47 protein-coding genes and 1 pseudogene are annotated in these 48,431 nt (G+C 40.5%); 7 read left to right on the forward strand and 41 right to left on the reverse strand.

The annotated features are described in order from the left end of the window. A pseudogene (locus ACTQXY_RS08990) lies at positions 1–1,183 on the forward strand (IS1182 family transposase); the annotation flags it as partial. Positions 1,184–1,364: 181 nt separating this feature from the next. Here ACTQXY_RS08990 and ACTQXY_RS08995 read toward each other — a convergent pair. The 4 genes from ACTQXY_RS08995 to ACTQXY_RS09010 are packed head-to-tail and all read right to left on the reverse strand — an operon-like array spanning position 1,365 to position 5,266. Then, positions 1,365–1,895 carry a DUF5662 family protein gene (locus tag ACTQXY_RS08995; protein ID WP_004613928.1) on the reverse strand — a complete coding sequence of 177 codons (531 nt, stop codon included), beginning with the start codon at positions 1,893–1,895 and terminating at the stop codon, positions 1,365–1,367. Between the two features lie 16 nt (positions 1,896–1,911). Further along, positions 1,912–2,574, reverse strand: coding sequence for a TraX family protein (locus tag ACTQXY_RS09000; RefSeq protein ID WP_441659177.1), 663 nt, complete (start codon positions 2,572–2,574; stop codon positions 1,912–1,914). Positions 2,575–2,577: 3 nt separating this feature from the next. Beyond that, positions 2,578–4,245, reverse strand: coding sequence for an alpha-amylase family glycosyl hydrolase (locus ACTQXY_RS09005; protein ID WP_441659178.1), 1,668 nt, complete (start codon positions 4,243–4,245; stop codon positions 2,578–2,580). A 28-nt stretch (positions 4,246–4,273) separates the two neighbouring features. After that, the gene (locus ACTQXY_RS09010) at positions 4,274–5,266 is read right to left on the reverse strand and encodes a substrate-binding domain-containing protein (RefSeq protein ID WP_441659179.1); all 993 of its coding nucleotides are present in this window, start codon (positions 5,264–5,266) and stop codon (positions 4,274–4,276) included. 143 nt (positions 5,267–5,409) lie between these two features. On the opposite strand from ACTQXY_RS09010, the gene ACTQXY_RS09015 reads away from it, so the two are divergent. Continuing rightward, positions 5,410–5,745: a DUF1292 domain-containing protein gene (locus ACTQXY_RS09015; RefSeq protein WP_441659180.1), complete on the forward strand. Its 336-nt coding sequence runs from the start codon at positions 5,410–5,412 to the stop codon at positions 5,743–5,745. 72 nt (positions 5,746–5,817) lie between these two features. On the opposite strand, the gene ACTQXY_RS09020 is transcribed toward ACTQXY_RS09015, so the two are convergent. From ACTQXY_RS09020 to ACTQXY_RS09090, 15 genes are all read right to left on the reverse strand, one after another. After that, positions 5,818–7,650, reverse strand: coding sequence for a UvrD-helicase domain-containing protein (locus ACTQXY_RS09020; RefSeq protein WP_441659181.1), 1,833 nt, complete (start codon positions 7,648–7,650; stop codon positions 5,818–5,820). Between the two features lie 55 nt (positions 7,651–7,705). After that, positions 7,706–9,163, reverse strand: a complete 1,458-nt coding sequence (gene gltX, locus ACTQXY_RS09025) for a glutamate--tRNA ligase (protein ID WP_441659182.1) — start codon at positions 9,161–9,163, stop codon at positions 7,706–7,708. 72 nt (positions 9,164–9,235) lie between these two features. Beyond that, on the reverse strand, positions 9,236–9,676 hold the full coding sequence (locus ACTQXY_RS09030; protein ID WP_441659183.1) for a threonine/serine exporter family protein: 441 nt from the start codon (positions 9,674–9,676) through the stop codon (positions 9,236–9,238). Further along, positions 9,673–10,494 carry a threonine/serine exporter family protein gene (locus tag ACTQXY_RS09035; RefSeq protein ID WP_441659184.1) on the reverse strand — a complete coding sequence of 274 codons (822 nt, stop codon included), beginning with the start codon at positions 10,492–10,494 and terminating at the stop codon, positions 9,673–9,675. Before ACTQXY_RS09035 ends, ACTQXY_RS09030 begins: the two co-directional genes overlap by 4 nt. Before the next feature lie 66 nt (positions 10,495–10,560). Then, positions 10,561–11,253, reverse strand: a complete 693-nt coding sequence (locus ACTQXY_RS09040; RefSeq protein WP_441659185.1) for an LrgB family protein — start codon at positions 11,251–11,253, stop codon at positions 10,561–10,563. After that, positions 11,234–11,617, reverse strand: coding sequence for a CidA/LrgA family protein (locus tag ACTQXY_RS09045; protein WP_004613938.1), 384 nt, complete (start codon positions 11,615–11,617; stop codon positions 11,234–11,236). Before ACTQXY_RS09045 ends, ACTQXY_RS09040 begins: the two co-directional genes overlap by 20 nt. Before the next feature lie 65 nt (positions 11,618–11,682). Continuing rightward, a complete protein-coding gene (locus ACTQXY_RS09050; protein WP_441659186.1) occupies positions 11,683–12,975 on the reverse strand; it encodes an aspartate aminotransferase type Ic in 1,293 nt (430 codons plus the stop codon). A gap of 128 nt (positions 12,976–13,103) precedes the next feature. Beyond that, positions 13,104–13,574 (reverse strand): threonine/serine exporter family protein, encoded by a 471-nt coding sequence (locus tag ACTQXY_RS09055; RefSeq protein ID WP_004613940.1) that lies wholly within the window; start codon positions 13,572–13,574, stop codon positions 13,104–13,106. After that, entirely contained in the window at positions 13,571–14,347 is a 777-nt protein-coding gene (locus ACTQXY_RS09060) for a threonine/serine exporter family protein (RefSeq protein ID WP_441659187.1), read from the reverse strand. The genes ACTQXY_RS09055 and ACTQXY_RS09060 overlap by 4 nt, the downstream gene beginning before the upstream one ends. Then, positions 14,337–15,101 carry an ATP-binding cassette domain-containing protein gene (locus ACTQXY_RS09065; RefSeq protein WP_441659188.1) on the reverse strand — a complete coding sequence of 255 codons (765 nt, stop codon included), beginning with the start codon at positions 15,099–15,101 and terminating at the stop codon, positions 14,337–14,339. The genes ACTQXY_RS09060 and ACTQXY_RS09065 overlap by 11 nt, the downstream gene beginning before the upstream one ends. A gap of 12 nt (positions 15,102–15,113) precedes the next feature. Beyond that, positions 15,114–15,764 carry an amino acid ABC transporter permease gene (locus ACTQXY_RS09070; protein WP_441659189.1) on the reverse strand — a complete coding sequence of 217 codons (651 nt, stop codon included), beginning with the start codon at positions 15,762–15,764 and terminating at the stop codon, positions 15,114–15,116. Between the two features lie 79 nt (positions 15,765–15,843). Then, positions 15,844–16,653 carry a transporter substrate-binding domain-containing protein gene (locus tag ACTQXY_RS09075; protein WP_441659190.1) on the reverse strand — a complete coding sequence of 270 codons (810 nt, stop codon included), beginning with the start codon at positions 16,651–16,653 and terminating at the stop codon, positions 15,844–15,846. A 121-nt stretch (positions 16,654–16,774) separates the two neighbouring features. Next, entirely contained in the window at positions 16,775–17,551 is a 777-nt protein-coding gene (locus ACTQXY_RS09080; RefSeq protein WP_441659191.1) for a hypothetical protein, read from the reverse strand. Next, positions 17,526–18,821, reverse strand: a complete 1,296-nt coding sequence (locus ACTQXY_RS09085) for a DUF5716 family protein (RefSeq protein ID WP_441659192.1) — start codon at positions 18,819–18,821, stop codon at positions 17,526–17,528. The genes ACTQXY_RS09080 and ACTQXY_RS09085 overlap by 26 nt, the downstream gene beginning before the upstream one ends. Next, complete coding sequence (locus ACTQXY_RS09090) at positions 18,822–22,115, reverse strand: DUF5717 family protein (protein ID WP_441659193.1); 3,294 nt, start codon at positions 22,113–22,115, stop codon at positions 18,822–18,824. It lies immediately after the preceding gene. Between the two features lie 108 nt (positions 22,116–22,223). Between ACTQXY_RS09090 and ACTQXY_RS09095 the strand changes: the two genes are divergently transcribed. Then, a complete protein-coding gene (locus ACTQXY_RS09095) occupies positions 22,224–23,324 on the forward strand; it encodes an aminotransferase class I/II-fold pyridoxal phosphate-dependent enzyme (RefSeq protein WP_441659194.1) in 1,101 nt (366 codons plus the stop codon). 64 nt (positions 23,325–23,388) lie between these two features. Here the strand turns inward: ACTQXY_RS09095 and ACTQXY_RS09100 are convergent, their stop codons facing one another. The 7 genes from ACTQXY_RS09100 to ACTQXY_RS09130 all read right to left on the reverse strand — a co-directional run bounded on the left by ACTQXY_RS09100 (position 23,389) and on the right by ACTQXY_RS09130 (position 30,572). Next, on the reverse strand, positions 23,389–23,733 hold the full coding sequence (locus ACTQXY_RS09100; RefSeq protein ID WP_441659195.1) for a cupin domain-containing protein: 345 nt from the start codon (positions 23,731–23,733) through the stop codon (positions 23,389–23,391). A 124-nt stretch (positions 23,734–23,857) separates the two neighbouring features. After that, complete coding sequence (locus ACTQXY_RS09105; RefSeq protein ID WP_441659196.1) at positions 23,858–25,834, reverse strand: FtsX-like permease family protein; 1,977 nt, start codon at positions 25,832–25,834, stop codon at positions 23,858–23,860. Next, on the reverse strand, positions 25,818–26,585 hold the full coding sequence (locus tag ACTQXY_RS09110) for an ATP-binding cassette domain-containing protein (RefSeq protein ID WP_441659197.1): 768 nt from the start codon (positions 26,583–26,585) through the stop codon (positions 25,818–25,820). The genes ACTQXY_RS09105 and ACTQXY_RS09110 overlap by 17 nt, the downstream gene beginning before the upstream one ends. A gap of 149 nt (positions 26,586–26,734) precedes the next feature. Next, positions 26,735–27,640: a DNA/RNA non-specific endonuclease gene (locus ACTQXY_RS09115; RefSeq protein WP_441659198.1), complete on the reverse strand. Its 906-nt coding sequence runs from the start codon at positions 27,638–27,640 to the stop codon at positions 26,735–26,737. 14 nt (positions 27,641–27,654) lie between these two features. Next, positions 27,655–28,659, reverse strand: a complete 1,005-nt coding sequence (locus ACTQXY_RS09120; RefSeq protein WP_441659199.1) for an ATP-binding protein — start codon at positions 28,657–28,659, stop codon at positions 27,655–27,657. Beyond that, positions 28,656–29,330, reverse strand: a complete 675-nt coding sequence (locus ACTQXY_RS09125) for a winged helix-turn-helix domain-containing protein (protein ID WP_441659200.1) — start codon at positions 29,328–29,330, stop codon at positions 28,656–28,658. The genes ACTQXY_RS09120 and ACTQXY_RS09125 overlap by 4 nt, the downstream gene beginning before the upstream one ends. Positions 29,331–29,375: 45 nt before the next feature. Continuing rightward, positions 29,376–30,572 carry a transglutaminase domain-containing protein gene (locus tag ACTQXY_RS09130; RefSeq protein ID WP_441659201.1) on the reverse strand — a complete coding sequence of 399 codons (1,197 nt, stop codon included), beginning with the start codon at positions 30,570–30,572 and terminating at the stop codon, positions 29,376–29,378. A gap of 77 nt (positions 30,573–30,649) precedes the next feature. On the opposite strand from ACTQXY_RS09130, the gene ACTQXY_RS09135 reads away from it, so the two are divergent. Further along, a complete protein-coding gene (locus ACTQXY_RS09135) occupies positions 30,650–31,915 on the forward strand; it encodes a peptidoglycan-binding protein (protein WP_441659202.1) in 1,266 nt (421 codons plus the stop codon). A 78-nt stretch (positions 31,916–31,993) separates the two neighbouring features. Here the strand turns inward: ACTQXY_RS09135 and rseP are convergent, their stop codons facing one another. From rseP to pyrH, 6 genes are all read right to left on the reverse strand, one after another. Continuing rightward, complete coding sequence (gene rseP, locus ACTQXY_RS09140; protein WP_441659203.1) at positions 31,994–33,022, reverse strand: RIP metalloprotease RseP; 1,029 nt, start codon at positions 33,020–33,022, stop codon at positions 31,994–31,996. 1 nt (position 33,023) lies between these two features. Next, a complete protein-coding gene (dxr, locus tag ACTQXY_RS09145; RefSeq protein WP_441659204.1) occupies positions 33,024–34,166 on the reverse strand; it encodes a 1-deoxy-D-xylulose-5-phosphate reductoisomerase in 1,143 nt (380 codons plus the stop codon). Between the two features lie 15 nt (positions 34,167–34,181). Continuing rightward, positions 34,182–34,985: a phosphatidate cytidylyltransferase gene (locus ACTQXY_RS09150; protein ID WP_004613961.1), complete on the reverse strand. Its 804-nt coding sequence runs from the start codon at positions 34,983–34,985 to the stop codon at positions 34,182–34,184. Continuing rightward, positions 34,986–35,699: an undecaprenyl pyrophosphate synthase gene (locus ACTQXY_RS09155; RefSeq protein WP_441659205.1), complete on the reverse strand. Its 714-nt coding sequence runs from the start codon at positions 35,697–35,699 to the stop codon at positions 34,986–34,988. 97 nt (positions 35,700–35,796) lie between these two features. Continuing rightward, positions 35,797–36,348, reverse strand: a complete 552-nt coding sequence (gene frr / locus ACTQXY_RS09160) for a ribosome recycling factor (protein ID WP_441659206.1) — start codon at positions 36,346–36,348, stop codon at positions 35,797–35,799. 23 nt (positions 36,349–36,371) lie between these two features. Continuing rightward, a complete protein-coding gene (gene pyrH / locus ACTQXY_RS09165) occupies positions 36,372–37,067 on the reverse strand; it encodes a UMP kinase (protein WP_441659207.1) in 696 nt (231 codons plus the stop codon). A gap of 171 nt (positions 37,068–37,238) precedes the next feature. Between pyrH and ACTQXY_RS09170 the strand changes: the two genes are divergently transcribed. Further along, positions 37,239–37,634 carry a hypothetical protein gene (locus tag ACTQXY_RS09170; protein ID WP_441659208.1) on the forward strand — a complete coding sequence of 132 codons (396 nt, stop codon included), beginning with the start codon at positions 37,239–37,241 and terminating at the stop codon, positions 37,632–37,634. 45 nt (positions 37,635–37,679) lie between these two features. Here the strand turns inward: ACTQXY_RS09170 and ACTQXY_RS09175 are convergent, their stop codons facing one another. Next, positions 37,680–39,929, reverse strand: coding sequence for a DUF4125 family protein (locus ACTQXY_RS09175; RefSeq protein ID WP_441659209.1), 2,250 nt, complete (start codon positions 39,927–39,929; stop codon positions 37,680–37,682). A 199-nt stretch (positions 39,930–40,128) separates the two neighbouring features. Here ACTQXY_RS09175 and ACTQXY_RS09180 point away from each other — a divergent pair, with 199 nt between their 5' ends. Beyond that, the gene (locus tag ACTQXY_RS09180) at positions 40,129–41,094 is read left to right on the forward strand and encodes a C39 family peptidase (protein ID WP_441659210.1); all 966 of its coding nucleotides are present in this window, start codon (positions 40,129–40,131) and stop codon (positions 41,092–41,094) included. Between the two features lie 39 nt (positions 41,095–41,133). Here the strand turns inward: ACTQXY_RS09180 and ACTQXY_RS09185 are convergent, their stop codons facing one another. The 8 genes from ACTQXY_RS09185 to ACTQXY_RS09220 form a co-directional block, all read right to left on the reverse strand. After that, the gene (locus ACTQXY_RS09185; RefSeq protein ID WP_441659211.1) at positions 41,134–42,084 is read right to left on the reverse strand and encodes a tRNA-dihydrouridine synthase; all 951 of its coding nucleotides are present in this window, start codon (positions 42,082–42,084) and stop codon (positions 41,134–41,136) included. Between the two features lie 17 nt (positions 42,085–42,101). After that, complete coding sequence (locus ACTQXY_RS09190; RefSeq protein ID WP_441659212.1) at positions 42,102–43,727, reverse strand: hypothetical protein; 1,626 nt, start codon at positions 43,725–43,727, stop codon at positions 42,102–42,104. Then, entirely contained in the window at positions 43,720–44,421 is a 702-nt protein-coding gene (locus ACTQXY_RS09195; RefSeq protein WP_441659213.1) for an ATP-binding cassette domain-containing protein, read from the reverse strand. Before ACTQXY_RS09195 ends, ACTQXY_RS09190 begins: the two co-directional genes overlap by 8 nt. Before the next feature lie 103 nt (positions 44,422–44,524). After that, positions 44,525–45,928, reverse strand: a complete 1,404-nt coding sequence (locus ACTQXY_RS09200; protein ID WP_441659214.1) for a GH25 family lysozyme — start codon at positions 45,926–45,928, stop codon at positions 44,525–44,527. Between the two features lie 15 nt (positions 45,929–45,943). Then, positions 45,944–46,417: a pyridoxamine 5'-phosphate oxidase family protein gene (locus tag ACTQXY_RS09205; RefSeq protein ID WP_441659215.1), complete on the reverse strand. Its 474-nt coding sequence runs from the start codon at positions 46,415–46,417 to the stop codon at positions 45,944–45,946. Continuing rightward, on the reverse strand, positions 46,414–47,004 hold the full coding sequence (locus ACTQXY_RS09210; protein ID WP_441659216.1) for a GNAT family N-acetyltransferase: 591 nt from the start codon (positions 47,002–47,004) through the stop codon (positions 46,414–46,416). The genes ACTQXY_RS09205 and ACTQXY_RS09210 overlap by 4 nt, the downstream gene beginning before the upstream one ends. Before the next feature lies 1 nt (position 47,005). Continuing rightward, positions 47,006–47,395, reverse strand: coding sequence for a BlaI/MecI/CopY family transcriptional regulator (locus ACTQXY_RS09215; protein ID WP_004613977.1), 390 nt, complete (start codon positions 47,393–47,395; stop codon positions 47,006–47,008). Positions 47,396–47,411: 16 nt separating this feature from the next. Then, a complete protein-coding gene (locus ACTQXY_RS09220) occupies positions 47,412–47,672 on the reverse strand; it encodes a hypothetical protein (protein WP_441659217.1) in 261 nt (86 codons plus the stop codon). A 276-nt stretch (positions 47,673–47,948) separates the two neighbouring features. Here ACTQXY_RS09220 and ACTQXY_RS09225 point away from each other — a divergent pair, with 276 nt between their 5' ends. Continuing rightward, complete coding sequence (locus ACTQXY_RS09225) at positions 47,949–48,320, forward strand: GntR family transcriptional regulator (protein WP_004613979.1); 372 nt, start codon at positions 47,949–47,951, stop codon at positions 48,318–48,320. Positions 48,321–48,431: the final 111 nt, after the last annotated feature.

The following is a 48,431-nucleotide window of genomic DNA, read 5'->3' on the forward strand; positions in this document are numbered from 1 at the left end:
CCTTTATGGCATAAAAAGTATGCGGCAAACAATCAAAGAAATTGAAGTAAATGTTGCATATCGATGGTTTCTTGGATTGGATATGTTGGATCCCGTACCACATTTTTCTACGTTTGGAAAGAACTATACACGTCGTTTTAAAGATACAGATCTTTTTGAGCAGATTTTTTCAAAGATTTTAGAGGAATGCATGAAATTTAGGTTAGTGAATACAGAACAGATTTTTGTGGATTCTACGCATGTCAAAGCCTGTGCAAACAGTAAAAAGATGAGAAAACGTGTTGCACATGAGCAGGCTTTGTGGTACGAACAGGAATTAAAAGAAGAAATTCAGAAAGACCGGGTTGCACATGGGAAAAAGCCTTTAAAAGAGAAAGATAAAAATGATTCTCCACCACCAACAGCAGGAGGTGGAGGAAACCTTGCAAATGAATCAGTATCTCCAATTCCGGAAGGAGCAAAAACACAAAAATGCAGCACGAGTGATCCGGAAAGTGGTTGGTTTCGTAAAGGGGAACATAAACACGTTTTTGCATATGCCGTAGAAACAGCCTGTGATAAGCACGGTTGGATTTTAGGATATACCGTTCATCCTGGAAATGAACATGACAGTCGGACATTTCCGTTATTATATGAGAAAATAAAAAACTTCGATCCAGATATGGTCATAATGGATGCTGGTTATAAAACAGCTGCGATTGCACATCTATTATTAGAAGACGAAATCAAACCTCTTTTTCCTTACAAACGTCCTATGACAAAAGAAGGTTTTTTCAAGAAATATGAATATGTCTATGATGAGTATTATGACTGCTATATCTGTCCAGAGAATCAGGTTTTAAAATATAGCACAACAAACCGAGAAGGATATCGAGAATATAAGAGTTGTGGATTATTCTGCAGTACCTGTACACACTTGCATCAATGTACAGAAAGCAAAGATCATGTAAAACTGATTACCCGTCATGTATGGGAAGAGTATATGGAAAAAGCAGAAGATATTCGGCATACGATAGGAAATAAACAAATTTATCAACAACGAAAAGAAACGATTGAGCGGATTTTCGGAACAGCGAAAGAACAGCATGGTTTCCGTTACACTCAATATATGGGAAAAGCGCGGATGGAAATGAAAACCGGGCTTACATTTGCATGTATGAATCTGAAAAAACTGGCAAAGATTCTGGAAATCAGGGAATCCAAAATGAAAGAATCTTTGATTTTTTTAATGCATTTTGAAAGAATCTTTGATTTTTTTAATGCATTTATTAAAACAATGCCCATTTACAGAAAAGTGGTGCTGGGGATAACTCCCAGCACCAACTTTGTCTACAGTCTGAAAGAAGTTCCCACGGGAACTTCTTTTATCGTTTTAAAACTTCTTTTTTTATATATGAAAAGGTTGCATTCTCACCCTTTTCAGCCAACATATATAACAGGGTCTCCAACAGTGCCTTGGAATCTTTATGTAAAATCGTATATGGAAGCCCTCTCTGATAATACGCAAGTGGCTGACCGTCATCATACATCTCCTTCATATAGATCTTGGACGCCGCAATTCGATCAATAAACATCTCAACCACATACTTTTTGGGCATGCACATCCCAATCAGTCCTTTTTGTTCGCCCAGTCCATAGTCAATCCAATACTCATAGTGATGCTTATTGCGCCCCTTATGATGAAGCCATGCAGACGAATAGCCAAGCTTTTCACGCTCGGCGTTGTTCGGACTTCTCGTCCCTTGATAGTACTTTGCCCCCACACGAAATTCTGTCCATCCATATTTCGACAAATCATGCATCAATCCCTGTCTGTACAACCCTACTCGGAAGCATCCTTTCATAACAAGAATTTTATGATGTGTAATTGTACAAAAATGCTGCCACGCTTTCATTCGCTTCTCCTTTTACCTAACTCAAAATCATTTTTATTAAAAACAAGGCAAGCAGATGCACCGGATAAAATCCGTAAAAAAGCCACTTCATCTTCTTTCCCTGTGTGCCATTGTAAAGATAGATCGGAATCAATGCCAGTACCCCAAACACTTGAACTCCGCCCATCAAGGCAATATTAACAAATAAGATACTGATCGTTTTCCAAAGCATATCATCCCGAAACAGATAAAAACATAATATCATCAGAACTCCTATTCCACCATAATCTGTTCTCAGTAAATCTGCAATTAAAAACGATACCAATGATACGGTCACCATCTCAAATTTTCCTGATGATTTCATCAAAAAATACATCATTACAAGACCGATAAACAACGTAAAAAATATATTCTGGTGTCCGAATTCCAAAATCTTTCCACTGGCAGTAAGGTCGAATGGAATCTCTGATACTAATGCTAAAATACCAATCCGGCACATATATTTTTGGATATCATGTGTGTAGAAGAAACCTTCCACCAATGTATATGCAAAAATTGGAAACGCCAGTCGCCCAATCACACGAAATAAAATCTGCTCAGGAAACAAAACTGCTCCAATATGATCTGCCAGCATCGACAGCATCGCTATCATCTTTAATGTAAAAGAATCTATCTTTATCTTTTCTGCTATTCTTTCCATCTTCTACCTTCCTAAAAACATTATGATTGTTCTCTCATTGACAACAGTCTCTTTCTGATTTTCCACAAGCATTTCTTCTTTCAACTCTTCTTCCGTCGAAAAAACGCGATACCATCTCTTCCCTTTCGAAAGTGCAGGAAGTGCAAATTTATGCTCTGTCCAATGCATATTATATGCAATAAAGCAGTCACTTTCACTCTCGCCTTCCCCGTGATAATATACGCCAAGCTGTCTGCTCGCCACATTTTGCGGGATCTGCCATGCACTCTCTCCGTGATAGGAGACATCCGGTACCCCGCAGCTCATCTCATCTCTTCCAAGCAAAGGCTTTTCGGAGTGCAAAATAGGCAGACGCTTACGCAGCACGATCAGATTCCTCACATAATCAAATAATTCTTTTTCTTTTTCAAGCTGCTTCCAATTCAGCCATGCTGTCTCATTATCCTGACAATACACATTATTATTTCCTTTTTGAGAATTTGCGAACTCATCTCCTGCCAGCAGGCATGGTGTCCCCTGCGCCATCAGCAACAGAAAGAATGCGTTCCTCATCTGTTTCTTCCGAAGTTCCAAAACAGCTTTTCTGCGAGTCGCTCCTTCTGCACCACAGTTCCAGCTGTAATTGTAATCCGGACCGTCCTGATTATTTTCGCCGTTTGCCTCATTATGTTTTCCATCATATGACACGAGATCTGCCAGAGTGAATCCATTATGGCTCGTAATATAATTACAACTTCTTTGTTCCTTTGACTGCTGTTTCAGCCACCACATCACTCCTGGTACCATCCCTTCGTCTCCTTTCAGGAAACGTCTCATCGTAATCTGAAAATCTTCTTTGTTTTGTAAGATTTTTGTTCGCTTTAAAAGTGGATCTGCCAAAATTGCTTCCATTGGAGCAAGCACCGGATTTAAAATAAATCCGTCAATATGATATTCCAGCACATAATAGCGCAGGCACTCCTCCATCATCTGCGGCATAATGTGCTCCGAAAATGGAAGATTTAAAACCACTTCTATCCCCGCACGATGGCATGCCTTCACCATATCTTTAAGTTCTTTCCCCGTATTTTCTTGAGATGCATAAGTTCTTTTTGGAGCAAAGCAATAGGCATCTCCATATCCCCAGTAATTCGTATATTTTTTATTATCCAAAAAGTCATATACCGGCATACACTGAATCTGATTCACACCCAATTCTTTGAGGTACTGAATCTTTTCCATCACACCCGCAAATGTTCCTCTTTTTTTTACTTTCGAACTGCTGTGTTTTGTAAATCCTCGAACATGGAGACTGTAGGCAATCACCTCATGATAGGGAATCTCAAGCGGTGTATCTTCTTCCCAATCATATGCTTCCATGGAGATTCTGCCTCGTTCGCTGCCATCTTCCTGTAATACCAGTTCTTTCACATAAGGGTCTGTCACAATCTTACCTTCTATTTCATAGTTATACTCACAATTCTCAATCGTGCTTTTTTGTAATGCAAGAAATCGAATTTCTCCCACCGCGTCTTTCTCTAAAAACTCGATTCTTTGGCAAGGCAGCTTAGCCCCCTTCTCATATATCAACAAAAAACAGCGTTTTCCTTGCTCTACAGCTACAGAAAAATTCACATACCCATTATTTTCTGTCACTCCAAGCGGCAATGGATGCCCCTTTTTTTCTCTCATGCATTCAATCTCCTAATCTTCTCTTTTCCTACTGCCAGCCATCTACACCATACATCTCGAGATTATCTTTATTGATCAAAAATGTCTCTTCATATGTAATTCTTGCATATTTCTCTTTGTTCAGAACACTTAACGCCACTTTTGCAGACTCTTTTCCAATCTCAATCGGAGACTGTCCTCCGGTTGCCGCTATGAGAGAGTTCTCCTTTTCCAACTCTTTTTTAATCTCCGGCGAACCATCCACGCCATAGATATAGACGTTCTGCAATTGAGCCGCATTTGCTGCGACAAGTGCGCCAAGCGCTGTCGGATCGTTGCCGCACATAATTGCAGACACATCCGGATGCTCCTTCAAAAGTGTCTCAGCCGCACTCAGTGCCGTATTTAAATCTCCTTTTGTATCACTTCGTCCGACAACCTCAAATCCTTTATCCGCAATTGCCTCCTCAAATCCCGTAATGCGCTCATTGATAGAATTCATTGTTGGGCACTCCAATATCAATACTTTTCCGCCTTCCGGAAGTTTTTCAACAAGGTCTTTTCCACATAAATATCCTGCATTCTTATTATCAGATCCAATATATGCATCCACATAGTCAAATTCTTTTACCTGTGTATCCACATTGATAATCTTCACATCTGCCTCTTTCAATTCTTCCAGTGCAGGTGTGATTGTCTCCCAGTCAACCGGCGTCAGAAAAATTGCATCAATTCCCTGATCGATCATATCTTTAATCTGCTCAATCTGTACATCTGGATCCTGCTTTGGATCTTCTGTAATCAATGTATGTCCATCCTTTTCAAGCGCCTCACGAATTGACGACTCAAGCGTAATAAAATATGGATTCTCCATCGTAATCCCACTGAATCCAAATGTATATTTTTCCTGCTCTTCTTCGTCCACTTCCTCTTTCACCTGTGGATTATCTTCCGGTGTCCCTACATTTTTTTTACATGCCGATATGCCAAATACACAGACCAGCAGCAATGCCGTTAATGCTAATACTCTTCTTTTCTTCATCTGCTTCCTCCATAATCTGTTTTCTTATGAATTCCATTCCTTTATTTTAGCCCTTTTTCTAATAATGTCAATAGTTTTCCCTCTTGCAATTCTTGCCACAGTCTGATAGAGTTAGTATATCAATAAAAAAGGAGATAAAAACTATGAGTGAACATAATCATGATTGTGGCTGCGGACATGAAGACTGTAACTGCGGCGAAGAAAACCTTACTGTAACATTGACACTGGATAACGACGAAGTATTGGAATGTGCAGTTCTCACGATTTTCTCAGCTGGTGACAGACAGTATATCGCATTACTTCCATTAGAGGATGCAGAAGACACAGAGGAAGGTGACGTATTCATCTATCGTTTTGAAGAAGATGAAAACGGCGAACCAACTTTAGACAACATCGAAGATGACGATGAGTACGAGTTGGCTGCCGATGCTTTCGACGAATGGCTGGACGAACAAGACTTTGAAGAATTAGAAGACTAATCTAACAAACCTTAAACTGGCAGTGACGTAATGTTGCTGCCTGTTTTTTATTGCATAGGAAATTGAATGACCTTACCCTCTTGTCAACAGCTCCCCCACAAACCGTGACTGTGCCATCGACTTTCCATTACGTTCTTTTGTATAAGAGATAATCAATTTCTTTCGTGCTCTCGTCATAGCCACATAGAACATCCTGCGCTCTTCTTCCACTTCTTCTTTTGTCTCTGCCTTTTTATATGGGGTAATCGTCTCATTCGCTCCGATAATAAATACCAGATCAAACTCCAATCCTTTCGATCCATGCATTGTCATAAATGTGATTGCCTCCGGATCTGTCTCTTTTTGCTGCGACTGCCTCTTTAATTCCTCTGAATATTCTTCAATATGTGTAAACCACTCTTCAATCGTCCGAAACGCTTTCGCCCGTTCTTCAATCTCTCTCAGTACTTCTTTTAAATCTTCCATGTTGATTTTTCGAAATGCCGCATATTCTTTTAAAAATTCATCGTATCCGATATGTTTCCGAATATACTGGATTGCCCCGTACGGCGCCATATTTTTTAATATTCTAAAATCCACCTCAAGCTGATCGATCCGGTCGAGCATCCAATCTTTGTCACAATAGAATTTTCGCAAACTCTCAAATGAAATCGTGGTTCCTTCCACGCTGTCCCGCCCGATATAGCGGTTCGGACGATTCATAATCGCCAAAAATGATTTTCGTGAGCGGTCTCCTAACGCCATCTTCAAATACGCGATCAAATCCTGTGCAATAAAATGTTCATACAGATTCGGCATGCGTTCTTTCATCCGAAACGGCATGTTGTATTCCATAAATGTCTCCGCCAATGCACGTGCCTCCACATTTGTGCGGAACAACACCGCAATCTCTGAAGACGGGATACCTCTTTTTTTCGCCTCCTGAATCTGACTGACCACATACTTGCTTTCTTCAATCGGATGTCTGACCTCCTGAATGTGAACGGTCTCTCCCTGCTCGTTCGTTGTGATGATCTGCTTTGGATAACGGTTTACATTGTGCCGGATCACCCGTGCCGCCCCATTTACAATCGCTTTTGTAGAGCGATAATTCACATCCAGCAAAATCTCCTTTGTATCAGGGTAATCTTTCTTAAATCCAAGCATGATATCCGGTCTTGCGCCGCGGAATCGATAAATTGACTGATCATCATCTCCAACAATGAATAAGTTGTTTTCCGGCGCTGCCAGCATTCGAATCACATCATACTGTACCTGATTGATGTCTTGAAACTCATCAATTAAAATATATCGGAATTTTCTCTGCCACATGCTCAAAATATCCGGTCTCTTTTTGAACAATTCATAGACAAGCACAAGCATATCATCAAAATCGATTTTCTTTAACCGCTTCCGCTCTTTCTCATACTGCTCGAAAATTTCCCGAAAAACCTCTTCTGAACAATTCAAAGACTCATATTCCGCCAATGGAATCTGATTATTTTTGATATTTCCAATCTCCCCTGCAATCCCTTGCAAAAAATCTTTCTCATCATCAATATCAATCTCCATTCTGCCAATGACCTGTTTTAACAGCTGGTATTTTTGTTCCTCGGAAAGAATATTGGACGCATTCATCCTATATGCCCATTTTAAAATACCATAATAAATACCATGAAACGTTCCAAATGTGACAGGGCCTGCTTTCTGTCCGCACAAACGCACAAAACGCTCTTTCATCTCAACTGATGCCGCTTTTGTAAATGTAATCACAAGAATCTCTTCCGGACTCACGTGATGTTTTCCAATCAGATATTCAATTCGTTTCGTGATTGTGAGTGTTTTCCCAGAACCGGGACCTGCGAGAACCATACATGGACCATCCTTGTGGACGACTGCCTGAACTTGAGACGGATTCAAACTCATACGTTTTCTCCTTTCCAGATAAGTGAAGGACGGGCAGATTCCCGTCCCTCTCCCACTATTTACTTAACAATTCAATTCCCTTGCGAATACGTGCTAAAGACTCTTCTTTTCCCAGAATCTCCATAATCTCCGTTGCACCGCCAGGTGTATTCTGCTTTCCGGATACAGCTGTTCTCACCGGCCACATTGCGTAACCGTTCTTGCATCCTTTTTCTTCTACATAGCCTTTCAGCACAGCATACAGCGCATCATTGCTGTAATATTCCTGCGCCTCAAAAAGAGGAAGAATCTCTTTTAACACCTCAAGAGAAGTCTCCTCATTCGTCTTCATCTTCTTGTGTGTATACATTGCAGTATCATACTCTGGAAGTTCTTCAAAGAAATCAATATGTTCTTTGATGTCTGGGAAAATCTCGATTCTTGTCTTCACAAGCGCTGCAATTTTTTTCAGGTCATAATCCTTTGTGATCACTTCTTTGATGTATGGCTCTGCCAATTCATAGAATTTTTCAAAATCCATTGCTTTGAGATATTCGCCGTTCATCCATTTTAATTTTACTGTGTCAAACACTGCAGGCGACTTACTCATGTGATGATAATCAAATGCTTTCACCAATTCTTCCAAAGAGAAGATTTCTCTGTTATCTGTAGGACTCCATCCAAGTAATGCCACGTAATTCACAACTGCTTCTGTCAAAAATCCCTGTTCGATCAGATCCTCATAAGAAGAATGTCCGCATCGCTTGCTCAGTTTTTTGTGTGTCTCATCTGTGATCAGCGGACAGTGCACATAAGTCGGCACTTCCCAGCCGAACGCTTCATACAGACGATTGTACTTCGGCGCAGATGACAAATATTCATTACCGCGAACTACATGTGTGATTCCCTGTAAATGATCATCGATTACATTGGCAAAATTATAGGTCGGATATCCATCTGATTTGATCAAAATCATGTCATCCAACTCCGCATTCGGAACTGTGATATCTCCGTAAATCTCATCGTGGAATGTCGTTGTACCTTCTGTCGGCATATTAATACGAATAACATATGGCTTTCCTGCCGCTAAATTCGTCTCGATCTCTTCTTTGCTCAGATGCAGACAGTGCTTGTCATATACTACGATCTCGGCTCCGCCCTCTGTCACTTCAGTTTTCAAAGAGTCCAGTCTTTCTTTGTCGCAGAAACAGTAATAAGCATCTCCCTGCTCGATCAACTGTTTTGCATATTTCAGATACAATCCCATCTGTTGTCTCTCACTTTGCACATATGGACCGACTCCGCCGTCTTTGTCAGGACCTTCATCGTGAATCAATCCTGTCTTTTCCAAAGTGCGGTATATAATCTCAAGTGCACCCTCAACAAAACGTTCCTGATCTGTATCCTCGATACGAAGAAGAAAATCGCCGTCTTCATGTTTTGCGATCAAATATGCATATAACGCTGTACGCAGATTTCCGACGTGCATTCTTCCGGTTGGACTTGGTGCAAATCTTGTTCTTACTTTACTCATGTTCTAACACTCCTATTCTCTTTTGCTTTCGCTAAATTTTATTATATAACAAGTTGCAGTGTATTTACAACTCTATTTTCTCTTATTCTTCCAGTAACTTACTTGAAACCATTGTTTTGGAATTGACACCACAAATACAATTCCAAGCACGATGGCAAACGCCATCTTCAATGACTCGATTCCTTTCTGAGATGCAAGCCTCAGACTGTCTGTAACAAAATAATACGCTGTATAATAGACACCGGCTCCTGGTACAAGCGGGAATATCCCGGATACTAAGAATACCGTGATCGGACATTTCTTCCACACAGCAAAAATCCGCGACAACAGCACAACAACAATCGTGCCCGCAAAGCATGCCATCGGCGCAGACCCAAGCGGTGCAAGCGCACAGTAGCAAAGCCACCCAGCCATACCGGTCAATCCACAGCAAAAATAAAATCGCTTATGTACGTTGAACAGAATAGAAAATGCGACCGTTCCCCAAAACGAACACAATATATTTGCAATCATAATGCCATACCTCCTAAAATACTATTATAGGCGGACAACACTGTTCCTACACCGATTGCAATATATACGAACACAAGCAGCGCATCGATCATTCTGACCGTTCCGGAAATAAAATCACTGTTGGCAATATCTCTAATCGCATTGGTAAACGCAACTCCGGGTACTAAAGGCAGAATGGAACCAATGATCACCTTGTCAAGACTCACCGCAAAAGGGAAATTAATATTCGAGGCGATCAACGCCAGTATCGTAATGAATCCTCCACCCACGATATTAATGATAATCTTTGACATCGTGTGTTTCTGTGCAAAAATCACCAGGACATACAAAAGTGTCCCTATGACAAACGCAATTAAGCTCTCCCATATATTCGCTTTCAGCAGATAGCAAAAGGAACCACTGCCAAGCCCAGCCGCCAAAACGAGGTACAAACTTTTTTTAGGAGGGAGCTTCTCAATCTCTTCCAGACGCCGGAAAGCTTCATCAATCCCAACTCTTCCCGCTGAGATCTCTCTCGACAAGTCGTTGACTTCCGTGACAATCCCAAGGTGTATCCCTGCCATTGGCACATGCTTCACCTTAGCAAAGTTCTCTTTTCCTTTGCTGTATGCTGTCAGAAAAATTCCATTACTCAGCACAAAGGAATCCACTTCTTCCACACCAAATCTTTTGCAAATATGTTCTATTGTCTCTTCTACACGGAAAATCTCTGCTCCGTTTCTCAACAAAATACGACCTGCTTCTAACGCAAGTTCTAATACTCTGTGCATCTCAGGATATTCTTCCTGATCCACCTGTGTCACTTCCACTTCAGACATCTTCTCTGCCTCCCCTTTGTATCGTAATGCTATGATACTATTCCCTTTGTCCACTTGTCAATCATACTACATAAAATTTGCAAATACCGATGCGCCGACCACCGTGATCAGCCCCGCAACTGCGATAGAAAGACTGCTCATCGCTCCTTGTACTTCACCAAGCTCCAAAGCTTTTGTCGTTCCTATCGCATGTGCTGACGTACCAAGCGCCAAACCTACTGCGACAGGCTCCTGTATCCGAAACATTTTGCAAATCTGCTCTCCTATTACATTTCCAAGTACTCCGGTCACGATGATCACTGCTACGGTAATGGTTGTAAACCCTCCGAGTTCTTCCGAAACCCCAATTCCGATTGCTGTTGTGATTGATTTTGGGAGTAATGTAACATATTCCTTATGGCTGAGTCCAAACAGATATGCCATTCCAAATACACTTCCAAGACTTGAGAACACTCCTGCTACAATTCCTAATACCACTGCTGTCAGATTTTTTTTCAACAACTCAATCTGCTGATAGAGTGGAATTGCAAGACAGACCGTTGCAGGTGTCAACAGATAACTCAAATACTTTGCTGTCTCATCATATACTTCATAATCTATTCCAAACACCTGTAATACAATAATGACAAAAATAATAGCAAGTAAAAGTGGATTTAAAAATCCCCACTTAAATTTTCTTTTTAAAAACAATCCAATTCCATACCCTATAATGCTGACTGTCACGCCAAAATAAAGTGAATTATTTAATAACTCTTTCATCTTTCATTTCTCCTGTCTTTTGTTTTCGTCGAATCAATGTCTGTGTCACCTTTCCGGTACACACCATCACAATCACTGTCGACAGGCAGGTGATCACGACAACCGGAATCAAAATCTCTTTCAGATCCCCCCAAACAACAATCAAACCAACCGCCGCCGGAATAAACATTGGCGGCATAATATCAATCAAAAAATCAGCGGCAATTTTCACCTGACTTAGTTTCACAACTTTTGTTCCAAGACAAATAAGCATCACTATAAGTCCATAGATACTTGCGGGAATAGGCAGTGGGAGCAGAGCATACAATAGTTCCCCCACAAAAGTAACCGCTAAAATCACGCCAAACTGATACAACAATTTCATTTTTCTTTTCCTCCCGTTTTACGGCATAGAAAAGCGTGACCCAAAATCCGGTCACGCTTGTGTTACTATGCTGATTTCTCTTCTAATAATTTATCAATACTTACTAATTTTACACTGAGTACAAAAATATCTGCTGCAACTGCAAGTTCTTCCGGTGTCGGATACGATGGTGCAATACGGATGTTGCTGTCTTTTGGGTCTTTTCCATATGGGAATGTTGCCCCCGCTCCGGTCATTACAAGGCCTGCCTCTTTCGCTTTCGCCACGATTGCTTTCGCGCAGCCCTCCATCGCATCAAACGAGATGAAATAGCCACCTCTTGGGCGAATCCAGCTTCCGATTTCCAAACCACCCAATTCTTTTTCTAACACATTCAAAACTGTCTCAAATTTTGGTCTTAAAATATCTGCATGCTTCTTCATATGCTGAACCATTCCATGAATATCTTTATAGTAGCGAGCATGACGAAGCTGATTCAGTTTATCGTGTCCGATTGTCTGTATCTGCATCTGTTCTCTAATCGCAACCAGATTCTCTGTGGATGCCGCAATAGCTGCAACTCCGGAACCCGGAAAACTTACTTTTGAAGTAGAACAGAATTTGTATACCATATCCGGATTTCCTTCCTTTTTACACTCCATGAAAATCTCCACCAAAGAATCTTGTTTATCTTCATATAAATGGTGGATTCCATAAGCATTATCCCAATAAATACGGAAGTCTTCGGCAGCTGGCTTTAATCTTGCAAATCTTCTCACCGTTTCGTCAGAGTATGTAATCCCCTGCGGGTTGGAATATTTCGGTACACACCAGATTCCCTTCACTGCCGGATCTGTGTTTACCAGCTGTTCTACCATATCCATATCCGGTCCGTCATCGTGCATTGGGATATTGACCATCTCAATTCCGAAATGTTCTGTGATCGCAAAATGCCTGTCATATCCCGGTACCGGACATAAAAATTTTACCTTGTCAAGTTTGCACCAAGGAGTGCTGCCCATAACGCCATGTGTCATAGAACGTGCCACAGTATCGTACATAATATTCAGACTTGAATTACCAAAAATAACAATATTGTCAATCGGTACTTCCATCATATCTGCAAGAAGCTGTTTTGCTTCACGGATTCCATCAAGCACACCATAGTTTCTGCAATCCACACCTTCTTCGCATTTCAAATCAGAATCGCTTCTCAAAACATCCATCATACCCATCGCTAAATCAAGCTGCGCTGCGGATGGTTTCCCTCTGGACATATCTAATTTCAGTCCTTTTGATTTCACATCCTCAAAACGTGTCTCCAATTCATTTTTCATTTCTAATAATTCATCTCTACTTAAGTCTTTGTACGCCGTCATCTGCAAAACCTCCTGTTATTTTCATACTATCTGCTATTCTATACGATTTTTGATTTTTCTTCAATGCTTTCTTGCATTTTTTTGTGTTTTTCCTATTTTTTAGTAATTTTTAATTGTATTTATGAATTTCACTTTTTCTTTTCATTCATTTTTATACTATATTTCAAAGAATTTTGTTTCCATCCTTTCTGAAAAAGTCGAAATAACGTGTCCATAATAAAGATTGCAATGGCAATCACTCCTGCAAGTTCCAGCGTATTCGTCAGATAATAGCTGGACATTGCACGATCTCCCTGAATAATATAATATACAATCCGATACATGCCTGCTCCCGGCACCGTCGGAAGAATACCTGCAATCAAAAACACCGTAACCGGTGCTTTAAAAATTCTTGCAAAGGTGTGGGAAATTAAGGTAATCGTCATCGCCGATATAAAGGTCGCAAGAACTGTATCCGCTCCCGCATGTTCGCTCAAAAGATACGCCAGCCAGCCAACTGCACCTACGATTCCCGCACAGCCAAGATATTTTTTTGGTGTCTCCTGCAGAACTGCAAACGTAAAAATTGCAATAAACGCCCCTAATACTCGTACAATCATAAGAAACTCCTTCCCGCAACTGCTCCAAATAACGCCATACCGATTCCCACTCCAAGGGCTATCGATGCCGCTTTTAAAAATGCCTCCAAAACACGTGCCCCTCCTGAAAGATAATCCCCCTGCAAGGTATCACGGATCGCATTCGTAATCGCCACCCCCGGAACAAGCGGCATAATTGCACTGATGATTACAGTATCCATGTTGATCTCTTTCATTCCATATGTTTTCATTGCAATTGCAAGTATCGCAATTCCCATCGAAGACAAAATATCGATGATAATCACATTCATCTTCACTTTCTCTCCAAGCGTGATGATCGCAGCCAAAAGAACACCCACCACAGCAGTCGCCGCGACATCCAGAAAACTTCCCCCAAACATCATTGCAAATCCTGCTGCGACTCCTACCAGTGCGGCATTGCAAAGTGTCCGATTATACTGCATCCCGCCTATCTTTCTCAGAGCCTGGTAGGTCTCCTCCAATGTAAGTTCCCCGCCGCAATATCTTCGTGAGATATCATTGACCTGAATGACATGATTCAGATTAGTCGTTCTGTTATTGACCGCCTTTATAACTGTCATCGGCTGTTCCATATCCGGACTGTTAATCGTTGCCATGATTCCTGTCATCAGTGCCAATGCCTCAATCGACTCCGCCTTTGAGGTCTTCAAAATATGATACATCGTATCTTCCACCCGATAAGTCTCCGCACCGCTGCACAGCATAATCTCTCCCGCCAGTACAGCCGTATCCAATAGTAATTTATGATTCATTTGATAACTTTCCTAAAAATTCCTTCATCCTCGTATTTTGCGAGCCAAACACCTCATCTGGTGTCCCTTGCTCCACAATATATCCATTATCCATAAAAATGATCTTGTCTGCAACATTTTTTGCAAAATTCATCTCATGAGTTACAATTACCATTGTCATATGTTCTGCCGCAAGGTTGCGAATAACCTTTAAAATCTCTCCTGTCAGCTCCGGATCAAGCGCAGAAGTCGGTTCATCGAAAAACAGAATCTTTGGATTCATCGCCAACGCTCTCGCAATGGATACTCTCTGCTGCTGCCCACCGGATAACTGATATGGATAAGCGTCTCCTCGCCCTTCTAATCCCATTTTTGCAAGCAACTCATTTGCCTTGGCAAACACTTCTTCCTTTTTTCTTTTCTGTACCTTAATCGGTGCATCTGTAATATTTTTCATCACCGAATAGTGCGGGAACAGATTAAAGTTTTGAAACACCAGCCCAAAATAACTTTTGATTTTTTTCAGCTGATCGGCTTTTGCATAGACTGATTTTCCATCATTTCCTATAGAAACTGCTTTTTCTCCCATATAACTCATCTCACCACAGTCCATCGTCTCAAGCATTGTCGCACACCGGAGAAGCGTGGATTTTCCCGAGCCGGAAGGTCCTATGATTGCGACGACTTCTCCTTTTTTTACTGTCAAAGAGATATCTTTTAACACTTCCAAATCTCCAAAGCTTTTTCTGATATGATTCATCTCCAATAAATTCATCTGTTCTTCCCCCTAACGATAATAGTCCATCTTCTTTTCAATGCGCTCCATCACAAATGCCACGATAAAGTTAAACACATAGTAAAATACTGCCGCTATAATCAGCGGGGACACACTTGCCTGAGACGCCGAGATTGCCTTTGCCACCGTGAACATCTCCTGCACACTCAATACATAAGCAATGGATGTATCTTTCACTAACGTGATCACCTCATTCGTAATCGATGGCAAAATCCGTTTCATCACCTGTGGAAAAATAATTTTCACAAATGTCTGTACTTTTGTATATCCAAGAATCTCAGCCGCTTCATACTGTCCAATCGGCATAGATTCAATTCCGCCACGATAAATTTCCGCAAAATAAGCGGCATAATTTAACACAAATCCAAGGATTACTGCAGTGTTCATCCACTCCGGTGTCATCTGCATCTTCAGTACGTAATATCTTCCAAAATAAATAAACATCAGTTGTAAGATCAACGGTGTCCCTCTCATGATTGATATGTACACTTTCACAATCGTGCGAATCACCACGTTTTTTGACATTCGTCCGAAAGACACAATAATTCCAAGTGGCAGAGAAAGAATCAGTGTGAATGCAAATATCCAAAACGACTTTATCATCCCCTGTGCCATCATGCTGAGCATCATCCCTATACTCATAATCTAAAACCTCTCTTTTCTCGTATTCTATCTGCGAAAGAAGAGGACCATCACGTTTGACAGCCCTCTATCTTTTTTATCATTTTCCGATTGTTGTGATATCTTCCTGAAACCATTTTTCGGAAATTTTCTTCATTGTACCATCTTCTGCCATCTCTTCTAATGTCTTTTGTACTTTGTCTCGCAGTTCATCATTGCCCTTCAAAAATCCCACCGCATATTCCTCTGATGCCAATGCATCGTCCAAAAGTACAAAGTCTGCTTTTCTCTGTTCAATCTGATATCTTGCGACGACAACATCCATCGCAATCGCATCGACTGCCCCTGATTCCAGATCCATAAAAGCAGTGTTATAGTCTGAGACAATCTTCAATTCCTTAAAACTCTTCTGAAGCTTTTCCTGTTTTTCCAGTGCTTTTTGAGCTGAAGAATCTGTCTGTACATCGACAACCTTCCCCGCAAGATCCGCCTGTGTTTTGATTCCGGAATCGTTCCTTACAACAAATACCTGCTCATTATTGAGATACGGCTCACTCCATGTATACTTATCTTCACGTCCGGTCATTGTAAATCCATTCCAAATACAGTCAATTCCTCCTGAACTCAATTCCATATCTTTTGCATCCCAGGAAATCGGCTTCGGAACAAATTTCATATCAAGTCTGTCTGCAACTTCCTTTGCCAAGTCCAAATCGAATCCGGTATATTCTCCGTCATCTCCAACGAATCCCATCGGCGGGAAATCCTGATCAAACCCAACCGTAAATGTCTTCTGCGTCTTATCGCTCCCACCGTCACTTTGCTTCTGATCGTCCTTTGCTCCACATCCTGCAAATACTGTTGTCACAGAAAACACAAGAGCCATCATCAGTGCTATTTTCTTTTTCATATTTATATCCTCCCATCCACTTTATCATATTATTACTCTACCACACTAAATCACTTTGTAATGATAGCACAGAAAGTAATACGTGTCAACGAGAAAATCTTGCACACAAAAAAGACGGAAGCTAAATCTCTCCCGTCCCAAGTCTTCTATATTGCTCCTTCCACTCCGACAATGTTTCCTCGTTTAATGTCGGTCTGGAATGTTTTTTTAATTCTTCTATCTCGTTACTTAATTCTTCATTTACCTGATGATAGACTTCATTATTTTCAAGAAGTTTTGCATAACTTTCGCTGTTCATAAATTTTTTACAACAATAGAGATACGCCTTGCGCATCGACTCCTCTTCACAAATCTGAAATGCGGCTTCATACATCTTAGCCGCCTCCTCATATAGAAACATTCTTCCATACGCTGCTCCAAGACATCCATACACTTTCCCATAAAATTTTCCATCCACGCTGTCATCATGGACGCCATGAACAATAGACTGATATATCAAAATAGCTGGTTTCACTGCGCCGCTTTCCAAGAGGTTATCTGCCTTATATTTCTTTCGTTCAATCTCCTTTTGATTTTTCAGCCGCTCTAATACATTTTGAATCTGACGCAGTTCTGCTGTTGTATAAATAGAGGCATAGGCAAGAATTGTCACAACAAACTTTTCCATAGCTCCATGCTGTTTTAAAGATTGTCTTAAATTTTGAGAAAGCTCCGTCAACGCCAATTCTTCTTCCAACCAATCGCAAAGCTGTTCATTCATAATTGTATAATCAATGAGATACAAATTATTACACAAATAATAACACAATTCTTCAATCGTATAAATTTTCCGATGTATCCTTGTAATCTCATATGGTTGTTTCGCTTTCTTTTTATAACAAAGAATTAAACTGCCCATCATTTCCTCCTAAATGTATCTCTTTTTCTTCGTAGAAATCAGTTGCCGGAAAAAATTCCCCAAACCCAATATCTTTAAAGCTAATTTTACATGTCTTTTCATCCAAAAATAGTGTTTTTACCTGAAGCCTCAATGCATAATCCTTTCTCTTCGGAAGTTCTTCCATAGAAACTGTCTCAACACGCATTTCATTTCCAGTAAGTGACTCAATATGTATCTCAATATCTTCTACCTCTTCCAGAAGCACTTCAAACTGCATATCCGATTCATACCATCTCGTTCCCCACGGAACAACTGGATACCATTCATCTTGCCCATTGATACGCATCTTCAGGCAGATCTGTTCTGTCATCTTCGTATCGTCCAAATAAATCGGTCCCTCTTTGTAGTCCAGACTTCTTCTGTAAGCGGTATAACATGCTCCCTTGCTATAAAGATTGTTTCCTAAAAATGCTCTTCTTCCATTACACAACACTTTCAATGAAAGCGGATACCAATTGTTCTCAAATCCCTCTCCAGTCAAAAATACCGAAGATACAAGTTTTTTATCAAACACACTCTGTACAAACTGTTTGAATCGATTATCGGCAGCCTTTGCCCGATCCACATTCAGAACCGGATAGACCGCTGCCAGTTCCTTCATCTGTGCACTCGCCACTTGGTCCACTGTCACAAATGTATCGGCACCCTTCCCGATGCCCGTTCGGAGCTTGCGAAGCATATACGCTCTCACTTCGTACCGATCACAGTGAAATAAGGCAGCCTCATAATGCCATAGTTCTTTTGGTTGATAAAGCATGTAATTACAAAAGCTCTCCTTATAATCCTGCACATAAATATTACTTTTGGCTACTCCAATACGCTGTCCGATTCCTTTTAAAATCTTCCCGATGTCCACACTCATACGAGGAACCGTAAACACAAGTTGTTGGATCTGTTCAAATTTTTCCAAAGACAACTCTATAAATTTCGCCAAAAGCCAAACTGCCTCATATGTTTCCTCCCCAAGTGAAACTTTTTCTCTTAAAAGTGATTTCACAAACAAATTTGACACCGTATATCCTTCTCTCGACACTCCAAGACGCTTTGCATCGTTGCCAAAAGACCATACATCCCCTTTTCGCCCAAGAACTAGCGGAATCTGATAGTTATCTGCCACAATTTCCATTGTCTGCGGCTCTTGCTGCTCTTCGCTGTAAAAACTGATCTGGCAATTTTTTTCGTTTAAATCGTACCCTAAAATATTTCCTGTCACGCTGTCATCCCCCATTTAATATGTCTGAAATATCTGTTCAGCAATTTCTTCTTCCTGCTGATATGATTCCATCGCTGTTTTCTTTTCCTCATCACTCAAATCAATCATAGAATTTAATTGTCCAAACTTTCCAGCCAAACAAACATCTCTTTCCAGCCTCACATTCATTTTTTCACTTGCAATCTTCCTGTCTTTTCGCGTCTCTTTGAAATAATATTTCAATATCTCATCCTTATATAAAATAAATTCTTTTGCAAAGACAGTACCATACATTGGAAGGAGTGATTCACTCTGATAATCTAGTTTTTCCATCTCTCCCCGATTGATCTGATATACAATTTTTACTTTGCTGTCCAATGTCGCATGATATTCCACAATGACTTTATCATACAATTGTACTTCCCGTAGCCAGTTTTCCGGATAAGACAAATAAGATGAAAATACTAGTCTCTTTTCACACATCTCTCTCAAAAATCCCCGAAGCATCTCTTCATATTCCATGTGTTCAGTCGTTCTATCTGCATAATATTTTAATATTGCCACTTTACAAATATCAGCAATATATTCTTTTTCTTCATATTCTTTTACAATAATCGTAAATATACTTTCACTTACTTTCCGGTCAAGCACCACAAATTCTTTTGATACATAGGCAAGATATGCCTGCTTCAAACGAAAATATGGATTGCCCTCATAATAGTAATCTTCAAAAATTGCCTCTTCTGAAAACAATGTCTCTGAAAACAACATCTGAGAAATAATGCGTTCTGAAAGTGCATGTGTCTCCACATCGTACTCCTTTGCACGCTTCCAAAGCAATTTCATATCACGTGTTGCTCCACAATAAAAGGTTGCAAGATAGGTCAAAAGTGCTTTGTCATAATATCCTCTCTTCATGACTTCAAACGACAGATATAGTAGAAAGTCATCTTCTGACGATCCCTCTTCCCGAATCTTCTTTGTGCACATCAAAAATACTTCCCGCTCATCAAACGCCTGAAGTCCATATGTCTTTAAATTCTCAAAAGTAACCGGTATTACCTTCTTCGCCATCTCCTGCTCTGCTCGGTCTGTCATCCGTTTCTTGCACATCTCCAAAAAACGCACCTCATAAAGCATGCGCTTTGCATCATATGGAATCGACTCGGTGTAATGCATTCCGTTCTTCGCTTCCCACACAATTCTTGCATTCTCATCATAAAGATAGATCTTCGCTCCTTTTTTGGAATACGCAACTCTTTGTCTAATAGTACCATCTTTTTCAATAACAATCACATACTTTACACCAGATTTTTTTGCTCTCACCCAATATGCATGGCAGATATCATACAGTGCATCCAAACGCTCCGGATTCATCTTTTCTTCCACTAGAAAACGGTTGTAAATAATCCTCAACTCTTCGCTGATCTGTCTCTTTAAAAGCTGATTCCACGCAAACACTTCCATCTCTTCCTGATAATACTGGTATATCTCACTTTCTTCATCTTCATATGTTAAAATATTGGCATACAAAATCGACGCTCTTTGATCGTCCAAATGATTTCCATGCATAAAATACAAATATACAATGCGCGGCAATGCTCTCCGCAGTCTTCTTCCGTCGATCGACATCATGTAATACTCATAAAGCTGTGCAATTTTAAGTTCCTGCTTCACCGCCTTTTCGTACCATTTAAAACAGGATGCCCCGGTCTTATTCCCCTTGATCAATTGCACACAAATCGCATTCAATACCTTTTGTTCTGCATAAATCTTATAGAGTCTCTCCAAAATATAATGCAAACGTTTGTCATATTCTTTTTGATGGCTAATCAATTCTGCAGCATATTCTGCAAGTTCCCGCGTGATCAGTTTGTATTTAACGGCAAAATTCAACACCTGTATCTCAAAGTCACCGAGCTTTCGAAGAAGAATCACCTGATTCTTTAGACAGAGATATGCTTCCGCATAAAATAAAATGTGATTTGTTCCATTATAAAACTGTCTCTCAAGTATCCTGAACCTCTCACTGTCACTTTTATATTTGGGATCCAGATTCACTAACATACATAGAAGCTGCCAGGAATATGGATATTTGATATAGAGACGATTCAATTCCTCCAACACTCTGTTCGTATGATTTGTATCCTCTCTAAGCAACGCTGTCAAAAATAAATAGTAAGCACTGATCTCTGGTTTTTTCCCAATTGCAAACCGATTGTAATTAAAATTCTCTAAAATCCATCGCGCTTCTTCCTTTTTACCGCCATACAGATAAATGTGAGCCTGCATCAGCAGATAATATTCATTCTCTTGTTCTATATCTCGAAGCTGCTTTGCTTTCTCAATCTCTTTTTCCATCCACTCATCTCGCGAAAGTTTTCCTGAAATACATGACAAATACTCTTTCAGTCCCTGTGCTTCCAACAATTCTTTCTCTCTTCCCGCATGATTATGTGAAACATGCTGGCATACTAAAACATCCACATGCAAAACTTCATATGGTGTCTCTATAAAAATACGTCCATAATTCTTCCCTGCATGTAGTTTTTTCTCTTTTATACTGTATTCAAGCCGATAACTGTCCCCCACAAAATCATCCGTTGTGATCTCCTCATCGCGAATCTGAATAAATGCCCCATCTGCCCAAATCCGGATTGGGACAAATCCCCACGTATTTTTGGTAATCTCGATCCAATCCTTTGTCTCCTCTAAAACATCTTGCAATTGGCGTTCTTCATCGGAAAGTGTAAGAAATATCTTCTCTTTCTGCTTGATTCCGACAAGAAATTCTTCTAAAGCCTCCTCGTCGAGCGCCCATTTGCGCATATTGTCATAAAGATTCTTGACTCTCAATTCTTCATATTTTAATACATCATAAAATTGTCTCGTACGAAACAATCTTCTTGCTTCAGAAAAATCTTTCATTGCCAGCCGTTTAAAATCTTCCACATTCTGTATCTTTCCATAGGAAGTCATAATGAATGGTTTCTCAATCATTGCTGTAAACGTAAGCTCATATTCCCCACCACTGCACATCACAGTAAACTTCCCACGCTCCATCTGACCCGGCTTTAATCCTGCAGCATCATATGTAAAATTAATCTTCACTGGATTCCCTTCAAATCCCTGCTCACTGCATTGAATCCGAAAAGAAGACGAATAGACAATCCCTCTGATATCTCCATCTTTTTGATTCTGTATGATAAAACTTCCGCTGTAAACTTCTCCTTCTCCAATCATCATTTGAATATGTGTCTCCGGAAATACAACCTCCGGACGCTCTATCTGAAAATCTCCTTTTGAGAATTTCTTTATCTTATTTTTCATCTAGTCACCTGCTTTATGTTTCTTTCATTGCATTTTCTCCAAATATCATTATAATAAATTATAGCATCATTCTACTGTTTCTGGCAAGAGAATATAAAGGAGGGTTTTATGCAGAAACATCTACAATTTCACGGAAGTGATTTAGAAAAAATCGAAAAAATTTATAATATACCTAAAGAAGAGATTGTTTGTTTTGCTAGCAACGTCAATCCACTTGGGCTATCCGAGCAGGTGAAAAATCAACTTATCAGACATCTTGACATCATTACGACATATCCCGATCGAAATTACTCTTCTCTTCGCCGGGTGATCGGAAAATACAGTGATATCGATCCAGATTACATTGTTGTCGGAAATGGCTCCACCGAGTTGATTTCTCTTTTGATTCAACACCGCGCACCTAAAAGTGCACTTCTACTCGGTCCTACCTATTCAGAATACGAGCGGGAACTCTCCCTTTGCGGCGGCAAGCTTTCCTATTATGCTCTCTCCGCTGCAAAGGGTTTTCAATTGGATGTATCGGATTTTTGTCGAACTCTCGACGATACCATTGATCTGCTGATTATATGCAACCCCAACAATCCTACTTCTTCTGCAATCTCTGTGTCGGATTTGAAAGCCATCGTTCAGACCTGTCAGAAGTTAGATATCTTTGTGATGATCGATGAAACTTATATCGAATTTGTCTCCTTGATTCCAGCGTTCAGTGCCGTCTGCCTTGTCCCTGACTATGATAATCTGATGGTATTAAGAGGTGTCTCCAAGTTCTTTGCTGCACCAGGCTTAAGACTTGGATATGGCATGACAAGCAATGTTCATTTTCGGAATATTTTGAAAGAGCATCAGAATCCCTGGTCGTTAAACAGCGTCGGAGCATTCGCTGGGGAATTGTTCTTACAAGACACTGACTATATCCAAAAGACAAGACAATTGATTGAAACAGAACGGACAAGAATATATGAAACCTTGCAGACGATACCAGAACTCAAAGCATTCAAACCTTCGGCAAATTTTGTTCTGGTGCAGATTTTAAAGGAAGGCTTAACTTCATTTGATGTGTTCGACAATCTGATCCGTCAAAAATTAATGATTCGAGATTGTTCTTCTTTTGAACAGTTAGATGGCGAATTTATCCGCTTCTGCATCATGAGTCCTGAAGAGAATACACGACTGCTATATGCACTCAAGACATTTTTTTCGGAAAACTAAGTAATACAAAATGACCGGATATTCACATCTCATTACAAAATGGTTGAATATCCGATCTTTTCTCCTATTTTTTTAAGATCAGTGCAACAAACACCAAATCTCTTTCCCCTGTATTTTTCAATCCATGTCCATCACCATCTTTACAGAAAAACACATCTCCTTCTTTCGCCGGAATCTCTTCTCCATTGTCTACATACACCCCGTTTCCAGAAAGGATATAATATGTCTCAGTCTCTCCATGATGCTCATGATATCCAAGTACCGCTCCTGGTTCCAGCGTCACCTCTCCGAACAATCCACAGTGCTCTCCCATCTGTTCCCTGTCAATGAGAACTTCTTTTCTGAGAATACCTTTTCCACCGCTTGCACCTTCAATTCGTTCTACAATTCTTTCCTCTTTTGTCGTCATAAGTGTTCCCTCCATTTTATTTCACTACTTGCTATCATAGCACCCTCCCGCCAATTTGACAATGTCTTTCCGCAGAGAAGACGCAGCAAAATCTCTTTCATTTCACTGCGTCTTTTCACAATATTTATTTTACAATCCGGTAATATTCTTTTGCGGTAATCGCAAATACAATCGCATAAAATACTGCAAACACAATCACTGTAATAATCGTGGATGTCATAAACAATGACACATTTGTCAAATTCATCAGTGAAAGAAGTTTTGTGATTACTTTAAACGCCACCGCTATATGCACAACCGCAACTACAAGCGGAAGGAAGAATACGATCATCACCTGACTTCGGATCGACTGTTTTACCTCACGTCTGCTCATACCAACTTTCTGCATGATCGCAAATCGTTCTTTATCGTCATATCCTTCTGAAATCTGTTTGTAGTAGATAATCAGTACCATCGCCATCAGGAACAGTGCTCCTAAAAAGATGCCAAGGAATAAGAAAGATCCATAAAATGAATACATCATGTCGCGCTCTAATTCCCTGCATTCTACCGGGGATAATGCATCGATTTTTCCCAATGAATTACGAATCTCTTCCAATGCCGGAAGCTGGTCTTTCACACTCTCACGAAAATCAATATTTCGATAATAACGATTTCCCATATTGTCTGCGTAAGTTTCTGAGAGATGATCAATTATCGACTGGTTTGGTACTATCAAATAATAGATATCAATCATCATATACGTTTCTTTATCCACCTTCATATCTTTCAGGTTTTTTCTGACTTGATATGTGGTTCCATCTATCTCGATCTCGGACGGTTTGCTCTTACTTTTCGTTGAGTATAAAAGCACTTCATTTTCAGATAGCTCAACATTTTTGTGTTCCAGTTTATTATAAGTATCCTGAGTCATCAAATACAGGCTTCCATAAGACCCTTCTTTGATAGAGGTCATATCATCTTTAGACAAAATAAACTTATTTTGTACTCGGTTGACCGCAAATGGTGTCGCCTCATACTGCTCATCATTCTGATAAGTAAGCCCGTATTTTTCTACTATATCTGTGATGGTCTGATCAATGGATGCTTTTTCTTCCTCCGACAAATCCGTTCCGGAAATTGTCACATCATGCGGAAATCTTGTCTTTAATATATCCTCCATCCCAACATACAATGCCACTGTTGTGGAGACCATAACAAGCACCATCGTACTCAAAATACAAATGTTGGCAAGTCCGACCGCATTTTGTTTCATACGATATAACATTCCTGAGACAGATGTAAAATGTTTCGTATTGTAGTAAAATTTTTTATTTTTCTTTAACAGTTTCAACAAAGCAATACTTCCTGCTGTAAAAAGTGCGTATGTCCCGATGATAACAAGTATCACGGCGATAAAAAACAGACCCATTGCTGTAAGCGGTGATTCCGTTGTCTGTGCGATATAATATCCGCCTCCCAGTGCAGCCACGCCGATAATAGTCATAATGATTTTTGTTTTTGGCTCTTTCTCTCCCTGTTTTCCACCATGGAGCAATTCAATCGGATTGGCAAGTTTGATCTGGATCAAGTTAAAGAGCAGATTTGCCGCAAAGATCCCACTAAACAAAAACAATGTCCCGCTAATTGCTCTTATTTCTATTGAAAACTTCAGTGCTACGTCAAAATGTAACATTTTGAGCAAAAACAAAAAAATCAGTTTGTTTAGGAGAATCCCTCCGCCAAGTCCAAGAATCAGACTGATTGCAACCACAATCAGTGTCTCACATATAAGCATTTTGGCGATGTGGCTCTTTCCAAGACCCAACACATTGTAAAGTCCGATTTCTTTTTTTCGCTGTTTCATCAAAAAACTATTCGTGTAAAACAGAAAGATCACTGCAAAAATTCCAACTACACCTGTTCCATATGAAAGAATGATCATTAAGCTGTCTGACCCCGGCATCTGCCGGATTCCTTCATTATATACAAGAGAATGCATAATATAGAACATTGCGATCGTGACCACACAGGTAAATATATACGGCACATAACTTTTCCGGTTTTTCTTTAAATTTGTGACTGCCAGTTTTCCATAAATTGAACTACTCAATGCCGTCACCCCCTGTTGTCAACACCGTCAACGTATCAGAAATTTTCTGATAAAGTTCTTCATTGGAAAGGTTTCCGCGATATAACTGATGGAACACTTCTCCATCTTTGATAAATAAGATTCTGTTTGCCGTGCTTGCCGCTTTTACACTATGTGTAACCATCAAGATCGTCTGCCCATCTGTATTGATTGTGTTAAACAATCTCAAAAGTTCTTCCGATGCCTTCGAATCTAAAGCTCCTGTCGGCTCATCTGCCAAAATCAACTGTGGTTTTGTGATCAATGCTCTTGCAACTGCTGCCCTCTGCTTCTGTCCCCCGGACACCTCATATGGATATTTGTTCAACAAATGTGTGATGCCAAGCTGCTCTGCAATCGGGCGAAGTCTGCTTTCCATCTCCGGATATTTTTTCCCTGCCAATACAAGCGGAAGGAAAATATTGTCTCTCAAAGAAAACGTATCCAACAAATTAAAATCCTGAAATACAAAGCCCAAATTCTGTCTTCTGAATGCAACCATCTCACGTTCTTTGATCGTAGTTAAGTCCCTTCCTTTTAAGAGAACCTTTCCTCCTGTCGGTTTATCCAACGCAGCCAGAATGTTCAAAAGAGTTGTTTTCCCAGAACCGGATTCTCCCATGATTGCCACGTACTCTCTCGGCTCCACCGAAAAATTCACATCCGAGAGCGCCTGCACCTGGTTTCCTCCAAAACGGGTCGTATATATTTTTTTTACATTTTTTACTTCTAATAATGCCATATCATTTCCACCTTTCTACTTTGTCTCTTTCTTGAATGCTCCTTTATTGTATAAGAAAAGATTTTTCCCTGCCATAATTTCAGGTGACAATTTTGCAATCCAATCTTACACTTTTGTAAGGTTCAAAATGACTGGTTTTATTTGTTTTTTTATGGCTTACATCTGCCACATGGTTCATATCCCTTTTGAATCAATTCTTCTCTGGTTCCCTCATAGGTCTCTTTATTTTTTTCCTTCATATCTTTGACGCTTGAACAGGTTGGTTTGTGGAACTTCTTATTGTTCGTGTTCAAAACGTAACTCTCTATCTGATTATCTGAAGCCTGATTTGTTTGTTCTGTATCTGTTTCATGGCTGTCTCCGGTTGCATAATCAATCTCAATCCCAGGCTGTACATTGTACACATACACATGAAAGGAAAGTCCTTCTCCTTCATCTTCCACAGACTCTGCCTCCATCTCCACGCCGGATGCAACAAGATTATCCCCCTCATAAATCGGTGTTACACGGTAACGGACATGATGTTCTGTCTCTTTTATATAATCTGCCACCATGTTTTCAAATGGAAGCATTCCATCCACATTCATATATCTTGTCCCTGTAATGAGATTCTTTTCATTGGCATTTTCCGCAGTGAGCTGATAGCCGATCAAATGACACCGATTATACAAATACTTTCCATCTACATTATCATACTTGACCGTATGCCATCCGGATGGTTTGATCTGCCCGATTTTTCCTCTTTCCTCATTTGGCATCAACTCTTTTCCAATCATCGCTTCCGCCACGCCACATCTGCCTTTTGCATCCAGTTCACTGTAAGACTCAAACACATCTTCAGCAAGTTCTGCCTCCGTAAAATCCGGTTTGTTATCATGAATCGTGACATAGGGTTGTCCCGCATATTCCGGTACTGACTCAACCTCAATATGCTTTGTCACTTCAATCTGCTGACCATCGTTTTGTGCGGTTTTATTCAAGTTCTCGCAGCTTGTCACAGAAAACAGCAGTAATACTGCCAGACAAGCCGCTATTTTTTTTCTTATGTTACTCATCTTGCTTCTCCCTTTTACTCTAATCGAAAATCATCACGGTTCAAATTCAAAAAGATTTTTGTTCCTTTTGACACTTCCGATGATATATAAATTCTATGATTTAATTTATCGACGATGCTTTTGCAAAGATATAAGCCGATTCCCGTCGATTTCTTATCTGTTCTCCCGTTATACCCGGTAAATCCTTTTTCAAACACACGCGGAAGATCTTCCTGCCAAATACCAATTCCAGTATCTTCTATCACCAGTACATTCTCTTTCTTTGGTTCTAAATAAATAGAAATCGTTCCTTCATTCGTGTACTTCAGTGCGTTGGATAAAATCTGTTCGACAACAAGGCCAAGCCACTTTTCATCTGTCAGTATCTTATTCTCAATCGGCTCATATTTCAGTTTTATTTTCTTGAGAATAAATAACTTAGAGTATTTTTTTACTGCAGGTTTGATAATCTCATCCATCGAGTACCACTGCAGCTTTAAGTCTGATGCCATATTCCCCAAACGGATATAAGACAGTGCCATCTCCACATACTGTTCAATTTTAAATAGCTCCATCTCAAGCTCAGTGCGTTTTTCAAATGAAATCTCCTCAGCAGCCTGAAGTAAAATCCGCATTGCGGCAATCGGTGTTTTGATCTGATGCACCCAAAGACTGTAGTAATCAAGCATTTCTTTTCTAGCGATATTGTTATCAGACTCTATTTTCGCTTTCCCCTCGAACAGTGTATTCACCATCTCCTGATAATACCTCTCCACCAGATCCTCAGGTTCTCCATCCTCCGGGACACAGATATTGATATTGAGATACTGTTCCTCCATCCGCTTACATTTTCCATAATATTTCACAAAATCAACAGCAAGAAGAATCACCTCCACACTAAAACAAAGTGCAAATGCATACCACACGGTGTCTGCCGGTATATCATACAACATTAAAATGACTGTAAAAATCACAGCGAAACTAAAGCTAATTCCTATCCATCTTTTATTTTTCTTCCAGTATGATCTGAATTCTTTCATATCTCTATAATATATCCAATCCCTTTCTTTGTCTTTATAAACTCTACAGCAGCAAGCTCAGCAAGTTTCCTCCTAAGCCTTGTGACATTGACTGTCAGTGTATTGTCATCCACAAAAGCATCGCTCTCCCAAAGTGCCGTCATCAACTCTTCTCTTGTCACAATTTTTCCTGCATGCTCCATCAAAACCTGCAAAATCTTAAATTCATTTTTAGTCAATTCCGCCTTTTTTTCTTTATAGCTTACAATCCCATCATTCAGATTCAGCAACAGTCCCTGATGCTCTAAAACATTTAAATTCCCCTGAAATGAGTAGGCTCTTCGCAGCATTGCCTGCACTTTGGCTGTCACAACATTCAGGTCGAATGGTTTTTCAATAAAATCATCGCCGCCCATATTCATCGCCATCACAATATTCATATTATCGGATGCCGACGACAAAAATACAATCGGTGTCTTTGCTATTTTCCGTATCTCCGTACACCAGTGAAACCCATTAAACAGCGGCAATATAATATCCATCAGCACCAGCTGCGGCTCAAACTCCAAAAAATCATTCATCACATTTTTAAAATCTTTGACATAGCGCACTTCATAGTCCCATTTTTCCAAATGACTGCTCAGTGTCTTCGCAATCATCATATCATCTTCTACAATCAATATCTTATACATGGTACTCCTCCTTCTTCGCTCTCTATTGTAACACATAAAAGTGGATTATTCATAGCTCCAGAAAATGCTGATTTTATGCAATATTTCTTCGTCTTTATAGGAGTATTCCACACGGGACAACTGATATAATTTTCCCAGATGCTCCGCAGCCTCTTTCACCAGCTTTTCCAAAATCAGTCCTTTTGCCTCTGTATATACCGATTCATTTGCAAATTTAAAAACAATCTGACTCTGCTTATTCTGAATGCTCTCTTTCATCTTTGCAAGGATGATATCTTTTTCATATGTCTCATAATACATCCCATTCATCACATAATAATTCGCATCTTTAGCCGTGCATTTTGGAAGTGTAATCACACCGTCGGGCGTATGTGTCTGAAACAATTCCTCCCCCGAGATACAGAGGTAATCATAAACAATATTTGTGTCCACTTCCTCTAAATACACCGGGTCTCCCCATGTCGTATCCACGTAGTAATAGTCTCCTCCACAAGAAACCAAATTCCACGCATGCGGCACCTCTTCACTTGATTCAGGACGCTTTGCTGTCCCTGTCACATAAGTGCAAAATACATTCAACCGCTCCAATAAATACTGTGTCGTTCTCGCATAGCCTGCGCATACAGATTCCCCGTTAACCAATACACTGTAAATATTCTGATTGTCTGAGGCTCCTTCCCAGTAATTCGTATGATTGATCACATATTCATATACATATTGAATTTTTTCATACTCTGCCCCATCCTTCGGCGCTCCATCAAGCATTTCCTGCGTTCTTGCATCAATCTCTTTTTGTTTTTGCTCCCGCTCTTCTTGTCCATACTGATATTCAGGACTTAGAACAGAATAGCTTTCTGTTCCTTTTTGGTAAATCGTTGTCTTTCCTCTTCCGTCACACCAGAAAATCTCCGGATAATCATTGAGCACAAATTGAAACAACTGATTGTTCTTTTTTGCCTCTGCACTGTGTAGATAAATTTCCCCGTTTCCATCCAACACCCCTTGCAAAATTTCCTGATACACCACTTTGTCTTCTTCAGACAACGATTCATAATAATATTTTTGTGCCGGATTCTTCTCTTTCAAATCAACCTTTTGATACGGAATTTCATTTCGCTTTTCATAGCTGCTTTTCCATTTTAATCCATATGTTCCAACCAGCCCCAGAACAATAACGGCAACTGCACTCATTCCAATACCCAAAATCATTCCGAGACAACCTCTCTTCTTTTTTCTCGCCATGTTTCTCTCCTCTTTTATTCACAATCCCTTTTTTTCAGAATATCATAACAGTAATAGATTTCCTATGAGGTATTTTTATGAATCGTATCACTACCGCACAGATTGACAACGCTGATAAAGGAAAACTGCAGATCAATGTCACCTCTGACATGACTTCTTATCCAATCTCAGAAGCCAAAATATCCATTACTTATACCGGCGTTCCCGAATCTCCGATCGAAGAATTGACAACCGATTCCTCAGGACAGACCGAAGTGTTGGAATTAGATACACCACCACTTGAATACAGCCTAAATCCAACTATCGAATACCAGCCATATTCCGAATACACTCTGAACGTGTCTGCTCCTGGCTTCGAACCACTAAGCATCGCCGGAGCAGAGATCCTTCCGGATGTCACCGCCATTCAGAATATTACTATGCACCCGATGACCGATCCAGAACCTCCGGAAGATGTATTTGTCATTCCCGCTCACACGTTATATGGAGAATATCCACCTAAAATTCCAGAAGATGAAATCAAGCCTCTGCAGGAAACCGGCGAAATTGTACTAAGCCGGGTTGTCGTACCGGAATACATTGTCGTGCACGACGGCTCTCCACGAGACAGCACTGCCAAAAACTACTATGTCAAATATAAAGATTATATCAAAAATGTGGCATCCAGCGAAATTTATGCCACATGGCCACAGGATACTATCCGTGCAAATGTGCTCGCGATTATGTCATTTACACTAAACCGCGTCTATACCGAATGGTACAGAAACCAGGGATACGACTTTACAATCACTTCCTCAACTGCCTTCGACCACAAATGGATTCCAGAACGGAACGTCTTTGATACAATCTCAGAAATCGTAGATGAGCAGTTTGCAAGCTATCTGTCCCGTCCAAATGTCAGGCAGCCAATTTTGACTCAATACTGTGACGGCAGGCGTGTCCAATGTCCAAACTGGATGACACAGTGGGGTTCCAAGGCACTCGGCGACCAAGGATACTCACCGATTGAAATTCTGCGCTACTATTACGGTGACAATATGTACATTAATACTGCTCAGGAAATTTCGGGCGTTCCTTCCTCGTGGCCTGGCTATACTCTTTCCAATGGTTCTTCCGGGGACAAAGTTCGTCAGATGCAGGAACAACTCAATGTGATTGCCGATGCCTATCCTGCAATTCCAAAAGTTACTGTGGACGGTATCTATGGTCCTGCGACCGCTGCCTCTGTGCGAAAATTCCAATCCGTCTTTGGACTCCCTGAAACGGGAACAGTCGATTATCGCACATGGTATAAAATCTCCGAAATTTACGTAGGAGTCTCCAGAATTGCTGAGCTCGTGTAAGGCAACACCTTCAATTAGGGACAGGGGTATGTTCAATTGGGGACGTAGTAAAATTGAATTTTACTACGTCCCCAATTGTTAAAATAATCTCTTTATATCGTTAAACATCACGAATATCATCAGCGCAAACAACAGCATCAATCCCGCGAAATGCACCATACCTTCTTTATCCGGCGGCACTCGTTTGCCTCGTATCGCCTCAATAAACAAAAACACAAGTCTTCCGCCATCCAATGCCGGAAATGGTATCAGATTCATCACACCAAGGTTGGCTGATAATAAGATTGCAATATTCATCAACTCTATAATCACAACCGATAATCCATATGATTTACTCTGCTCATACGTATTTCCGACCATGTCAACGATACCAACGGGTCCGGATAGCTGATCAACTCCCACCTGCCCGGTGACAAGCATCTTCAAGCTTTCTAAAGTAGTACAGATCCAGAATTTCACCTCATAAGCTCCATACTGCAACGCCGTGAACAGATTCGCCTCTTCGTTCTTGCCAGGAGGTATCAACCCTAGTTTGTATGCTCCGTTTTCGTCTTTCTGAGGCGTGATTGTCACCTCATGTTTTTCCCCATCGCGCTCATATGTGAGGTCTACCGTTTCCCCCGGATGGAATACATTAAAGTAAAGCACCTCACGCCAAACATTAATTTTCTTTCCATTCATCTTAAGAATCTGGTCTCCAGCCTGCATTCCTTCTGCCTCCGCAGAATATCCTGGTGTCACACCGGAAATCACCGGTTTATCATAGCCAACCCACGCAACCAGTATTACCGCAAAAATAAATGCCAATATAAAATTAAAAATCGGTCCGGCCGCAATAACAGAAATTCTTGCCCAGACAGGCTTTGTGTTAAAACTTCCCTCGGACATATCCTCCACATCATCTTCTCCCATCATACAGGAGCCTCCGATTGGAAGCAGTTTGATCGAATACCTTGTATCTCCGGCTACTTTACTGAACAATCGGGGACCCATTCCGATAGAAAACTCCTCCACATGGATCCCATTCTTTTTCGCCAGCAAAAAATGCCCTAGTTCATGGATTGTCACAATCAGTCCGAACACCAATATTGCAAGTATAATTCCCATTTTACCACCTGCTTTCTATCTGTTCATATACTTCTTGTTCCGTCTGTAAAATCTCATCTACCGATGGATCTGCTATCGTTTTGTGCGCCTGCATACAGTGCTCGATAATCTCTGGTATCTCCAGATACTTAATCTTTCGATCCAAAAACTTACTAACTGCAAGTTCATTCGCCCCATTGAATACCGTCGGAAGTGATCCTCCCTCTTTTCCCGCTTCAAATGCAAGACGAAGTCCATAGAACGTCTCCATATCCGGTTTTTCAAATGTCAGCTTTGACAATTCTGCAAAATCCAATCTGTCTCCCGGCAGAAATCTTCTCTCCGGATAATATAATGCATACTGTATCGGCAGTTTCATATCCGGTGTTCCAAGCTGCGCTATGATCGCGCCGTCCACATATTCCACCATCGAATGAATGATACTCTGCGGATGCACAACGACCTCAATCTGATCAAGTGACACATCAAAAAGCCATTTTGCTTCAATGACTTCCAGACCTTTATTAACCAATGTAGAGGAATCGATTGTAATCTTTCTTCCCATTTCCCAATTTGGGTGTTTCAGTGCATCTTCCACCTGAATATTGAGAAGTTCTTCTCTTGTCTTTTGGCGGAAAGGTCCGCCCGAGGCCGTCAGTAGAATCTTATGAAGCGCTTTCTCCTGTCCCCCCTGAAGAGACTGAAAAATGGCGCTGTGTTCACTGTCCACTGGAAGAATTGCCACCTGATATTCTTTTGCAAGCGGCATAATGATATGTCCCGCTGTCACCAGTGTCTCTTTATTCGCAAGTGCAATGTCTTTTCCTGCCTTGATTGCCTCAATTGTTGGACGAATCCCAATCATTCCAACAATCGCAGTCACAAGGATCTCACTTTCTTCCATAACAGACAGTTCAATGAGTCCCTCCATGCCTGACACAATTTTGATATCCAGATCCTTCACATTCTCACGCAGCTCTTTTGCGCGCTCCTCGGTCCATACTGCCGCCATCTTCGGATGAAATTCCCGAATCTGTCTCTCCAAAAGTTTGATGTTATTCCCTGCTGCAAGTCCAAGTACCTCTATATCCTTATTTTCTCGGACAACTTCTAACGTCTGTGTTCCTATGGATCCTGTAGATCCCAGTATTGCTATTTTCTTCATGAAACATCCTTTCTTTTATCGCATCAATGCGACCGCCATATAATAAATAATCGGTGCTGTAAAGATCACACTGTCAAATCGGTCTAAAATTCCACCGTGTCCAGGAATCAGTTTTCCGTAATCTTTAATATCATGGTTACGCTTGATAGCAGATGCAGCCAAATCTCCCACCTGGGAAATCATTCCGCCAACACCGCAAATAACCGCATATTCTAACGCATTTGCATCCGCTCCTGATGCAAACTGATTGATTGCAAGTGCATAAATTACTCCCAAAAGTGCTGCCCCGAGAATTCCCCCGATACCGCCCTCAATAGACTTTTTCGGGCTGAGCTTCGGCGCCATCTTATGCTTTCCAATCAGCATTCCGACACAGTAAGCACAAGTGTCACATCCCCATGAACAAAGGATAATGAGCCACACTAAATATGCCCCCTGCGTAAGCTCTCGCGTCTGGTAAACATAAGATAACATCACTGCCACATAAAACAGTCCGAAAAACGTAATCATAATCTGTTCCGATCGATACTTCGGATATGAAAATACATACACCGCCATAATGGCAACTAAAAATGCAATCGTAAGTAATGTCACCATATCAGCTCTTCCCATACGGATCATCCCATAATAGACGATACACGCCGCATAGCCTACCACACCAAGTAATGTGTTGTGCACTTTCAGCACTTTATATAATTCACTCATTCCAATCAGACTGATCAGCAGCACTGTTGCGAACAGGATATCACCTCCACTGATGATTGTCACCAATGCGATTAGGACAAGCAAAATTCCACTTAGTAATCTTGTCTTAAACATCTATTCTTCTCCTTCCTTCACGCCCCCAAAACGTCTGTCTCTACTATTATAATGCTCAATGGCTTTTTTCAATTCCTCTTTCGTAAAATCCGGCCACAATACATCTGTAAAATAAAATTCACTGTACGCAAGCTGCCATAACAAATAGTTCGATAACCGCTGTTCCCCACTTGTGCGGATCAGAAGATCTGGATCCGGAATACCATGTGTATCCAAATACTGTTCAAATACTGTTTCGCTGATTTCGTCTGCATGCAAACGTCCTTCCTTACAGTCTGTACACATCTTTTTCATCGCACGGATCATCTCATCACGGCTTCCGTAATTTAATGCAATTTGAAAATTCAATCCATCATTATTCTTTGACGCTTCCTCAAGCTCATCGATTCTTTTTCGAATATCATCATCCAGAGCGGTCTTGTCGCCAATCACCCGCACTTTCATACGGTTTTTCTCTGCCGTTTTCAGGCAGGTTTTCATATAATTTCTGAGAAGTTTCATCAATGCATCCACTTCACTTTTCGGTCTGCTCCAGTTCTCCGTCGAAAACGCATAGACTGTCAGATATTTGATTCCCATCTTATATGCCTCTTCACAGATGCGCTCCACATTCTTGCTTCCCTGTGCATGCCCATAGTTTCTTGGCATCCCTTTTTTCTTTGCCCAACGACCATTTCCATCTAAAATAATCGCCACGTGCTGTGGTACGTTCATACAACGCCCTCCTTTTCTTTTGGTGCATACTGTCAAAGAAGATAAGCAAAGTCTGCATCCTAGCATTCCTCACTTATCTTCTCGCTCCTCTTATCTCTTAAACAGTAAGAACTTCTTTTGATTTTGCTTCTACTGATTTATCTACTTCTTTGATGTATTTATCTGTTAATTTTTGTAATTCTTCTTCTAATCCTTTGATCTCGTCTTCAGAAACATCGCTTCCTTTTAACTTCTTAAATGCGTCATTTCCATCACGACGGATATTTCTGACTGCAACTTTTGCTGCCTCACCTTTTTTCTTCACATCTTTTACAAGTTCTTTTCTTCGTTCTTCTGTCAGTTCCGGGAACACAAGACGAATCACTGTACCGTCATTTGTCGGATTGATTCCGATATCTGATGTCAGGATTGCCTTTTCAATCTCTTTTACCATACTCTTTTCCCATGGCTGAATCTGAATCATACGAGCCTCTGGGACAGAGATATTTGCCACCTGCTGAATTGGTGTTGCTGAACCGTAATAATCTACTGTCAGTTTATCCAAAATGTGTGGGTTAGCGCGCCCTGCACGGATTGTTGCAAGCTCTGCATCCAGACTGTGTAATGTTTTCTGCATCTTTGTATCATATATCTGTAATTTTTCGTTCATAATCATATCCTCCAAATTCTCTCTTATACTGTCACTTTTGTTCCTGTGAATGTACCTTTCATTGTCTCAACAATACTGTTTTCTTCATTCAATCCGAAGACTAACATCGGCATCTTATTCTCCATACATAAAATAGACGCCGCAAGATCTACAGCCGCAAGACGTTTGTCGATCGTCTCCTGAATTGTAATCTCATCGTATTTTTTCGCATCCGGGTTCAACTTCGGATCGCTGTCGTAAATACCGTCAATTGCCTTTGCAAGCAGCATTGCATCTGCCTCAATCTCAATCGCACGAAGAACTGCTCCTGTATCTGTTGAAAAATATGGGTGTCCTGTTCCTCCTGCAAAGAAAATAACCTTTCCACTGTTTAACGCCTCAACTGCTGCGTCTTTTGAAAACAGACTTGTAAATGCGCCGCATGTAAACGGTGTGAAAATCTCTGTCTTCATTCCAACATGTCTGAAAATATCAGATACGTAAATACAGTTCATAACCGTTGCAAGCATTCCAATCTGGTCTGCCTTTGTGCGGTCGATCGTCTCACTTGTTCTTCCTCTCCAGAAGTTCCCGCCGCCTGTCACAATTGCGACCTGAATCCCATCGTCTACCAACTGCTTTACCTGATTGGCAACCCCAATACAAGTTGCCTCATCAAAACCAGTCTTTTTATCTCCTGCTAAAGCTTCCCCGCTCAGCTTTAATAACACTCTTTTCATATGTCTGCTCCTTATTCTATTTTTTCCTCTTGTGTTTCATTATTATATCATAAAGCTTTCTTCGTGCACAGTCTATTTTGCTATCCTTTTAGAAAATTTTAACTTTTATTTATATTTAAACCATATTTTTTCCCATCCAAACATGCTATGATACTTTCAGAGGTGAACAATATGAAGGAAAAATTACAACATTTTATGATGGGACGCTATGGCATCGATTCATTTTCCAAATTTTTGCTTGGAGTGACTGTTTTCTTCTGTGTCATAGATTTATTTTTTCATAGCGTCGTTTTGAATTCCTGGACACTGCTTTTACTCATTTATACCTATTATCGTGTGTTCTCAAAGAACCATAACAAACGATATCAGGAAAATATGAGATTCTTACAGATAAAGAATAAGCTTTTAGCAAGATTCCAGCGTGAAAAATCACACATGCAGCAGCGGAAAACACATCATATTTATACTTGTCCGACATGTAAACAAAAGATCCGCATTCCAAAAGGAAAAGGACGTATCTGCATTACCTGTCCAAAATGTAAGACAGAATTCACACGGACAAGTTAAAAAACAGCATCGGTTACACAGCTTTGTGAACCGGTGCTATTTTTGTCATTTCTGAGATTGTTCTGCATCTTCCAGCGTCTTATATCCATAAAATGTCGTTGTATAGCGCATGATTTCTTCTGTCATATTTTTTTGTTCCTGTACAAACGCCACAATACGTCTTCCATAGAGCACCAATGTCTGCATAGAATATGTCTTAAGTTCTCCCCGCAGATAAGTCTCAAAAGAAATATCATACAGTGTATCTTCCGATGTGTGGATGATTCTTGCCTGTTCGGACAGGTGCGGATATTTTTCGGCAAACTCCTCTCGCCATCCAACCTGAATCGCCACAATCTGCTCAATCATAGCCTGTTTTTCTTCTGAAATCTTTGGAAGTCCCGTGGCAATCGCTTCGTATTCTTTGGGAGCTGTAGACTCCATCATATAAGCATACTTTTCCATCACCAGATTTCTTCCCTGCGCTTTTCCCTCTTGAAGATCCTGCCAGTAACTCTCCAAAAGAGGCAGATCCCATGTCAAAAACTGGCTTTTGCGCATCACATCAAACGTCTCAAAATCATCCTGACACGCAGCACGCCCGCCTGTATTTCTCACATTTTGAAACATCTCCCACTCCATTTCTACAATTTGTTCTATTATCGGATTCATCTCTTCTTTCGCCTCCAAAATTCTTTCCACATGCAATTCCAAAAACGTCTCCTCCCCATATGTCAGGTTTTGTCGTTTCAGTTCTTCTAACAGCCTTGCACAAATTTCTTCCACCACGCTCTCCCGTTCTCCTTCTGAAGAAAGTACCTGTTCAAACAGCGGTTTCAATTCACTTAAGCATTCTAAATTTTCAAGACCTCTCCACGCCCATTTATAATACGGCATATACCTTCGATTCAAAAGATATGCTGTCCGCATTCCTTCCCGCACAAATTCGTCTAGCGCAAGATTTGCTGCTACAATATCATTTCGTTTTTTACATCTTCCATAGTTATACTGCCCGGCTTGTGCTGTCAGCGCAACGGCATTTGCAAGTCTTCGTTTCCAGACAGCAAATGGCATTCCATTTTGCAGTTGTTCCCGAATTGCCGAAAATTCTCCCAATGGGTCATCAAACACCTCCCCATTCACTGCCATGGCAAGTTTTTCGTCTTCCATCTCACTCCATGCACCGTTTCCGGTAAACTCTTCATAAAATTCAGGAATACTTAGCACTCCCACACGTCCGCCTCCTCGCTTTGAAGTATTCCGTGCCGGATAACCCATAAAAGCCTTCGGGAGCGCCTCATATGCTTCCTGCATCTTTTGACCTACTTTTTCATAGTCTTCCTCCGTAAGCCAAAGACAGAATCCCGGTCCAAAATCATGGTCCTTTGACCACATGTCGTCAAACCCGAGACACTCTGAGCCATGCCCGACAAGACCTGCTGCCACACGATCTGCATATTCCGGAAATTGCTCTTTTAGCATCGCTTTCCCGTAAGTCTCATAGTAGCATTTTGACAATTCGAGACCTGAAATCTCTTTTTTCAGTCTTCGTATGTTCTCATAAGTTTCTTTCGCCTCTTTTTTCAGATACTCTGCCTCTTTTGCAAATCCAGCTTCTGAAAGCACAATCGCGCAGTTCTCACAAGTCATTGCATAAGACTCATTCTTCCCAAAATGCACCAAAATCTCCCCCAATGCTTCTGTATAAGCCGAAATTGCTTTTTCCATTTCTCCCTGCTCATAGTGCCCCTGTGCAAGAAGTGCCAACGCACCGCAATAGTGAGCATCTTTTTCTTCACATTCCTCGAATCGTTCAATCGCTCTCTGCACATATTCAACCCCTTGTGCAAATTCTTTCTTTTCATAGCAGACTGACGCCAGATTTGCATAGGTTGTCGCCTCTTCCACTTTATGATCCGGAAGGTTTCTAACAATTGCAAGCGCCTGCAAAAGACAACGCTCTGCCGTCCCATAGTCTTCTTTTTGCTGAAATGCCATACTCATATTATTATAAAGTCCCGCCAAACGCTCATCTTGAATTCCAAGATTTTTTAAAATCTGTTCCGCTGCTCGGTACATCGCAATCGCCTTTTCGCACATACCTGCAGCCCGATATGCGGTCGCCGCATTCAAAAGTGTCGTCCCATGCGCCTCACTTCCCTGTAAACCAAGCTCTTCCACCAGTTCCAACATCTCTTTTGAAATCTTTAGCGCCTCCTCATAGTTGCTGATACTTCTATAGTAACCAATCTGTTCATTTCCCTGAACCAATCTTTCCATTGTTCCTGGGGCTATCTGTTTGTTTTCTTCCTGCATTTTGTTTCCTCATTTCCTGCCGTCTCCCGCATTCTTTTACACTATTTTTTATTATAGCCAATTTCATGCAGTAACACAACCTGCAGAAATTCTGCAACGTAATCTTAATTTATTTTAATAAATTTATTACTTTTCATTAAACACTTTTTTCGTCATATGCGTTATAATATTCCATTATGTACAAGAGAGGACTTTATTTATGAATTCAAGACATTTAGATCATATAAATTACAGTTACACTGATTCAGAACGTGCAAAAAGAAATGCACTTAGAAAACGCAGAAGGAAGCAACTTCTCATACGAAGATGCATCATTTTTGTTATCGCTCTGCTTTTTCTGATACTCTTGGAGAAATCAGTATTCTCTATTAAAGAAAAATTATTTTCAAAGGCAACGTCTTCGGAAGGGAACAATACTTCTGCAAAAAAATCAAAGAAAAAAATTGAATTTACACCGATTCCATCTGACACTGCTTTATTGCCTTCCGATGTCGTGACAAACTTGAACAACATGGCCGCAAACGACAAACATGTCGCAGAAATTGTGAACCACTATGACCAGTATCCTGCTGATTTGCTGGAACTGCTCTCAAAAAATACTGAGGCAACTGATTTCGTTCTAAATTACCCGTCTGAAAAGGACAAGCCTTGTGCTGATACAATCGGTGATGTCACAAAAGGGGTAATTCCGCACCTTCTTCAATGGGATACACGATGGGGCTACGGAATCTATGGTGATAATTTCCTCGCCATCAATGGCTGCGGACCAACTTCTCTTGCAATGGTAGTTTCCGGACTGACCGGAGACAATACGATCACCCCATATAAGATTGCACAATATGCAGCTTCCAACGGACTCTATGTTCCGGAATCCGGTTCCAGCTGGGAACTGATGCGGGTAGGCGCCAAGCAATATGGAATCACCTCTCAGGAACTTGTATTAGATGAATCTGTTATGGCAAACCAACTCGCTTCTGGGCACCCGATTATCTGTAGTATGCGTCCCGGAGATTTTACTACTACCGGACACTTTATTGTGTTGAACGGATATGAAAATGGACAGTTTCATGTTTTAGACCCAAACAGCAATGCAAACAGTGAAAAGTTGTGGAGCTACGAACGACTTTCTCCACAGATTAACAATCTTTGGGCATTTTCTATTTAAAAAGAAGGAGCCAGATCAAATTGATTCTGACTCCATTCTTTATTTTACTAATTTCTGATTCAGCGGGTAATCTGAAAACAACCTTTCGATACATTCCTCATACACATGCCGTTTTTCTGCCTTTTTGATCTTCTTGGCAGCCTTCTCTGCTCCTTCAAATAAATGTATCATGAAGAACCACAATTCTTTCATCTTAAAAAGAACCGCCCGGTCTCCCGAAAGAACTTCCTGATTCTTCCTGTAAAATTCATCATGAAATGCACGCAATACTTCTTTATCTAAGCTTGTACCCTCACAGATCAGATTCAAAAGTCCTGGATTTACCATCACCCCGCGCCCAAGCATCACGCACTCCACCTGCGGATACTCCTTTTCAAACACTTCAAAATGTGACTTAATAAACAGGTCTCCATTATAGCAAAGCGGGTTTCTACTTTCTCGCACTGCCTGCCCAAATACCTCCATATTTGGTTCGTTCTTATAAAAATCTGCTCTCACCCTCGGATGAATAATCAGTTCTTCCATCTCAAACTTATTATAAATGTTTAAAAGACGCTCAAATTCTTCTGGATGCTCCACCCCGATTCTTGTCTTGATAGAAATCTTTGATTCTGTCCGCTCAAAAATTTCGTATAGAAAACGTTCCAGCTCATCCGGATATCCCAAAAAGCCGGATCCCTTTTTCTTTGCGGTAACTGTCCCTGACGGACATCCCAAATTCAAATTGATTTCTTCATATCCATACTCCCGAAATTCCTGTGCCGTCCGGATAAAATCCTCCGCATTATTAGTCAGAATCTGCGGGACCACACAAAGCCCTTGATTGTGCTGCGGCAGAATTTCTTTCAACTCTTTCGGTTTGAATCCCCGATTTGGATGCGGTACGATAAACGGAGTAAAGTATTTATCCATTGGATGGAAAAAATGATGGTATACATTCCGATAAACATATGTCGTCAGCCCCTCCAACGGCGCCAGATAAAATTTCATAATTGTCTTCTCCTCTTCTAACGAATTTTAAATGTCTTCGGCGCAAACCGAAACACGCAAAAATATGACAGCGGAATAAAGATGATTGTCACAGCAAGCACTCCCAATGTAAACAGCCATGAACCTGTCTGTATCTGCAGACAAAGATAGCATCCAAAATACACCAGTGCATTTACCACCGAAAAAATAGGGCTTTTCACCGTCTTTTCTTCTGTGTACGGCTGCGTGATATAGTACATAAACAGATGAAACAGACAGAAAAATGCGGATAATAGCAAGGAGCCTGCCATCAACGGTATCACTTTCCAAACAGACAGTATCTCACCACACAGAAGTGTCCAAAGAAGAATCATCCCGCAGATTATAGCCGCCGGAACTGCATCTAGCATCAATAATTTTCTAAGGCGTATCTTAAAATTTTTCAAGATTGCATCTGCTTCCCGATAATATCCATATTTCAGCAGACTGATATCACAGTTAAAAAACATTGCCTTACAAATTCTTCCACCTGTGGACTCCAAATACATGACAAATACCATGACCGGCATCATCTGTGTCATCGCCTCGAATGTCTTTTGTTTCATCTCTTCTCCCACAAACAACAACGCCACTGCCCCAATCAATCCAACTGCCAAGATGATGATGATTCTGCTTTTGACCGCTCTTGAAACAATTCTTTTATGGCGTTCAAAGAAGATGGCATTCAAATAGTCATACCCTTCTTTTTCCTCGTATTTTCTGGAGCGCAGTTCCTCTTTGGAAATATCTTTATCCTGAATCTGCACATCTGCAGTCCGAACCTCTTTTACCGCATCATCCTGCTCTAAAAAATCTTTCAGGCTGACCATCTTTTTCGCAAAAATCGTATAGCCCCCATAATTCCACACTTTCGGGAAACAAAACATTCCAACTAACGCCAAACTCAAAAAGACAACAACTTCTGCCATCACATATCTATCCAAAAACAATCTCGGAGCTGCTGCCGCCACTCCATATCCGAGTGCTAATATGATTCCAAACACTAAAAATGTTTTTCCCAAAGATTTCCAAAATACTTTTTTCCCTTTTTTCTCGAAATGTCGATAGTGTTGTAAAATTCCGGCATGCCCAATGTAGCGTGTAAAAAACAACGACACAACAAACAACACAGATTCCGCTCTAAATCCAAACCACAATAGCGGTACTAAAAAACAGATGGTATCTTTCACTCCTTTTAGTACCATCTGGGAGCGATAATGCTGTGCCGCCGGAATCCGCATCACATGCAGCAACACATAATCCTTTTTTGCCCCTTCCGTCAGGTTCGACACCAGAAAACTTCCCGGCAAAAAAGAGAAAATTAAAAACAAGTAGACCATTACTGCTTTTTGATCTACAAAAAGCCCTTCTTTTTGCCAAAAGCCTTGAATCCAATACGCCGGCAGCTTAATCATCAGCAAAAAATACAAAAATGTACCGACAAATGCACCTATCACGGAAAACACAACCGGTATAATACCAATTGCCTTCTTGATATCCGTCTCTCCATACAGACGGTACGGTATTTTCTCTCCGACAAACGGTAATTTTCTCACATAATAGAGCAGAACATTGACCTGCTGCACAAAGACAAGCATCCTTCCCTGAATGATGGTATTAATCATGCTGTTCCTCCTTCAGCGCCTCAAAAATCTTCTCTTCAAATTCAGGCGCCCCAATCATATTGTGGTCAATTGCCTCCAGTTTTCCCTGATTCAAAATGACAATCTCATCACATAGATCCTCTGCAAGTTCCAAAATATGTGTCGAAAAAATAATGATGTGATCTTGCTTCATCGCTTTTAACATCTGCTTGATCTCATGCGCCACAACGACATCAAAAGAAGTCAAAGGCTCATCCAGCAAAATCACCGGAGGTTTCGTAATCAAAAAGCAGATCATCTGCATTTTATTTTTCATTCCATGCGAGTAATCCTTAATCAGACGGTACCAGTCTTCTTCTTTGATCTTAATCATATCAAAGTACTCCGGAATTGACTTTTTATCCTTAATCTTATCTTTATTGATATCAATATAAAACTTGAGAAATTCATATCCGGTCAAAAATTCTGGTAAAATCGGATGCGCATATGTAAATCCGATTTGTGAAAAGTCCAAAATATCATCCGCTCCGTCATATAACGCAATCTCACCGTCACAGGAAATCTCTTTGCTGATACAATTAAAAAGTGTTGTCTTTCCTGCCCCGTTTCTTCCCAACAGGCCATATATCTTTCCTTTTTCAAACACAAAACTTGCACCTTTCAGAACTTGTTTTTGATCAAATGCCTTTCGCACTTCTCTGAGTTCTAACCTCATATCTCCACTTCCTCTCCAAATAAAAAAGTAATATTGTATTATTATTTTAATACAATATTACTTTTTCTTCTTTTATTTGTCAATATATTCTTTTGTACCGACTCTATTGTACAACTTCCAAATAGCTGCTGATACAATATAAAGTCTGTCCATTATATTCTACTCTGGACCACCCTTCGTTCGACACGCCGGTACGCACGATGACTTCTCCATTTTTTAATTCTGCAATAACTTCTGATGGCGACTCCACACTAGGACGGTTGCGAAGATTTGTCACTTCTTTTGCCGTCACATTCTCAGACACATCCGTAAACTTTGTCTTAAACTCACTTTCAGTCTCCTGTGGCGTCACATAACTCAAATCTGTTGTCAGATAATTACTAACACAGTACACAGTCTGCCCATTGTAGATTATTCTCGACCAGCCGTTATTTCCCACTCCTGTTCGAACTGCTGTCTCTCCGTTTTTCATGCTTCCTACGATATTATCATCACTTCCTTGTTCCATCGTACTTCGAAGATTCACCTCGTCTTTTGCCGTAACCTGCTCTTCCACTTCGGTAAAATTGACTCCCACCTCTACATTGGCTTCCACTTGCTCTGCTCCGTTTGCATCTACCGCCTGCTGCGACTGACTATATCCGAAATAAGCAACATTAAAGTCAACTGCACCTTTGATTCCGTCCATCTTTCCCTGATTGGTGTACTGCCACATTACATGGTCACCGGTATAGTCAGATTTTGTTTTTTCCGGCCATGTCTGATCGGAGTACTGTGCAACCCAGATACGATAATTTAAAGAAAGATCATCTGCATTCCACAAATTATTGTCATCCAGTTCATTTTTCGCTGCATAGAACATTCCTGTGTAAGAGCCTTCTTCAATAGATTTGAGAAACGCATCTGCCAGTTTTGTCCGCTCCTCAACCGAAAGATCAAACTGTCTGCTGGACGGATTTTGAAAACCTTCACAATTGTAAGCGACCGGATATGTCACCGGATATCCTGAAAGCAGATTCTTCGTCCATTCCGCCTCCTCTTTTGCCTCTTCCTCTGTCACTGCCGTGGAAAAGAAATAAGCTCCGATTTTCAGCCCATTTTTGGATGCTTCCTGCAGATTGTATTTCGCACAGGCATCTTCTTTAATCTCCCCGTTCTTCATGCCACGGTATCCGACACGGATCATCGCAAAATCAATTCCGCTGTCCGCAACTGCCTTCCAGTCGATATTCCCCTGAAATTCAGAGACATCAATTCCTGTTGTAATCTCATCTGTCTCGTATTGAGATGTCTTCAAGTCCGGAAGCTGTACTTTTGCTTCCTCTTTTTCTTCTTCAATCTTTGCCTGCGGATCTTCCTGCACATTCTCTGCTTTGTTCTCTTTTTTATTCGCAAGCAGAAAATAACAAAAAACAGCCAATCCAATTACAATAATTGCCACACTGACCGAAATCGCAATGATCATCTTTTTGTTTTTACTGTCTTTGCTGAAAAAATTGTTCTGCATCTTTGTATCCTCCTCTTAGCTTCTGCACATCTTTCCGGTGTAAGACTCTGCAATTACTTTTATCACAACCACACTATCTGCCATCTGTTCTGAGATCTCAAACACTTTTCCGGTCTGATGCCACATCAGTTTGGAAAGAGCCAAACACTTTTCCTCTGTATGTTCAAGAATCATCGCTTTTCCATTTCCCATCACACAAGCATATTCATAACCATATGCACAAGGTATATTTGCCTCAATCAGTGCATGTTCACAGTCCATCTCAAAACACACCTTCGAATTTTTCTGAATCGCACGCAGCTTTCTTCCTTCCTTTGCACTGTGAAAATAGAGCGCTAAAGATTCTTTTTCAAATTCATAACCAAAATTTAATGGTACCAGATACAAGCCTTCTTCGTCCTGCATGGCGAGTCTACATACTTTACACTTCTCTATGATATCTCTGATTTCCTCTATGTCTGTGATCTCTCTGTCTTTTCTTCTCATCATATTCCTCTTTTCATTTTATCATATTTCATGTCATCAAACCATATAACTTCCTCCGGTTTTTCCACATGTTCTCCAATATATTTTTCCATCCACACCAAGTCATACCAACGTCCAAATTTGTACCCACATCTGTGAAATCTACCCACAAACCGATATCCCATATGCTTGTGAAACTCTACACTATTTTTGGTCAAATAAGGATCATCATCATTCACATACGCAATGCAGGCATTCAGATTCAATATATTCTGTTCCGATAAAATTTTCTCCAACGCCACATACAGCATTCTTCCAATTCCATCTTTTATCCCATCCTTCCGAACATAAATGGCTGTCTCCACAGAGCGGTCACACGCCTCCCGCTCATTGAACACCCCCGCGTAAGCATATCCAATCAGTTCTCCGTCTCTCTCCGCTACCAAATAGGGATGCCTCTTTAAAATATGTTCTATTCTGTCTCGAAACTCTTCCACCGTCGGAACTTCATACTCGAATGTAATCGCAGTGTGCTTCACATATGGTGCATAAATTTTCAAAAGTTCCTCTGCATCTTCGGGTTTCGCAATTCTGATAACACTCTTTGACATATCACTCCTCCTCTGATTTTGTACTGATCTCATCCAAAAATTCTCTCAGTTCCTTTACATCCTGTCTGGAAAGTTCGTCGCCATCATATAGTGATACGACAAAATTTTTTAAGGAATTACGGTATAGTTTATCTAAAATATGTTTACTCTCTCTTCTCGAAAATTCTTCGTAAGATACAATCGGTTCATAAAAATTAGATTTTCCGTTTTTTTCACAGGAGAGATATCCTTTTTCTACAAGCCTTGACAAAAACGTCAAAATCGACGTCTTTTTCCAGCCTTTTTTTTCTCCAAATACCTCCTCAAGATAGGATGCTGTAATGGAATTCTTATTTTCCGCATTCCATATTGCCATCATAATCTCCTGTTCTGACTCTGAAATCTTTTTCATCTTCACTTCTCCGTTTCTACTCTGTTTTTAAAATAAGCGGCATGAGCTGTTCTGTACAAATACGCTCTTTTACACCGCCCTCCGGACCATAAGAAATTTTCTTTTTCTTTGCGCCGACTTCCTCACCACATACCCAAAAACTTCCATCTTTTTTTCTGATATACATTCTCTCTTCCGCTTCATCAAACCAGACAAATTCAACATCTTCCACTCTTTTATCCGGCGCTAATATATCCATCTCTTTATCATCCGGTCCGCATTCTCCACCGAAACCCATACCGTTTTTCAACCACAGGTAATAAAATAACAATCAGCAAAACAATAAGAGATACAGTTATAGATACTTCCAACACATCAAAAAATAGTTTCTGATACATAGAACCCCTCACTTTCTACATATGTAGTATATTTACATACTACATATGTAGAACAAAAAAGTCAATTATTTTTTCTGCTTTCAATATTTTCCCATCGCAGCAAGGCAAACAGTGTATAACACTTGACAACAGTCTTTAACTGTTATATACTGTTTGCACAAAGGAGGAACACAAGCATGAAACTTATCATAAACAATTCCTCTATGGTTCCCATCTACGAACAGCTTGTAGATCAGATCAAATTGCTCATTCGAAGTGGCGAACTGAGAGAGAATGACATCCTGCCGTCTGTCCGCGCACTATCAAAAGAATTAAAAATCAGTGCACTGACCGTCAAAAAGTCTTATGACACATTAGAGAGTGAAGGCTTTACCGTAACCGTACACGGAAAAGGAACATATGTAAAAGCAGTCAACACCGACCTTTTATTAGAAGAACAAAAGAAAGAGGTGGAGACTGATTTCGAACAGGCAATTCTAAAAGGGAGACGATACGGAATTAGTGATGAAGATTTGAAAAATTTATTTGAATTAATTATGGAGGGATAAAAGATTGAAAATGAGAAGTAGAGGGTATCCATTACCTTAAGCACACGACAAATAAGCCATCTTTCGGTGGCTGCTTTAAAAATTGAATATTGAGAAGTTAAGGTTATGCGG

It is taken from the genome of Faecalimonas sp. LCP19S3_D12 (genome assembly GCF_052121495.1).
Lineage (GTDB): Bacteria > Bacillota > Clostridia > Lachnospirales > Lachnospiraceae > Faecalimonas.

What these genes read in the sequence shown, in the direction of transcription:
- ACTQXY_RS08995 (WP_004613928.1), bottom strand. Translation starts at nt 1,895, where the DNA reads ATGAAAGCGTGGCAGCATTTTTGTACAATTACACATCATAAAATTCTT.
- ACTQXY_RS09000 (WP_441659177.1), bottom strand. Translation starts at nt 2,574, where the DNA reads ATGGAAAGAATAGCAGAAAAGATAAAGATAGATTCTTTTACATTAAAG.
- ACTQXY_RS09005 (WP_441659178.1), bottom strand. Translation starts at nt 4,245, where the DNA reads ATGAGAGAAAAAAAGGGGCATCCATTGCCGCTTGGAGTGACAGAAAAT.
- ACTQXY_RS09010 (WP_441659179.1), bottom strand. Translation starts at nt 5,266, where the DNA reads ATGAAGAAAAGAAGAGTATTAGCATTAACGGCATTGCTGCTGGTCTGT.
- ACTQXY_RS09015 (WP_441659180.1), top strand. Translation starts at nt 5,410, where the DNA reads ATGAGTGAACATAATCATGATTGTGGCTGCGGACATGAAGACTGTAAC.
- ACTQXY_RS09020 (WP_441659181.1), bottom strand. Translation starts at nt 7,650, where the DNA reads ATGAGTTTGAATCCGTCTCAAGTTCAGGCAGTCGTCCACAAGGATGGT.
- gltX (WP_441659182.1), bottom strand. Translation starts at nt 9,163, where the DNA reads ATGAGTAAAGTAAGAACAAGATTTGCACCAAGTCCAACCGGAAGAATG.
- ACTQXY_RS09030 (WP_441659183.1), bottom strand. Translation starts at nt 9,676, where the DNA reads ATGATTGCAAATATATTGTGTTCGTTTTGGGGAACGGTCGCATTTTCT.
- ACTQXY_RS09035 (WP_441659184.1), bottom strand. Translation starts at nt 10,494, where the DNA reads ATGTCTGAAGTGGAAGTGACACAGGTGGATCAGGAAGAATATCCTGAG.
- ACTQXY_RS09040 (WP_441659185.1), bottom strand. Translation starts at nt 11,253, where the DNA reads ATGAAAGAGTTATTAAATAATTCACTTTATTTTGGCGTGACAGTCAGC.
- ACTQXY_RS09045 (WP_004613938.1), bottom strand. Translation starts at nt 11,617, where the DNA reads ATGAAATTGTTGTATCAGTTTGGCGTGATTTTAGCGGTTACTTTTGTG.
- ACTQXY_RS09050 (WP_441659186.1), bottom strand. Translation starts at nt 12,975, where the DNA reads ATGACGGCGTACAAAGACTTAAGTAGAGATGAATTATTAGAAATGAAA.
- ACTQXY_RS09055 (WP_004613940.1), bottom strand. Translation starts at nt 13,574, where the DNA reads ATGATTGTACGAGTATTAGGGGCGTTTATTGCAATTTTTACGTTTGCA.
- ACTQXY_RS09060 (WP_441659187.1), bottom strand. Translation starts at nt 14,347, where the DNA reads ATGAATCATAAATTACTATTGGATACGGCTGTACTGGCGGGAGAGATT.
- ACTQXY_RS09065 (WP_441659188.1), bottom strand. Translation starts at nt 15,101, where the DNA reads ATGAATTTATTGGAGATGAATCATATCAGAAAAAGCTTTGGAGATTTG.
- ACTQXY_RS09070 (WP_441659189.1), bottom strand. Translation starts at nt 15,764, where the DNA reads ATGAGTATAGGGATGATGCTCAGCATGATGGCACAGGGGATGATAAAG.
- ACTQXY_RS09075 (WP_441659190.1), bottom strand. Translation starts at nt 16,653, where the DNA reads ATGAAAAAGAAAATAGCACTGATGATGGCTCTTGTGTTTTCTGTGACA.
- ACTQXY_RS09080 (WP_441659191.1), bottom strand. Translation starts at nt 17,551, where the DNA reads ATGGGCAGTTTAATTCTTTGTTATAAAAAGAAAGCGAAACAACCATAT.
- ACTQXY_RS09085 (WP_441659192.1), bottom strand. Translation starts at nt 18,821, where the DNA reads ATGGGGGATGACAGCGTGACAGGAAATATTTTAGGGTACGATTTAAAC.
- ACTQXY_RS09090 (WP_441659193.1), bottom strand. Translation starts at nt 22,115, where the DNA reads ATGAAAAATAAGATAAAGAAATTCTCAAAAGGAGATTTTCAGATAGAG.
- ACTQXY_RS09095 (WP_441659194.1), top strand. Translation starts at nt 22,224, where the DNA reads ATGCAGAAACATCTACAATTTCACGGAAGTGATTTAGAAAAAATCGAA.
- ACTQXY_RS09100 (WP_441659195.1), bottom strand. Translation starts at nt 23,733, where the DNA reads ATGACGACAAAAGAGGAAAGAATTGTAGAACGAATTGAAGGTGCAAGC.
- ACTQXY_RS09110 (WP_441659197.1), bottom strand. Translation starts at nt 26,585, where the DNA reads ATGGCATTATTAGAAGTAAAAAATGTAAAAAAAATATATACGACCCGT.
- ACTQXY_RS09115 (WP_441659198.1), bottom strand. Translation starts at nt 27,640, where the DNA reads ATGAGTAACATAAGAAAAAAAATAGCGGCTTGTCTGGCAGTATTACTG.
- ACTQXY_RS09120 (WP_441659199.1), bottom strand. Translation starts at nt 28,659, where the DNA reads ATGAAAGAATTCAGATCATACTGGAAGAAAAATAAAAGATGGATAGGA.
- ACTQXY_RS09125 (WP_441659200.1), bottom strand. Translation starts at nt 29,330, where the DNA reads ATGTATAAGATATTGATTGTAGAAGATGATATGATGATTGCGAAGACA.
- ACTQXY_RS09130 (WP_441659201.1), bottom strand. Translation starts at nt 30,572, where the DNA reads ATGGCGAGAAAAAAGAAGAGAGGTTGTCTCGGAATGATTTTGGGTATT.
- ACTQXY_RS09135 (WP_441659202.1), top strand. Translation starts at nt 30,650, where the DNA reads ATGAATCGTATCACTACCGCACAGATTGACAACGCTGATAAAGGAAAA.
- rseP (WP_441659203.1), bottom strand. Translation starts at nt 33,022, where the DNA reads ATGGGAATTATACTTGCAATATTGGTGTTCGGACTGATTGTGACAATC.
- dxr (WP_441659204.1), bottom strand. Translation starts at nt 34,166, where the DNA reads ATGAAGAAAATAGCAATACTGGGATCTACAGGATCCATAGGAACACAG.
- ACTQXY_RS09150 (WP_004613961.1), bottom strand. Translation starts at nt 34,985, where the DNA reads ATGTTTAAGACAAGATTACTAAGTGGAATTTTGCTTGTCCTAATCGCA.
- ACTQXY_RS09155 (WP_441659205.1), bottom strand. Translation starts at nt 35,699, where the DNA reads ATGAACGTACCACAGCACGTGGCGATTATTTTAGATGGAAATGGTCGT.
- frr (WP_441659206.1), bottom strand. Translation starts at nt 36,348, where the DNA reads ATGAACGAAAAATTACAGATATATGATACAAAGATGCAGAAAACATTA.
- pyrH (WP_441659207.1), bottom strand. Translation starts at nt 37,067, where the DNA reads ATGAAAAGAGTGTTATTAAAGCTGAGCGGGGAAGCTTTAGCAGGAGAT.
- ACTQXY_RS09170 (WP_441659208.1), top strand. Translation starts at nt 37,239, where the DNA reads ATGAAGGAAAAATTACAACATTTTATGATGGGACGCTATGGCATCGAT.
- ACTQXY_RS09175 (WP_441659209.1), bottom strand. Translation starts at nt 39,929, where the DNA reads ATGCAGGAAGAAAACAAACAGATAGCCCCAGGAACAATGGAAAGATTG.
- ACTQXY_RS09180 (WP_441659210.1), top strand. Translation starts at nt 40,129, where the DNA reads ATGAATTCAAGACATTTAGATCATATAAATTACAGTTACACTGATTCA.
- ACTQXY_RS09185 (WP_441659211.1), bottom strand. Translation starts at nt 42,084, where the DNA reads ATGAAATTTTATCTGGCGCCGTTGGAGGGGCTGACGACATATGTTTAT.
- ACTQXY_RS09190 (WP_441659212.1), bottom strand. Translation starts at nt 43,727, where the DNA reads ATGATTAATACCATCATTCAGGGAAGGATGCTTGTCTTTGTGCAGCAG.
- ACTQXY_RS09195 (WP_441659213.1), bottom strand. Translation starts at nt 44,421, where the DNA reads ATGAGGTTAGAACTCAGAGAAGTGCGAAAGGCATTTGATCAAAAACAA.
- ACTQXY_RS09200 (WP_441659214.1), bottom strand. Translation starts at nt 45,928, where the DNA reads ATGCAGAACAATTTTTTCAGCAAAGACAGTAAAAACAAAAAGATGATC.
- ACTQXY_RS09205 (WP_441659215.1), bottom strand. Translation starts at nt 46,417, where the DNA reads ATGATGAGAAGAAAAGACAGAGAGATCACAGACATAGAGGAAATCAGA.
- ACTQXY_RS09210 (WP_441659216.1), bottom strand. Translation starts at nt 47,004, where the DNA reads ATGTCAAAGAGTGTTATCAGAATTGCGAAACCCGAAGATGCAGAGGAA.
- ACTQXY_RS09215 (WP_004613977.1), bottom strand. Translation starts at nt 47,395, where the DNA reads ATGAAAAAGATTTCAGAGTCAGAACAGGAGATTATGATGGCAATATGG.
- ACTQXY_RS09220 (WP_441659217.1), bottom strand. Translation starts at nt 47,672, where the DNA reads ATGGGTTTCGGTGGAGAATGCGGACCGGATGATAAAGAGATGGATATA.
- ACTQXY_RS09225 (WP_004613979.1), top strand. Translation starts at nt 47,949, where the DNA reads ATGAAACTTATCATAAACAATTCCTCTATGGTTCCCATCTACGAACAG.